This window comes from Nocardia sp. NPDC055321, from assembly GCF_053645575.1.
This window is the reverse complement of the sequence record NZ_JBSHMS010000033.1, coordinates 5,570-61,507: the sequence shown is the minus strand read 5'-3', so window position 1 is coordinate 61,507 and position 55,938 is coordinate 5,570. Positions and strand designations below refer to the sequence as shown.

The window sequence follows — 55,938 nt, the reverse complement described above, 5'->3', positions numbered from 1 at the left end:
GCGAAGCCGAATTATCCTGGGCACGGGATGTTCTGGAGCAGGCGCCCGAACATCGCGGTGTGTTCCGGTTCCGCGGCCGCATGGTCGATGGACCCGTGCTGCTGCAGGCCGAGCGGATCGTGAACAGGGCCGCCGCGAGCGCTTGACCGCTGACGCGAGTTCTGTGAGCCGAGGGCGGTGCGGCCGCGGCTGCACCCCCTCGGACGTCTCGCAGGCGACCGCCATGGTCAGCCCGCCCCGTCAGTATCTGGTCGAGCCCTGATCGACCGCCACGTGTGTGGCGGTGATGAGCCGGGAATCGTCACCGGCGAGCCAGGCGACGGTGGCGGCGATGTCCTCCGGCTCGGCGATCCACACCGGCAGGAACGGTGTATTCATGTTCGCCAGGGTGGGATTCGTTTCCAGGGCTCGCCCGATCGCGCCGACCATGTCGCCGGAACCCATCGGGGTGTTGACCGCGCCCGGGTGCACGCTGTTGACCCGAATCGAGTGCTTGCCGAGCTCCGCCGCCAGCGCGCGCGTCATACCGGTGACCGCGTGCTTGCTGGCGGTGTAGTGGACCATGAAGGGCTGCAGCTTGAGCCCGGCCGCCGAGCTGATCAGGATGATGGAGCCGCCGCGGCCACCGTCGATGATCTTCTGCGCGCCCGCCACGACAGTGTTCCAGACACCGATCACGTTGATGTCCAACACATCCCGGAACGATTCGCCGGTGATCTCGTTCCACACCTGCGGCGGGCTGATCCCCGCGTTCGCGACGATGATGTCGAGTCCGCCGCCCAGTTCGGCGATCCCGGTGTCCACGGCGGCCGCCAGCGCCTCCGCATCGCGCACGTCGGCCACCGACGCGACGATCCGCCGTCCCGTGGCCTCGACCAGCCGGACGGTCTCGTCGAGATCCTCCTTGGTGGCCGAGTCGTACGGGACCGACGCCGGCAGCGGTCCGCACAGATCGACCGCGATGATGTCGGCCCCGTCACGCGCCAGCCGGATGGCGTGCGCGCGCCCCTGCCCGCGCGCCGCACCGGTGATGAAGGCAGTCTTCCCTGCCAGTGGTCCGCTCATCTGTCCCCCTCCGGGGTCGTGTGGTTGGCGGGTCGGCGCGTCTCGGCCTCGACCCGATTGGCGGGCAGCTCGATCCCGACCGGGAAGCCTTCCCCGGTTCGGACGACGGTGCGGATCAGGTGCAGCGACGAGATCCGCCACTCACCACCGGTTTTGACGTAGGTTTCGTGGTACCTGCCCGCGCCGCGCAGCTCGTTGCCGTCGGGAAGGGCCAGCCAATCCGCCATCGCCCAGATGCCGGTCGCCGTCGTCGGCGAGGTGAGGGTGATCTCCGGCGTATGGCAGTGATGCACCGTGGCAACCTCGGCCAGGGTTTCCAGCACTCCCGCGACGAAGGCCTCCACACCGTCGAGGGTGAAACTCCGCGCGGGCTCGGCGGCGGTCCCCACCGTGAGGTCCGTGCGGACCGTGACGTCGCTGGTGAAGACCGTCCGCCACCCCGACTCGTCCTTGGTGTCGAGGAAACGGCAGTACCGGGCCTTCAACTCCTTGATGGCCTCTCGCTCGAGCAACTCGGTGAGCGCTGCCGCCGGCTCCGGATGCTGCGACATCTGCCCTGCTTTCCCGACACCCACGGCGAGGTGCGTTGTCGGCGTTGTAGGCGCCGGTGCGGGTGGCTCCGCACGACCCGATACTTGCTTGTCGTGCCAACAGTATCATCAACAGTTGCAGGTGAGGAGCAATCGTTTCCATGCCGAACGCGCGGGGCGCTCAGACGAAGTCGGAGCCGCCGTCCACGTTGACGTTGGCGCCGGTCATGTACGAGTTGCGGCGCGAGGCGAGGAAGGCCGCCACCGCGCCGACCTCCTCGGGCAATCCGGCGCGCGGCAGCTGCGCGGGATGGCCGAAGTGTTCATCGATCGCGTGCATCAACACGTAGGGGTCGGTGCTGTCGATGCCGACCGTCCGCGCCCAGGCCTCGAGGCCGGACGTGACCACGGTGCCGGGCGATACGACGTTGACCAGGATCTCGTCCTTCGCCAGCAGCAGCGACAGATTCTTGGAGATGCTGGCTACCATGGCTTTCGCGGCGGTATAGGCGGCCAGCGACACCGTCTGCCGCTGCGTCGACTGCGCCGAGAAGTTGACGATGCGACCCCAGTCCGCCCGGCGTAGCAGGGGCAGAGCGGCATTGACACTGTGCACGATCGACAGCACACCGTGATCCACCGCGGCATGCCACTGCTCGTCGGTCAACTCCTCGACGGTGCCCTGCACCGCGGGTCCGACGGTGTTGACGAGGGCGTTCAACCGGCCGTCCCACCGGTGGGCGAGATGGTCGAACGCGGCGGCGATCTCGGCGGGAAGGCAGGCATCGGCGACGAGGCCGACCGCATCGGGGCTGCCCGCCGCGGTCAGCACGGCCGCGGCGGCCTCGACGTCGGCCTTCGACCGCCCGATCACCGCCACCCGGGCGCCATCCTCGGCGAGACAACGCGCCGTGGCCAACCCCATCCCCCGGCTGCCGCCGACGACTACCGCTGTCGCACCGTCGAATCCGAGATCCATACCGCTACCGCCTCGAGTGTGATGTGATCCGCACTTTCCCATCGCCGTCTCGCGAAAGCGCGGGAGATTGCGAACTGTTCTTACTACTGTAACTACAACAATAGCCAACGGCGCAACCAACCCGACTTTGTCGGCAAAACGGATTCCTGGCGATGATCGCCCGGTCGTCGCCGCCCCGCATTCCACGGCCGGATCCAGCTCTCCGACTGCACGACAGCGGAATTCGGCGAGAGCGCTGCGGCGACACGGCTGACCACGGTATATACCGTTGCACCCACTGTAATAGAGTGACCGAACCGATTCCGCGCGAAGACCCACCGCACCGTTCGGCGGAATGCCCATCGGTAATAACTACTGTGGTAAGTATCAGGGCAGTTGCGAACAGGATCGAAAAACCTACCGTAGACCCCGAGAAGGTGGCCACAGATGACGAAGAAACCAGCCGCGGACAAGCGCCCCAGGCGTGAGCGGGGGTCTTTGAAGCCCGAGGACATCATCGATGGCGCCTTCGAACTCGCCGCCGACACATCTCTCGATGACCTGAGCATGCCGCAACTGGCCAAACACCTCGATGTCGGCGTCACCAGCATCTACTGGTACTTCCGCAAAAAGGACGAACTGCTCAACGCCATGACCGACCGAGGCTTTCTGGAGTACGAGAATGCCTCGCCGTTCGTCGAGACCGACGATTGGCAGGAAACCCTGCGCAATCACGCGAGCACGATGCGATCGATCTTTCTGAACAACCCGATCCTGATCGACCTGATCCTCATCCGCGCGGAATTGAGCCCGCGCGCAGCACAGGTCGGCGCCGCGCTGACCGAAAAGGTCGTCGCCAACCTCGTCGAAGCGGGGATGTCACTCGACGACGCCGTTGACATCTACTCGGCGATTCAGCTGCACACGCGCGGTTCCATTGTGCTGCAACGGCTCTACGATCGAAACAAAGCGGCCGGCGACGAACGCGGCGCCTATTACGAACAGCTGCAGGTCTTTCCGAAGTCGACTCCGTTGCTGAGCGAGGCGGCGTCGCGAGGCCATCACAGCGGCGCCCCGGACGACCACAACTTCGAGTACGGACTCGACGCGATCCTCGAACGCGCCGCCCGCCTGGTCGGCACGTCGGCCGACCGCGCTCCGTCGAAGAAGGCCGCGGCCCGCCCGGCCAAGAAGTCCACGCCCGCGAAGAAGACGACGACGGCCCGGAAGAGCGCCTCGCCCCGCCGCACCCGCTCGACGGCGTCCAGCGGCGAGTAGCCGATCGGGAGAACGAGCCCGCGATCGCCCGTGGGCTCGGCTCGAGCAGGCGCTATCGAGCGCGCAGCGACCGGTCGATCCCGGCGTCGGCTATGCCCAGGGCGGTTTCGACCAGGGGCCCGAACGAGTCCGGGTCGGCGTGGGGGTCGCGGCTCCAGTGGGTCATCGCCGCGAACACGGCCGCTGCCAGGATCGCGGCGATCGTCGCCGCCTGTAGCGCGGCGTCGGGGGCGGTAAAAGTGGTCGCCCGCAAGTGGTCTTCGATCTCGCGGGCGAACATTCCCTGTACGCGCTGTAGGTACACGGCGGCCTGCTCGTCGGTCAGTTCCGTCGAGCGCAGGCGGGCGAGTTCGCCGACCAGGCGGTGATCGTCGGGGGGAAAGGACTCCATCGCGTACCGGACCGACAGGCTCAAGGGTTCGCTGCGCGGGCGGACCGCCAGCGCGGTCCGGAACCAGCCGACGCGATCCTGGTAGTCGGCGAACAACACCTCTTCCTTGGTGGCGAAGTACCGGTAGAACGAACGTTTGGTGATGCCGACATCGGCCACGATCTCGTCGATGGTGGTGGCTGCGACGCCCTGGTCGGCGAACCGCTTCATCGCCGCCTGGACCACCGCGCGGCGGGTGCGTTCGCGCTTGGAGTCGATCACCGGTTGGCCACGCATGCTCGGATCGTACAAGACATCAAAATGTCACTATTGACTTTCTGGTTTCACGAGAGCCATAGTCGTGGGCATTCGATCTCAGCGGGACGCGGCAACGGCCCGCCGGTCCGACCGGCGGAATCGCCCCGGCCACGGGGCATCCCGGCGCCTTCGCGCCGCCGAGCACCGCTACCGGAAGGATGGACGTGGTGGGCGGTCATGCCGGGGAAACAGCCAGCGGCCCAAGCGAACTCGCACTGACGGAACAAAAGACCTTCTGCGCGATCTGCGAAGCGTCCTGCGGGCTGATCGCCACCGTGGACAACGGGCGGGTGCGGTCCATCCGCCCCGACCCCGAGCATCCGTCCTCGCGCGGGTTCGCATGCTCAAAAGGCGTTCAGTTCCACGAGATCGTGGCCGATCCCGATCGGGTGATCCATCCGATGCGACGCATGCCCGACGGCAATTTCGAGCGGGCGAGCTGGGACGAGGCGCTCGACGACATCGGCGAGCGGCTGCGCGCGATCCAGCGCCGGCACGGCAACGAGTCCATCGGGGTCGCCTTCGGCAATCCGGTCGCCTGGAACTTCGCGGCGGGCTTCGCCATCGCGGGACTCGCCGCCGCGCTGGGCACCAAACATCACTACGCGGCGTCCTCGGTCGATATCAACAACTACTACGCCGCGGACGACATGCTGTACGGCAGCACGATGGTCAGCCCGCTCCCCGACCTCGGTGATACGCACTTCGCGCTCCTGGTCGGCACGAACCCGGTCGTGTCCAAGGGCAGTCTCGTCACCGCGGGGCGCGTCCGCGACCTGCTCGTCGACATCCCGGCCCGCGGCGGCCGGGTCGTGGTGGTCGACCCGCGGCGCACCGAGACGGCCCGGATGTTCGAGCACGTCCCGATCCGGCCGAACGCCGATCCCTGGCTGCTCGGCGCGATGCTGCGAATCCTGTTCGACGACAACAGGATCGATCGGGACGCTATCGCCCGGCAGACCACCGGCATCGAACAACTGCGGGCGATGGCCGCGCGGTTCGACGTGGATCGCGCCGCCCGCGAGGCCGGGATCGAGGCCGGAACCATCCGGAGCCTGGCGCACGCCCTGGCCGACGCGCCGACCGCGTGCGTGCACGGGCGGTGCGGGGCCTCCCTCGGGCAATACTCGACCCTGACCAAGTTCCTGCTTGACGCTCTCGCGATCGTCACCGGCAACCTGGACCGGCGCGGCGGCCTGGTGTTCGGCGAGGCACTGGCCGATCTCAACGCGGTCGGCTCGCGGCAGGGAACTTTCGGGCGCAATCGGTGGAAGTCGCGGGTGCACGGTATCGGCGAACTCAACGACACGACACCGCTGGCCTGCCTCGCGGAGGAAATCACCACTCCGGGGAAAGGGCAGCTGCGCGCGTTGATCGCGATGTCCACGAACCTGGCCGCGACGGCGCCTGACAGCGCGAAAACCGCTGCGGCACTCGATGAACTCGAACTCATGGTCGCGCTCGACCCCTACCTCAGCGAAACCAGCCGCCGCGCGCATTGGATCCTGCCGCCTGCGCTGTGGCTCGAGCGCGAGCAGATGCCGATCTTCACCCAGGCGCAGTCGCTCGTTCCGCACGGGCAGTGGGTGGCGCCGGTGGTGCCGCCGCGCGGTGAAGCGCGCGAGGACGCCTGGATCATCGACCAGATCGCGCGTCGCATCGGTCTGGTGGCGTCGGCGGTTCCCGGAGCCAAGTTCCTTGCCGCACTGGGCATCCGGATTCCGCCGTACCTGATGGTGGATCTGGTGCTGCGCACCGGCAGGCACGGCGACCTGTTCGGATTGCGCAGGTCCGGGCTCAGTCGCAAGAAGCTGCTCGCCACGCAGGGCGCGGTCAAGCTCGCGGACGCGTGCCCGGTCGGCGTGCTGCCGCAGCGGGTGTTCACCACCGACAAGCGCGTTCATCTCGGGCACGACGAGCTCGTCGAAGAGGTCGACAGGCTGGTCGCGGCGGCGATCGACGATCCTCGATATCCACTGCGGCTGTTCAGTATTCGGCAGTTGCGCTCACACAACACCTGGATGCACAACCATGATCGGCTGATGACCGGGCAGCGACGCTGCCACGCCGTGCTCAGCCCCGCGGATGCCGCCGCCCACGGGGTGCACGATCGCGACACGATCACCATCACCTCACCCTGGGGCCGGGTCGCGGTACCGGTCAGGGTCAGCGACGAGGTCATCACCGGCTCGATCGGACTCACCCACGGGTTCGGCCACTCCGGCAGCTGGCGGCGGGCCGTGGCGGCCGGCGGCGCCAACTACAACCTGCTCACGCCCAGCGACATCGACTTCATCGATCAGCCGTCCGGCAACGCCTTCCTGAACGGCATCCCGGTCTCGATAGACGCAACGGACAATCCATGACCTATGTGATCACCCAGAATTGCTGCAACGACGCGACGTGCGCCCAGGTTTGCCCCGTCGGCTGCATCCACCCCACTCCCGGTGAGCCAGGCTACGCGCGCGCGGAGATGCTCTACATCGACCCGGATGCGTGCATCGACTGCGCCGCCTGCGTCGACGCCTGTCCGGTCGACGCGGTGTACGCGCGGGACGAATTGCCGTCGCACCTGGTCGATTTCGCCGATATCAATGCCGGGTACTTCCGTGCCAACCCCACCGCGCATACGCCGATCCCGATTCCGCTCACCCCGATTCGCAAGCCCGAATCCCACCCACTGCGGGTCGCGATCGTCGGCGCCGGACCCACCGGCTTCTACGCCGCGGAGCACCTGCTGCGCACGTCGCCGGTGCCGGTGCGGATCTCGCTGTTCGACCGCCTTCCAACGCCTTTCGGACTCGTGCGGGCCGGGGTGGCTCCCGATCACCCCCACACCAAGTCGGTCACCGACCTGTTCCGCTGGACAGCAGCCGACCAGGATCTCACCGCCTACTACAACGTGGAGATCGGCGAACACCTGAGCCATGCCGACCTGCTGGCCCACCACCACGCCGTCATCTACACGACCGGCGCCCCGCACTCGCGGCGACTCGGGATCCCGGGCGAGGACCTGCCCGGAAGCCATTCGGCCACCGAGTTCGTCGGGTGGTACAACGGCCATCCCGACTTCGCATACCTGCGCCCTGACCTGTCGGGCACGCGCGCGGTTGTGATAGGCAACGGCAATGTCGCCCTGGATGTGGCGCGAATCCTGCTGTGTCCCTTGCCAAGCCTGGCCCGAACCGATATCGCCGACCACGCGTTGACCGGTCTCGCGGGCAGCGAGATCGAGGAGGTCGTGCTGTGCGGGCGGCGGGGTCCGGACGACGCGGCGTTCACGACGCCGGAGATCATGGCGTTCGCACACCTCGAGGGCGTGGAGGTGGTCGTGGATCCCGCCGATCTGCGCGGCTCGAACGCCGAAGGTTTCGCCGCCGAGCTCAAGCGCCGGGCGCTGGCCGATCTGGCAGCCACGAGATCCTCCGGAAAGCGCCTTGTACTGCGGTTCTTCACCTCTCCGGCAGAGATCATCGGCGAGCGACTCGTCGAAGGTGTTCGCCTGGTCGACACTCGGGATCCCGAGGCAGGCTCGGCCACCGTCATGGACACGGGGTTGGTCATTCGCTCGATCGGCTATCGCGGAAAACCGCTGCCGGAATTGCCGTTCGACGAACACACCGGAACCCTGCCCAACGACCACGGAAGAGTCATCGACCCACAGACTCGCACCCCCGTCCCCGCCACTTACACGGCCGGCTGGATCAAACGCGGACCATCCGGAGTGATCGGCACCAACCGGGCGGACGCCGCGGAAACCGTGGCCGCCCTACTGGAGGACTTCGCCGCCCATCGCCTTCCCCCACCGCCGCAGACCGAAACCGACCTGTCGTCACTGCTCCGACAGCGCCAACCAGACCTCGTCGACCGGACGCGCTGGCAGCGCATCGACGAACACGAGATCAGGGGTGGCATCGAAAGTCGCAGGCCCCGAGTAAAACTCACGTCCAACGCGGCGATGCTGAGGGTCGCGGACAGCCGAGGCTGAGTTCCACGGTTCAGCTCTCCGGAGCCAATTGCTGTCGTACACGTTCCACACGGCGCTCGACACCGTCCAGGTGCTTCTGCGCGCGCTGCAGGGTCTCGCGGGCCGAACGCTCGGTGGCGGCGGTGAATCGGTGGCGCTGTTCGGCTTCGGTCAGGTCGGCGCGCAGGGTTTCGATGCGGTCGTCGAGGTCAGCTAGTTCGGCGGCCGCGGTGGCGTGGTCGGACCGGGCCGAAGTGACTGCGGCGTGGGCGGATTCGACTTCGGTGAGCAGCTTCTCGAGTTCGCGTCGCACCGCCGCCTGTGGATCTGGGGCCGGCTTGTCCGCAGGTGCGGAATCGGTGCGCCGACGGGTTCGTGCGCGCGATTCTTCGGTGGGAGACTCAGTGGAATCGGTTGCCGTCTCAGACTTTTCGGCATTCCGGGAGCTGTCTTCAGAGTCCTGCCCGCCGTCATCGGGAACAGATACCAGCGCGGCGGGGCCGAAGCCTTCGTATGTAGCTGCGGCAGTGAGTGTGCCGGCGCGGAGCTCGTCGGCGACCGACTGATCGGCCAGCGCGGCCTGCAGGGTCGCACCGATGTCGCGCAGCACGCTGTCGGTCAGGCGCTGCCCCCGATCCGCCGCCAGCCCGGCTGCCCTGCGGGTGACCGCGCTGACCACTTTCTGCCGCTGCGTCGTTAGCGCGCGCAGTTGCTCGGCGGAGAGGCGCCGCTGGGCATCCCGCAGGGCGTCCCCCACCTGCAGCAGTGCCTGGACGTCGTCGCTCGCCGCACGGGACAGCAGGTTCAACGCCCACGCCGCGACCGTGGGCCGCCGGAGCTTGCCGATGGCGGCGGCCAGGGCCTTGTCCCCGGCGTCGCGGGCCTGCCGCACCCGTTCGGTGCGAGCGGCCACGAACTCGGCTGGTGGGAGACCGTAAAGCTCGGTGACGATCCGGTCGAGCGTCATACCGCCCAAGCCTACGGGGCCACCTCCCATCTGCCCCGCAAGCGGCGGCGCTGCGGTCGGATGCGCCGAAATCCTTCGCGGCGAATCACGTCTGTAGGATCCGAGGAGGAGGAACGGCATGGGAATTACTGCGCAGCAAAGTCGTTCGACGGCATCCACAATCCGTGTTCGCGCTCGCGCGGCGACGATCATAGTTCTCACCTTCGCGGCGGTGGCCGTAGCGACGCTCTCGGCCCTGGCTTTCGCATTCGACAAGCTCACGGACATGGCGACGGATGGCCCCGGCTGGGTCCACGTGAGCTATTCCGAGAGCGATGCCAGGGGAGAGTTGGCGCGGTTGTTCGACATCCATATCCCGGACAACTGGCAGATGGAGGAGTTCAAATCCAGCTGCTACGTGGGGAGTGCGTTGAATACGTGCCGTTATCACGGTTCATTCGCCGGGCCGGCGGACGAATTCGGGATGTACCCTTCGATCTTTCAAGCCCGGCGGGTCGGCTCTTCAGATCCCCAGGGGGCGGAGCCGGTCACCTGTGATGGGCTCGCTGCGAAACATCTCCTTCCAACGCTGATGGCCGGTCTCGACTGCTCCACGCAACAGAGGCTTGTCCTGAGCCAACTCACGTCGGCGGGGGATCTACGGGGTACTGGTTACGTGTTGATCGCCAGCTCTTCCACGACGACTACGGTGCGGCTGAGTATCGGGCTGTGAGCGCTTTCGGCGAATATTCACGCCCCACCGCCGAGCCCGCCGGCCGGTGACTGCCGATCGCGAGCCGGCGGGAGGATGGGCTCCGGGCGACTTCCGAACAGATAGTCCCGGAATGCCACCCGGTATTCGTCCAGTGCCCGTTGGTCGAGAAACCGAGCCTGCGTCGGATCGAACCATTCGTCCGGCGTCGGGCGCCGCGCGATCATGTAGTCGCGGGCTTCGCGCACCCTCCGGCCGTGGGCCGAATCCGTGGCGACGCGTTCTCGTTCCCTCGGGGCCAGCTGCTGCCACTCGCCGGATGGCAGTGTCGCCTCCCAGTTCGATGCGCGCTACCGCTGCACTTGCGTAGGGTGCTGAGAGGTTCCGGCATCACCCAGACACAGGTTCCCGATGTCGGTCTGGTGATGAGGAGGGGCACTATGACGCAGCCGAGTACCGCCGGACGTACCTACGTGGTCACCGGAGCCGCATCCGGAATCGGCGCTGCGACTGTCGCATTGCTGCGTGAGCGCGGGGCCAGGGTGATCGGGTGCGACCTCGACAACGCCGAGGTCCGCGCCGATATCTCGACACCGAGCGGGCGGCATTCACTGGTGGATCAGGTCGGTGCGCTCGGACCGATCGACGCGGTGCTGGCGGTCGCGGGCGGCGGCAGGACCGGCATGCTTGAGACCAACTACTTCGGGACCATAGCGACTTTGGCGGGCCTGCGGCCGCTGCTGGCACAGAGTGACGCACCACGAGCGGTGGCTGTGTCGTCGACTTCCTCGCTCGAACCCGCGGACGAGCGGCTCATGCAGGCATGTCTCGACGGCGACGAGGCCGGTGCGGTCGCTTATCTGGCGAACAATCCGGCTGCCGGTGGCGCGACCGCCGGCTACGGGACCGCCAAGCGGGCCCTGAACCGCTGGGTGCGCAACGTTGCTTCGACAGAGCTGTGGGCGGGAGCGGGCATAGCGCTCAATGCCGTCGCCTCCGGAGTTGTCGATACTCCCGCGGCAGCTTGGATCTTCGCGGACGATACCGTGCGTGAGGCCGTCGAAACCGCTGCGCCGCAACCGTTCGGAGGGTTTCCGGGCCGTCCGGAGTGGGTTGCCGAACTGATCTGCTGGCTCGCCGGTGAGGAGAATCGTTTCGTCACGGGCCAGGTCGTATTCGCCGACGGCGGTTCGGAAGCCGCGTTGCTCGGCGACCATCATTGGCGGTAGTCCGAGGTTCCGATTCTGTCCATGAGGAGATGGCTGGACAGAAGCCAAACAGCGAGGGCGTTTCGGGGCATCAAGTCGTTTCGGCCCCGGCGACGTCGGGATGCGCTCGCGCCTACCGCTCGGCGTCGTGCGCATCACCCCGGCTGCCGACAGCACTGAGCTGTGCGCCCGACGGCTGCAACACGTTGACGCACATGCGAGCGCAGTCGGCGGCGAGGTCCGCGGCCGTCGCGGTGATGGTCCCGGCCAGCCATCCCTCGATGACCTGATTGACGCCACCCGCTACGAAAACGCTTGCGCGCCGCAGCTGTTCGGGATCCGGGAGGGGTTCGAGGGCGGTGGGCGCGTAGTTGACGACCAACTCGGCGACGGTGTCGATCGCGTCGTGGCGGCGTTGCGCGAGTTCACTCACCGCGTGCGGATCGCTCGCGATGATGCGGTGCAGCCGCGGGTTGTCGGCGATGGTCTCCAGGAACGCCTGGAGTGCGGCGCCGAGCCGCGCCTCCGCCGACCCGACGCTGGCGAGTCCGGCCTGAACCATCGCGGCCAGGAGTTGGTCGCGGACCTCGTCCGCTATCGCGACGAGGATTTCGTCGCTGTTGGCGAAGTGTTCGTAGAAGTACCGCGTCGTGAGTCCAGCGGCCTTGCACACTCCCCGCACGGTGACCGCGGCGATGCCCGAGTCTCCCCAGAGCTCGGTCCCGGCTGCGAGCAGGCGGACTCGGCGGCTCGCGCTGCGTTCGGCGGCGCTGATGCCGCCGTAGGTGCGGGGCTCTTCGGTCATTGACAGCAGTGTAACCGGCTCTTATCTTCTGATGACGACCGTAATCAGATTACGGCCGTTGTCAGATGATTCAAGGGAGAATCACGATGCCCACGACACAGTCCGGCCGGGCCCCGAGCCCGTATCAGCAGGTCACCGCTCCCCTGCTCGAGGAGCACGACTACCGGGTCACGCAGATCGACGGCGTGCTGCCGCGCGATTTGACCGGAACGCTGTACCGCATCGGACCCGGGAAGCACCAGGTCGGCCGCACGCTGCTGCACAACATCTTCGACGGCGACGGCATGATCTCCCAGTTCATCCTCGACGGCAGCTCGGTGCGGTTCCGCAACCGATACGTGCGCACGCGGCACTTCCGGCACGGCCAGCGGTCCGACACGATCCGGTTCCGCGGGGTCGGCGGTCAGATACCGGGCGGCTTCTTCGCGAATGTCGGCCGACTGCCGGAGAACGTGGCGAACACGAACATCGTCAACTTCGGCAACGAGCTGCTCGCGCTGTGGGAGATCGGCAACCCGTACCGGATCGATCCCGAATCCCTGGACACGCTCGGCAGCACCGACTTCGGCGGCCGGCTCGGATATCTCGGCGCGTTCTCCGCGCACCCGAAGTGGGATCCGGTCACCGGCGATATGTACAACTTCGGCCTCGAACTGCTGCCGACACCGCGCATACGCACCTACCGGATCGATCGCGCCGGACGGTTGCGTGCCCTCGCGACCGTGCCGATGCTCGATCTGCCGTGGAACCACGATTTCGCGCTGACCCAGAAGTACATGGTGTTCGTGCTGGATCCGATCATGCCCAATATCGGCAAGATCGCGCTGTCCATGACCTCGTTCGTCGATTCGCTGGAGTTCAAGCGCGGCAAGGGAACCCGCTTCGTCCTGGTGCCCAAGAACGGTGGTCCCGTGCGGATCGTGGAGCACGAGGCGCTGCTGCACGTCCACTTCACGAACGCCTACGACGACGGTGACGACGTCGTGGTCGAGTTGCCGCGGCTCGAAACCGACTGGGACAAACTGCGGAACATGACCGGCACGGTCAATCGGACCGATCGGGGTAACCCGGAGTACCCGGATTCCACGCTGGTGCAGTACCGAATCACCAAGGCGGGCCGCATCATCGAGAACCAGATCTCGGATCGCTCGGGCGAGTTCCCGCAGTTCGACTGGCGGCGCGGGACCCGCAAGCACCGATACACCTACTTCGCCGGAAAGGGCGGGCCCGCACGGCTTTTCAACTCCGTGGTCAAGGTCGACACCGAGACCGGCAGGACGACCGGCTGCGATCTCGGGCCCAGTTCGGTCGGCGAACCGTTGTTCGTTCCACGTAGCCGCGACGCCGCCGAAGACGACGGGTGGCTGTTGGCTCTCAATCACCAGCTGGACGAGGATCGATCCCAGCTGGCGGTCCTCGACGCACAGGATCTCGAACGGGGGCCGCTGGCCACCGCCTGGCTCGAACACCATGTGCCCTGGGGGTTCCACGGCACGTTCAACCGCCGGATCGCCGCGCCGGAGGAGCCGGTCCCGGAACAGGTGCCCGTGAGCGAATAAGCGACGTGAACCCGGGCTCTGCAAGTCCGGGTCACCGACGGCTTCCCGGGCATCCCTCGCCTGCGCGACTCAGCATGCCGCCGACCACCGCGACGGTGCGTGGGGCTCGCCTTCACCCGCCAGATGCCGGACCCGGTCGCGTCGCACCGAGTGAACGCCTTTGTCAGCGTATGACTTCGACAAGTGCGATCCACGAGATGGCGAGAGCCGAGATCACGGTGACGATGGTGCCGACCGCGGTCAGCGCCAGGCCGGCCGAATGCTCGGCCATCAATGCCACACCCGCACCGGCGTAGAAGACGATCGGGACGAATCCGAGCCCGCTCTTGGCGAACCGGGCCCGGTTTTCGGGGGCGCGATCGCGCAGGATCGCCGCGGTCGAATGAACCTGAAACCAGGTGGTCAGCACCGTGATTCCCACAATCACGAGGCCGTACCACCGCGGCTCCACCGTCGGGATCAGCCCGACGCAGGAGACGACGAGCGCGAGGACGAGCGACGCCATCGCCGCCCCGACCCGGGCGACGAGCGTGCTGGACTTGATGATCTCGCGGATGTTCACGCTCGCGGCGACGATCACCAGCCCCGCGAGCGCGGCGGTCGCCCCGACCATCGCGGAGTTGAACGCCGACCATGCTTCCACCTGGTCCATGCACGGATGCTATCGACTGATCGGGCGGGCGCCCGGCGCGATCGACGGTGTGTCCGATGCGACCGGCAATGGGACTGCGACGAATGCCGTGCGCGCGACCGCCGACCGATATACGCAATCTCCCGTGCTCAGCGCCCCCAGCCCCTATCCTTCCAATTCAGAGACTATCCAGTCTCACAATTGCCGGGTGGGGAGCGCTCCGGCTGAGGGAAGGCACGGCCCATGGGATCTCGCGTTCGGGGAATCGCCGAGCCCGGGTCCGGTGCGTGCGTCACGACGTGCGGACGCGACCGCGCGCCGATTCGATAGGAAACAGCGAAGAACGATGATGTTCAACGAATTACAACGCGCGGCTCTCTCGACCATGACCGCCGCGATCCTGCTAGGCGCTACCGCGACGGTGGCGACCGCGGAACCCGCGGGGCCGACGGCGGACACGGCCCAGCAGGTCTGCGCCGAGCCCGCACCGGACCGCATCACCGAAAGAGGTGATCCCGCGGCCGCGGGGTTCGATCCGGCGGCGCTGGAGGCGGCGATGAACTTCGGCGCCGCCAAAGGCGCGGTGGCACTGCAGGTTTACCGCCACGGGTGCCTGATCAGCGATCGGACCGGCATGTGGAATCTGCCGATGCCGCTGGCCAGCGGCAGCAAGGGCGTCCTGTCGACCGCGGTGGGAAGGGCCATCACGCTCGGGCTGTTCGGCCTGGACGATCCGATCGGAACGTTCTTTCCCCGGGCAGATCCCGCGCACGCGCACATCACCGTGCGCCAGATCCTCACGCAGACATCCGGCCTGCATTTCAGCTGGGCCAACGACATCGCCGGCTACTACAACGATCCCGTGCGGCAGAGCCTTGATCTGCCGGTCGACTACGCCGCCGGCACGAAATTCCAGTACGCGCAAGGCATTCTGACCGTGCTGGCCGAGATCGTCGAGATCACCAGTGGCACTGACTTTCAGGACTTCGTGCAGCGCGAACTGATGGACCCCCTCGGCATCAAACGCCAGAACTGGGTCTGGCTGCGGGACCGCTCGGGGAACACGCTCGTCTCCGGCGGTCTGGCCATGCGCCCGGACGACTTCGCGCGCTACGGCCGGCTGATGCTGCAGAACGGCCGGTGGCAGGGCCGCACTCTCCTCGATGCCGATTACGTGCGCCAGGCCGCGGAGCCCACCGCGGCCAACGGCGGATACGGGTTCCTGCTGTGGACCAATGCCGGTGACAGCCACTGGGGTTCGTTCGCCGGTCCACGCTCCACCGTGCACGAACGCCCCATCCTGCCCGGGTCGCCGCGCGACAGCTATGCGTTCTCGGGCGCTCTCGGTCAGGTGGCGGTCGTGGTACCGAGTCTGGACATGGTCATCGTGCGGCACGGGGTACCCGTCCGGATCGATCCGAACGACCTGGGCGCCAACCTCACCGGCACCGGCAACCCCGACAATCAGGAACTCATCCGTCGCATCACGGCGGCGGTGACCGACGGTCCGGTCGTCGAGGCCGACGACCCCTACCGGTACAACGACAGCACCGGTCCCCTCGTGACCAGCGTCGAAGATCTCGCGTACTGGGCGGATCCGCAGAACGTGATCGGGACCGTCCTCGGTGCGGGTGCGTACGCGGGCGACTGCAACATTCTGTGGTGCAACGGCACGGTGGTGCCGGTGGATGTCTTCCGCTGGCTGCTCGACGCGATCGGTCAGCTCGGCGCGGCGGCGGTGGGGCTGGGTATCGGCCCGCGCTGATACCGAGGTTTCCGGTTTCCCCGATAGGCTTGCGACGAATCGGGCCGGGGGCTCGGAACTGAATCGCGTTAGGTCGGGCATGGTGACAGAAAACGCTGCTGGAGAACCGGTTTCGCTCACTGATGCCAGTAGGGAGCCTTCGGCGCGGACACTCCGCAAGCAGCGAATCGTCTGGATACTCGCCGTGCTGATACTGCTCGGAGCGGGATGCGCCGCGGTCGCGGTGGACACATCGCGCTTCTATCGACTCGCAGCCGTTCTTCCATGGGTATGGCTGACCTCGTGGACGGCCGCGTTCGCTCTCCTCGGAGTCTTCGCATCCCGGCTGGCTCGCAAGCGCGCGAGGTTGTTGAAGACCGTCTCCCTCTGCTTTTGCCTTCTGACATTTCCGGTGTGGTGGCTCGGGCTGACCTCATCGGATTCGAGCAAGGCCACCGACCCTCGCGTCGCGGCCGTCCAGCCCAGTCCCGACGGTCGCCTGCACGCAATCAGCGAAACCTACTACAACATCATCGACCACTCCTGCCGAGTCTGGCTTCGCGAGGCCGACGGCTATTTCGCCCGCCGAATCCTGATCTGGCAGATGACCGAATCCGGCTGCCCCCGTGTCTGGTTCCCCAGTGACACCACCATCAGCGTCGACCCCCGCAACGGTGAGCCGATTCAAACCTCCACGTTCGACCGGGACCGCATGCGGGTGACGGAAACGACCCTGACGCCCCGCTGAGGGTCCGAGCAACGATCGTGCACAACCACGAACCCGCTGGCTACGACTGCCCTTTCTGCTTTCTCCTCGCCGGCGGGGAGACCCCGCTCAACAGCCCCCGCGACATCGTGTTGCGCAGCGACCACGCGACCGCGTTCACGACCGCCCGGTGGTGGCCGAACAACCGTGGTCATGTGCTGGTCATTCCGAACGCTCATCACGAGAACCTCTACGACCTGCCGCCGCAGTACGGCCATGCCGTTCACGACGTGGTGCGCGAGGTCGCCATCGCGATGCGGGCGACCTACGACTGCGGCGGGGTGTCCACGCGCCAGCACAACGAACCGGCCGGCAACCAGGATGTCTGGCACTACCACGTCCATGTCTTCCCGCGGTACGACGGCGACGACCTGTACGGGTCTCGCCCGTTGCCGGGTTACGTGGCGGGTGAGGAGCGTTGGGTCTACAGCGACAGGCTGCGAGGCTATTTCGCTCGGGCAGCGCGTGATCGGCGATCTACCGTGCCACCGGCCGCCGCAGATGCCGACTGACGTCACCTACAAGATCGAAGGTGAAGCGCCGCTCGGTGAACCGCCACTGCGAATCCCGGCGTTCGAACCTGTCTTCATACCGTCCGGCGACGATGGGCTGTAGCGAAACCTCCTCCGCCGCTTGCAATACCGTCACATACGACTGCGAGGACGCGGTCCCCGCTTCCTCATCCACTTCGAGGATCACATTGGTCGTGAGGTGTTTGGTCTTCGGTGTGCCGTCGTCGTAGACGATCACCGAAGCCCGGAACATGTCCTCGATCGCCTTGCGGCCCTTGAGCTCTCCGCCGCCTCCGAAGAAGGAGGCGTCGGCGAGCAACTCCCCCAACCCCGTGAAGTCGCCGCGATCCACGAGGTCGGCGTAGCGATAAATCAGGTTCTCCAACGTGCGATAGCTCGACATGGAAGCACGCTACCGCCGGGCGTCACTGCGTAATGCGGCAGTTCTCGAACTCGCTGCCGTCACGAATTCCCGCTTGGCAAAGGCGCAATCAGCGGTTGTCCCTGAACCGAACATGCGCGGCGAACGCCCGCGAAGCCGCTTCGGCAATACATCGGTCAGCGCTCGGCCTGGGATTTGATGTTCTCCAGGGTCTGGCGCATTCCCGCCCGCATGCTCGCGGTGAATGCCTCTGTCCCGCCGGGGTAGTTCTCGGTGAACTGCTTGGACAGGGGCGAAACGCCTTCCGGGGTATCGCGTCGCTGGGTGAGGCGGGTGGCATTGGCCCCTGCCCGCTCGAGCGCGTACGACCAGATGACCCAGTTCTCTTCGATTCGGAAGGCGAGTTCCTGCTGATCCGCGTAGCGGACGACTTCACCGTGGGTCACCCAGTCGAAGCCGCCTTCGGTATTGAGGCTGGTGAACTGCGCACCGAGTTCCACCTGATCGAAGCCCTTGCGCAGCCGCGTCGAACTCACCTGGGGACTCCAGTCCGCCATCCGGCGTACGTCTTTGACCAGTTCCCAGACCTGCTCGAGCGGGGCGCCGATCTCGATGTCGTCCTCCAGCAGCGGCGCGGCGTACGACTCCGGGGCGGCGGACGGCGACTGATCTGACATGTCGGACTCCTGAACTATGCGATCGAACGGTCGTAAACGTCTCGTCTCGAACGTAGCGGAGGTCGAGTATTTACGTCCAGTCGGTCGTATAAAATCGCCCGATGGTCTCTTCCGTTGACGGTCGGCGCGCCCGCGGCGACGCGACGCGCCGCACCGCCGCGCGCAAGGCCGCCGAGATCGCCACCACGCACGGCCTCGACGCGATCACCGTGGGCGCGCTCGCCACCGCGACGGGACTGAGCAAGAGCGGCATCATGACCGTGTTCGCCACCCGCGAGGCGATCCAGGTCGCGGCCGTCGCCGAGGCGCGCCGCATCTACCAGGAAACCGTCATCGCCCCGGTCTGGGGCGAGGAGCCGGGCGAACGCCGGCTTCGCGCCCTGGTCGACTCCTGGGTCGCGTACCTGCTCGACGGCGTGTTCCCCGGCGGCTGTTTCGTAGCCGCGACCTCGGTCGAGTACGGCCACCGCCGGGGGCCGGTCGCGGACGCGGTGCGCCGGCTCAAACGGGAATGGCTCGAACTGCTCGAATCCGAGTTCGCCGCGGCGGGTTCGGCGAATCCGTCCGCGGACGCCTTCAAGTTCGACGCACTGCTCACCGCGGGCAATGTCCGCCGCGAGTTGTTCGGCGATGATCGAGAACTCGACACCGCGCGCGCACTCGCCCTGGAGATTCTCGAGTAGGGGCGATCACCACCCAAGGCCGGCACCCCTAGCTGTTCGGCCGAAGATGTTCCAGGACAAGGCCGCGCACAGGTTCCACGTCGGCCAGCAGACCGTGCCCGGCACAGGGGAGGACTACCGTTTGGGCCCCGGCACGCCGCGCGGCTTCCTCGGCCACCACCGAATCGTGCACTTGGCTCGCCCCGGCCAGTGCGACCAAGGTCGGGACCGGCAGCTGGATCTGCCCCTCCGGCGGATCCGGATAGACGATCGGCGAGGCCGGGAAGTGCGCGGCTCCGTGTGCAAGCAGATCGAAATAGGCCTCCACATGCGCCGGTCCACTGCCGGGCCCGTCCGGTGCCAGCACCGCGCGGGCGGCCTCGAATGTGGGGTGCGGGTTGCGGTTTCGGCCCAGTTCCTCGAATTCGGCGCTGAGCCCGGCGAAGACCATCGGCGGATCGAGCAGGACCAGCCGCCGGACCCGTTCGGGATGCGCGAGCGTGAAACGGAACGCGAGGTGTCCGCCCAGGGACTGGCCACACAGGTCGGCCGCGGTCAGCCCGAGAAGATCGAACGTCTCGGCCAGCCAGTCCACGAGATCGTCCATGCTCGTCAAGGCCGCGCCGGTATGCCGACTGCGGCCCGGCTCGCCGATGATGTCCACGGCCCGCACGCGATGTTCCTCGGCCAGCGCGCCGACGACCGGGTACCACATCGCGGACGTGCCGCCGTATCCGTGCAGCACGACCAGCGACCGCGCCTCGGCCGGACCGGCGGAGGTGACCCGCGTCGTTCCATATCGGCCCGGAAGATCTACGGTCTCGACCGGTACCGGCCACTGGGCCAGCACCGCGTCATAGGCCTCGAAATACGTTGCTTCCAGCTCGGGCGTGGCGAATGTGCGCATCGCGCCTCCTTTGCAAGTCAGATGTATTATGTCAAACGTATGGAAACGTAGGAAGGGTTCGAGTGCCGAAACAGGTCGACCATCGCGAACGGCGCGAAACCATCGCGCGCGCACTGTGGCGAGTAGTCGAACAACAGGGTTGGGCCCGCGCGACGATGCGTGAGGTCGCCCATGAGGCCGATGCCTCCCTGGGACAGGTCCAGCACTATTTCCGTTCTCGGACAGCGATGCTCGTATTCGCGATGCAATTCGCTGCCGAGCAGACCGCACAGCGAGTTGTCCGGGGCCTCGACCGACTCGACACGCCTCCGCACCCGCGAGACGTACTGCGCGTGACGCTCACGGAGATGCTCCCCCTGCACCCTGACGCCCGCGCCACCAGCCGAATGAGCGCTGCCTACACGCTCGAGGCGCTGCACGACCCGGAGCTGCACGAGCAGGCGCGCCTCGGTCTCCATGACGGCAGAGCACTCACCGAACGCCTCATCAGGCAGGCGATCGCGGACGGCCACCTTCCCCCGGATCGTGACCCGGCGATCGAGACGAACCTCCTGCTCGCACTGACCGGCTTCACCCCGCTGCTCGAGTTCGACGTCATCGATCCCCCAGCCGCACTGGCGGCCATCGACTACTACCTAGACCGACTCTTCGATCACACCTGAGCCTCGCAAAGTCACCATGCCCGAGCAGGGTCTAGCGTGGAGCCGTGGCCATGGCACGGGTCAGCGGTCTGGAGATCGCCTACGACCGGGTTGGCGAGGGGCCGCCCGTGGTGCTCCTGCACAGCGCCGGGGACGACGCCCGCATCTGGTTGCCGCAAATCGACGGGCTGTCAACCGAGTTCACCGTGGTTACCTGGGACGAGCCCGGGGCGGGGCGTTCATCCGATGTCCCCGAGCCGTTCGGCCTCGAGGATTACGCGTGTTGCCTCGCCGGGGTCCTGGACTCGCTGCAGCTGGGCCCGGCGCACATCGCCGGAATCTCCTGGGGCGGCACCGTCGCCTTGGAGTTCTACGGTCACCGTCCCGACCTGGTGCGGACGTTGGTCCTCGTCGACACCTACGCGGGCTGGAAGGGCTCCTTGCCCGCTGAGGAGGTACGAGCGCGCGTCGAAGCTACGCGTCAGCTGCTGGCCGCGCCGCGCGGTGAGCTCGATCCGACCCTGTCCGGACTGTTCGCCGGCGAGCCGCCCGCCGCGTACCGACCTCTGCTGCGCGCGATGGCAGCCGAACTACGCCCGGAGACCATGCGCAAGCAGCTGGCTCTGATGGCCGAGACCGACCAGCGAAGTCTGCTGCCCACCGTGTCGGTGCCCACCCTGTTGCTGTGGGGCGAAAAGGATGTGCGCTCACCACTGGCGGTCGCACGGCAGTTCCAGGACGGGATCCCGCATGCCGAGTTGGTTGTGATTCCCGGCGCGGGACACCTCAGCAACCTGGAACGGCCCGAAGAGTTCAACCGCGCCTTGTGCGTTTTCTGTCACGCCCACTCCTGATCCGCAGTTCGTAGAAAACGCGCTCGTCGTTGTGCGCGGGACTCGGCACATATGGATCGTTTGAGGCAGTCGGTATCCCCGCTCCCGATCCCGTCCTTCGCTTGAACCTATTGCGCCCGGCGGACTTACATCCAACGCCTCGGCCGCATAGAGCGGCACACGACCAATCGCTGCCGCAAGCGACAGACATGATGATTCAATCGCTCGATGCGTGGTGACGAGATCGTCGGTCAGTGGAGTGTGGACGCCGGGTATCACAGCTCGACCGAGGACGAGCAGTTCGTCTTCTGGGACGATGGCGTGGGATTGGTTGAGTACTCGCGGCCGGGGGCGAGCGACTGTGTGCTTTTCCGGTGGGCGCGGGTGGCTATTCGGACCGTGCGGCTCGAGCCGTATCGACGGGTGCAGCGGGATAGCGATGGGGTCGTGGATGACGTTGTGCCCGAGGCGGTCGAGATCGGCTATCGGATCGCGCGGGAGAAGCGGCCGCTGATCGGTGAGGTGCTGCCGGTGCTGTACCTGCCGGCTCCGTTCGCGGTGACTCCGGACGGTGGATACGGGTTGATCACCCGGGAGCCGGCGGTGCATTTCACGAAAATGCGGCGGGCGAGTTCGTAATTCGAGGTGCGAGTGTGATGACAAGCGTGAACGTTTTGTGAGCTAACTAATCCGCTACCATCGGGCTCCGTGGCTGACATTGGGGTGCGGGCGGAGCGACGGTCCATCGACGAGTCCGAGCGCGACCCCGAACAGCCAGGCAGACAACGAGACTGGGCCCGTCTCGTCGCCATGGTCGCCGGTCTGTTTGCGGTGTTGCTGGCGATCGTCGTGCCTTTTCTTCCGGTTCGCATGGATGCCGCATCCATCTCATGGCCACAGGACGGCGTGCTGAACAGTGTTGCGGCGCCGCTGGTTTCCTACGCGCCCACCTCGATGTCCGCGCAGATTCCTTGCGCGGCATTGACGACACTCGCCGCTGACGGCGGTGTGGCCGTGTCTACTATTCCGCGACAGTCAGCGGATATGGAGAGATACGGATTCGTCGTCAAAGTCGTGCCCGACGCCGCCGATCGGGGCGGCAGAGTCGACGTTGTCTCCCGCGGCACACTGCTCTGGTCGGGAGGCTTGGAATCAGTTCGCGACCGCGACTGCGAACTGGCGGTGGAGCTTTCGACTACCCGAGCCGCGGTGTCGGTAGCCGGCATCGACGGTCCGGGTGCGGACGTCGGCTCCGACATACGGCCGCAGGTCGTCGGTGTGTTCACCGATCTGACCGGTGCGGTGCCCGGCGGAATGCTCGTGAACGTCGATGTCGACGCCCGCTATTCCACCTCGCCGACGCCGCTGAAGTTGACGGTGATCGTCCTGTGCGTGCTCGCGACAGTGACCTCGCTGGTGGCGCTGCATCGTCTGGATCGCCGCGACGGCCGATCCGCGCGGCGTTTCCTGCCCACACGGTGGTGGCGGCTTCGACTTACCGATTGGGTCGTGTTCGCAGTCCTGTTGGTGTGGCACTTCATCGGCGCGAACACCTCCGATGACGGGTACATCCTCGGGATGGCCCGGGACTCACAGAGCTCGGGCTACATGTCGAACTACTACCGGTGGTTCGGGGTGGACGAGGGCCCGTTCTACACCCCGTACACCGACGTGATCGCGTGGATGTCCGATATCTCGGCGGTGAGTCCCTGGGTGCGGCTGCCCACCCTGGCCGCCGCGGTGATCACCTGGTGGGTCATCAGCCGCGAAGTCCTTCCCCGCCTGGGCGTCGCCGTCCGCAGCGGCAGGATCGTCGGTTGGACGAGTGCGTTGGTGTTCCTGGCCTTCTGGCTGCCCTACAACAACGGTTTGCGCGCAGAACCTTTCGTCGCGCTGGGCGTCATGCTCACCTGGGTATCGGTCGAACGAGCCATCGCCACCCGGCGGTTGCTCCCGGCGGCGACGGCCATCATCATCGCAGCGCTGACGCTGACCGCCGCTCCATCCGGGTTGATATGCCTCGGAGCGCTGGTCGCGGGGGCGCGGACCGTCACGGCGCTGATCACACGGCGTGCGAAGATCGTCGGCTATCTGTCGCAGCTGCTACCGCTACTGGCCTCGGGGCTGGTTGTGCTGACCGTGATCTTCGCTGATCGAACCCTGGCCGGCGTCCTCGAAATGTCCCGCGTGCACGGGCAGATCAAGCCCGGCGAGTCATGGTTCTTCGAGTTCCTGCGATACCAATATCTGTTGCAGCTCAACGCCGATGGGTGGCTGACCAGGCGCTTCGGCATGTTCATGATGCTCCTGAGTCTGGTCGTGTGCGTGGTGACCATGCTGCGCCGTGGTGGTCACATCCCCGGGACAGCGGTAGGCCCCTCGCGGCGGATCATCGGAATCACCTTCGCCGCCATGGCGCTGATGATGTTCTCCCCCACCAAATGGACACACCAGTTCGGCGTGTTCGCGGGTCTGGCCACCTGTGTGGCCGCGCTCACCGCCGTCGCCGTCAGCTCCCGCGTCATGCGGCCGCTGCGTAATCGCGCACTGTTCGCGGCCGCCCTGTTCTTCGCACTGGCGCTGACTTTCGTTGGCATCAACGGCTATTGGTATGTCTCGGCGTGGGGAATTCCGTGGTGGGACAAGCCGCCGACGATCGCCGGAACCGGATTGTCGACCGGCGCGGCGGGTTTGGCGGTGCTGGCGCTGATCGCTGCCGCCTGGTTCCACATCCAGCCGCAGTCCCGGCTCGCGCCCGACTCGATTCTGGACCGGCTGGCCCGGATCCCGGTGCTCGCGGTCGCCGCCGCGGCAATGGTGATCTTCCTGGTCGGGTCGTTCGTCAAAGCGGCGGTGGCACAGTACCCCTCGTACTCCGTGGCGAGTTCGAACCTGTCCGCGGCGTTCTCCCGGGGCTGCGGAATGGCCGACGACGTGCTGGTGGAGACCGATCCCAACGCCGCGATGCTGCGCCCGATCTCCGGTGACGTGAGCGCGGGGCTCGCCGGTGTCGGATCGTCGGGCTTCAGCCCGAACGGGGTGGCCCCCGTGCTGACCTCCGACGAAGTCGAATCCACTACCGGCCAAGCGAACTCGGTCTCCGACGACCAGGACAAACTGCGCGATGCGGCGAAATCCGCGGGCTCGGGTTCGGACACGTCACGGGGCAGCGGGGTCAACGGAAGCAGCGTTCCGCTGCCGTTCGGACTGGATCCGGCAACCACGCCCGTGCTCGGTAGCTACCGGGACAGCGAGCAAGCTCCTGCCACGCTGACGACGGACTGGTACAGCCTGCCCGCCGCGATCAACGGAAGTCGTGGCCAGATCATCGCGATCGCCGTCGCCGGCCGCATCCGTTCCGTCGACGCCGACGGTATCGAGCATCCCGGTCAGAACCTCCACCTCGAATACGGCAGCACCGGGCTCGACGGCGCCGTCACGTCCGTGGGACAGGTCCTGCCGATCGATATCGGTCCGTCACCGCTGTGGCGGAACCTGCGGGTGCCGCTCGACCAGCTGCCTTCCGAGGCCGACGTGGTCCGGATCATCGCCGACGACAAGGATCTCGGCAAGGACCAATGGCTCGCCATCACACCGCCCCGGGTTCCGCAGACAACCACGCTGAACAACCTCGTCGGCCCGGACGCTCCCGTGCTGCTGGACTGGGCGGTCGGGCTCCACTTCCCCTGCCAGAACCTGGTTCCCACACGTGCGGGCGTCGCCGGTCTCCCCGAGTACCGAATACTGCCCGACCGCAACGGCGCGACCATCACCAACCTCTGGCAGGGCCACGACGGCGGCGGACCGCTCGGCTGGACCCAACTGCTGTTCACCTCCCGCGCGCTGCCGTCGTATCTGAACAACGACTGGGATAGAGACTGGGGCTCGATCGAGCGGTACCTCCCCCTCGACCCCAACGCCCGGCCCGCACAGGTCTCGGTCGAAGGTGTTCAGCGCTCGGGCATGTGGACACCCGGCCACATCATCACCTCGTATTGACGGCTTCGTGCCGTCAATAGGCCTGCACGGCAGGAGGGCTGTGCGGCAGTCGGCGTCGGCCGATTCGCCGCGTGGTCGCTCCGCCTATCGGGATAGCGTGATTCATGATTGCGGTCAGCCCGGACTTGATTCGGTCACAGCCGATAGGCTGGCCGCGAGCGGGCCGGGGAGGGCCTGCCGCACAGGGAGGGTTCGATGTCGAAAGAGGCTGCTGGAGAAAAGTCTTGGCCTACCAAGCCGGTTTCCGAGCCTGCGGCTTGGCCACTTGGCCGACGGCGCGTCATCTGGGTTCTCGCCATGCTCGTGTTACTCGGGGCGGGAATCGGTGCCGCTCCGTTCACGGGTTCGGATCGGTACTACCGGCTCGAGCTCCTGCACCCATGGTTCTCGCTGGTGTGCTGGACGGCCGCGTGGGCTGTTCTCGTGGGTTACGCACCCCGGCTGGCCTTCAATCGCAAGCTGCTGTGGAAGACCCTCGCCACGATCCTCGGCCTTTTCATGTTGGCCGCGTGGCTTCTGGTGCTGTTCCTCTTCGCGGTGTTCGGCGGTGACAGCCGAGTCGCGACCGTCTACCCCGGCCCCGACCGCCGTGTGCACGCTGTCACCGAGACCTTCACCAACATGATCGACCCGTCCTGCCGGGTCTGGCTTCGCGAGCCCGGCATCCTGTTCGGCCGCCAGGTCCTGATCTGGGAGAAGGTCGAGTCCGTCTGTCCGCGTGTGTCGTTCCCCGACAGCACTACCATCAGCCTCTCGTTCGGCGATGACACGCCGCCGCTGACCACCACGTTCGACCCGGATCGTATGCGGGTGACCGGTGTTTCTCTGCTCCGCTGAAGGTACCGCGGAGCACACAGGATCTCCACCAATCGACCGACCGATCCGCACATCTGGTTCCTAGGCTCGAAGATCGATCCTGATCGTGGGTCCGAATGGGAGGAACGTCATGGGGAGCCTGCGCGATTTCACTTCTTGGGCGGCGGAATTCGAAGCCAATCGAGTGGCTCGTTCCGCGGGCGATGATCCGAGGTGGGACAGGGGTGCTCGACTCGACCCGGTCGTGGCACGCAGTGTGCAGCGGTTTCAGGTCGGTGAGAGCGGTGACGGCGCAAACCTCATTCGCAAAGCCGACGCAGCCGGTGATCCGGCGTATGCGACGGCTGTTCGATTGTTCGTCGCCGAGGAAATCAACCACGCACGGCTGCTGGGAAATCTACTGAATTCCGCTGGCTACCAAACGGTCTCGTCTCATTGGACCGACGCGATCTTCGTATGGTTGCGCCGGGCCTTGGGACTGCGGCTGGAACTGATGGTGCTATCTGTAGCCGAGGTCGTCGCGCTGCGCTACTACCGCGCGTTGCGGGACGGCACGACGGATCCTGTCACCACCGATGTGGCCGGGCGGATTCTCGACGACGAAAGCCGGCACGTCCCCTTTCACTGTCAGCGCTTGCAGGTCGCATTCGCTCCGACGCGGCAACCTGTTCGGGTCGTACTGCTGCTCGCCTGGTGGCTCGTCTTGCTCGGCGCGACCTTGGTGGTCGCTGTCGATCATGGCCACGCGTTGCGCCAATTGGGTGTCACGCGAACCGCTTTCGTCCGCGATGTCATCGCCTTGTTCCGCGGCGTGACGGACGCGGCGCTCCGCGCACCGGCGGACAGCGGTTCGGAAGACATCCTGCTCGAAAAGTGACTCCACGCTCGAACGGTCCTGCTGTCGAGGTCGGTGTCGGAGTCGGATGATTTCATGTGTCCTGCAGCGTGAACTGCGGCTGCGGGGACAGGATGGGATTCGATGGCGCAGCACAGCGATGTGGGAAACGGCTCGGTCTTGGAGGATGATCCCTTGCGGGACACCACATTCGGGGCGATCCTGCCGATGATGCGGAAGAGATTCTATTTCCGGTGGACGTGGGACGAAGACGAGATTCAAGGGCTCGTCGCCGAGGGGTGGGACCGGATCGGCGAGGGCGATCTCCGCTTCACGTTCAATACCGGCCGGGGCCATGAGCACGACGTGAACGTGTTCGCGGCGGCGTACGAACAGTTCCGGGACGCGTTCGAGTCGCCGCTGCTGTCGGTGCCGGGGCGGCGGCCGTCCGCGACCTGGATACGGAGCCATCGGCTGGTGGTGTTGACGCCGTACCAGGTCAGGATCATCAACCCGGAGACCGAGGGTCATGCCGCGGAGATCGACGAAGCCACGAGCGACAACGACGCTCCCGCACAGGTCTGCGGGTGTCACTGCCATTGTGCGGTCAAGGGTCTCGACTACTGCCATGACGACGACTGTGGCGCGTATGACGAACACGACGACGATGATTACGACGAAGACGACGATGCCGAAGAAGACGATTGCGACGACGAGCAGAAGCGGTGCGGCGAGTGCCACTGCTGCACCTGCTGGAAAAACTGTGGCTGCGACTTCTACAGCAGCGAAGTATGCGGCTGCGGCTGCCATGTGTGCGTCTGTGACTGCTTCAACGCACTCCTCGAGGTGGACAATCGACCCGGCGACGACGAACCCGTAGAGGTGCCGAATGAGTGGCCGGCCTTCGTCGCCGGCTTGGCTCGGGCACTGACCCGGCTCGGGAAGGGCGACGGACTCGACCTGAAGGCCCACCGACGCCGATTCGCGAGATTCCAGGTTCGGGATCATGACCTCGAGTGCACGATCACCGGAAAACGCGGCGTGCCACAGCAATTCCACCTGACGACCGAGCAACGCGGGTGGTTGGTGGAACGCGGCTGGGAGAACTATCGCGACTTCGGTCAGACCTACACCCTCCCGTTCGCCTCCGGTTACGACGAGTACGTCGTCGCTGCCGAAGCCGTCGCCACTGTCCTGCGCGACTTCCTCGGTATCGCCCGGCCCGCCGAGCTCGGCATCGAGGCGACGGCCGCCGACGGCGCACCGAGCACGCAGCCGCCGATCCCCCTGGTAGTCACGGCGTGAAGTAAGAACACTCGAGCGCCAACCGTTCCCGGCCGGTGCGGGACGCCGCGCGCGGGGTGAGCTACGGGGCTATCCGGACAGGCACTGGAAGTTCGTGTAGGACTCCCAGGTCGCTGTGCCGGTCTTGCCGGTCGCGAAGCCGCGGCTGTTCACATTCCCCACGTAGTAGCCGGTGGGGCCGTTGCGCCAGGCGATCGTGAAGCGGACCTGGGACTCGTAGTTCGAATGCCAGGTGACGGTGCCGGTCATCCTGGAGTTGCCGGCCGTCGCTACGGCGTCGCCCCAGGGATTCAGGCCGGTGCCGCGGAAGCCTACGGTCCAGCCGTTGCTCTGGGTCAGGCCTACGTCGCCGAAGCGGGGGAAGCCCCACAACAGGCAGTTGGATTGGGCGGCGGCGGGGCCGGTGCCGGCCATCAGGGCTGCGCCGACCAGGGTCGGCGCGGCCAGTAGTGCGGCGATGCGTGTCCAGATCCGGTGACGGGTGGTGCGGGGGTGGGTCTTGTTCATGTCGACTCCCGGATGCAGTGGGTCATAGATGAATCGACCGCACCGGGAAGAACGTGAACGCTTGGGGCCAAGATCTTTTCGGCGATCGAGAGCCGTCGAAGGGTCGTGGTTCGAGTCAGCTCGCCGCCGCGAGCACCCGCCACACCTTTCTGGTCCGTGGGCGAGGGCGAGCCACGGGGGCCGCCATCGCGATGCGGCGCTGCGCCTCCTGGGCGCTGATCCGCAGCAGGTCGATCAGGAGATCCACGGTGTCCCGGTAGCCGGTGCCCGCGGCCAGGCCGCGGCGCTCGGCCTCGGAGACCGCCGCGCGCATGGCGGCGTCCAGGTGCCGGCGGCGGCGTTCGGTTTCGACGAGGGTGCGCAGGAGGTCGACGTCGGTCAGATCCGGCCAGCCCGGTGCGGTGGTCGCCGGGGCCAATGCGGTCGAAGATTTCGTCACGCGGCACAGCATAGCGCGAAATAGAACATATGTTCGATCAGTCGCGGGAATCGGCGCGGGCGGCCCGGGGGCGGTGATCCGCCACCCCGGCGAGCGGCTATCCGGTCACGAGCGCACCCGCGCAGCGGAACCGTGCGTCTCGGGTGTGGCGACCACGGCCTCGACTTCCGGGCGCGGCTGCCAGCCGGGCGGGGCGAAGATGTAGCCGAGCTTGGCGCGCAGGCCGGGGGCGCCGCGCACGTCCCGCACGATTCCCGCGTACTCGCCGTATTGCAGGCGCAGCAGGTTGTAGGTGCCGACGGGCGTGGTCAGACCGTAGGTGGGGCGATGCAGCTCGGGCTGGAAGGTGCCGAACATCCGATCCCAGATGATGAGGATGCCGCCGTAGTTCTTGTCCAGGTACTCCGGATCGCTGCCGTGGTGCACCCGATGATGGGACGGGGTGTTGAGCACGTATTCGATGGGGCGGGGCAGCTTTCCGATCGTTTCGGTGTGCGTGAAGAACTGGTAGATCAGGTTGAAGGCGAAGGCGACGTAGATCGTCCACGGCGCGAAGCCCAACAGCGGCAGCGGCACCCAGAAGGTCGCCTCGGACCACGGATTCCACTTCTGGCGCAGCGCGGTACCGAGGTTGAAGTACTCGCTCGAATGATGGGCCTGATGCCCCGCCCAGGCCAGTCGCACCCGATGCGAGAAGCGATGGTTGCAGTACCAGGCGAGGTCGATGACCAGCATCAGCAGCAGCCAGCTCCACCAGGTGTCGGTGGGAATGTGCCAGGGCGCCACGTACTCCCAGAGAAAGACGTACACCACCAGGGTGGTGAGTTTGAAGATCAGCTGGAAGACCAGCGCGATCGACCCCATGCTCAGGCTGGTGCGCGTATCGCGGGCCAGATAGCCGGTCGCCTGCTCGTGATGGTCGTGCCTGCGCAGGGCAGCGGCCTCGATGAGCATCGACACGAGAAATACCGGCAATGCGTAGAGGATCGGCGAATTGATCTGATGCCACACGGTTGAGAGCATCGGGGTCTCCTTGTTCGACTGTCTTGCAAATGACCGATCGGTCAATTCAAAGGGCACGGGTGTGCACTCCGATTCACCGCCGGTGACGCGGCGGACCGGAGCGTACGAATCAACCGAATCGGGTGAACGGTCAGCGCGAGGGCGCTGCCCCAGGAATCTCGCTCAGCCCGTATTCCGTTGGGCGGGTATATGTTTCAATCAACGGTCACCTATGAATTCGACATAGCCGGTGCCGGTGATCGGCGCGCCCCGAAAGCTACCGATATACCGGTAGCTGCCCGCATAGCCGCCCGCCATTCCATACACGAAGTCGTCGTTGACGGTCGCGCTGATATCGATCAGCGGGTTGCCGTGTTCGTCGTCCACGCTCCACTCGAACTCCGACGCCAGATGCATCGATATGCCGTTGGGGGTCCGGCGCGGCTCCGGTTCGCGGGCGAGGACGTCGAATCGGAAGTTCTTCTCGTACGTGCCACCGTGGTCGGTCAGCGAACGCAGGTACACCGCGCGCTGAACGGGCAGCCCCAGCGGGCCGAGCACCTCGACCATGAGCACCTGTGTGGTGTCGTCGACATTGATGATCTGGTAGGTGAAGAACGCGAACGGCAGCGCAAGATCTACCGCCCGTGCGTATTCCAGGGTGCACAGTCCGGCGAGGTCATGGGTCTCCCCGCGCGTGGTTACGGCGCCCTCGTACCGGCACAGCAGTGACCAGTGGTCGTAGAGACCACCGCGCAGGCGCGCGAAATGCGAGATCTTGTCGGTGGCGCACACCTCGAGGGTGAGCGCGAAATCGGGGTTGTCGTAGCGCAGCGAATAGGCGGGGTGCGAGCCCTCGAGCTGGAAGTCGTCACCGAACCGGATCAGATCCGAGTCCGGTGTCACGATTACCGCCGGATCGACCCGGTAGCCGCGGAACTGGCCGGGAAACGGTGTGCCCGAACCGATCAGCAGATTCGCGGTGTCGGCTGCGGTGGTTTCGATGAGGTGCTCGTTGCGGAACAGCTTCAGCTTCGGCTGACCGATCACGGCGATGACATCGATGAAGTTCAGCGGTTCCGGCAGCCCCGGCAGCATCAGCCCGTAGTGCACGGTCGTGTGGCGCCCGCGCGGCGGGTGGAACGGCGTGGCCGGGTCGAACGGCGTGCCGCGCAACGCGTATGAACCCGACGCGCCGCGCTGAGCCGTACGCAGCAGAGCATCGGCGAACTTGTTCATGCGAATCCCTTCGTTAATTGACCGAGTGGTAACTTACCCATGGGTCAATTAACCGTCAACGCCCGCTCGACCAAGGCCCGCGATCCACGCGTCGGCGCGAACCGGTACGAGGTCTAGGTCGTTTTCTTCATGGCGCCGATGTTCAGAGCTCCCGCGTGGCCGCGCCGCACGGGCTCCCCGGAGTCGGCGTCGACGTCGTTCTCGACCCTCCGCACGTACTCGGCGGGATCGCGATCGACGGGCTCGACCCCGGACAGGTGCCGGGCCTCGAAGGCCGCGAAGTCGACGGCCAACCGGTGTCGGCGCGACAGGGCCGCCAACCGCCGGAAATCGGTGAGGCCCTCGCGTTCCTCCTCGGCCATGTGGTCACTGTTGGCGAGGTTCGCGGCGGCCCCCGCCGCGAACCAGTCCGGGCTGCCGACCCGGTGCCGCGCCACCGCCGCGACCGCGTCCCGGATCTCGTTGTGGTCGCCGATGGCATCGAGGGTCTCGTCCTCCACGCCCGACGTGCGGTGGGCCGCGATACCCACCTGCAGCAGGGCGGGATAGAAGATCTCCTCCTCGGCGAGCGCATGCAACTCCAGGAAGTTCGCGAGTCTGCCCCAGATCGCCGCGAGCGCCCGCGTATCGGATCGATCGATCTGTTCCAGCATCGAGAACAGCCGCCGTTGCTCGTGATGATCGTCGAGAATCAGGTCGGTGATATCCACGGTTTCTCCCCGCTAGGCATCCGGACGAGATCGTTCGCAGCCGCGCACCGCCGCCGTTCCGACGACGGCGGTGATCGCGCGAGCACCTAGGTTGTAGCGCCGTTCGGTGCGAACAGCGCCGTGCCGCGCGGGTGTCGGCCGATATCGAGCGCATACCCGTGATCGACCCGCCGAATCGATGCCGGGTGCACCGCGGTCGCTCAGTCGCCGGCGGCGACGGCCTGGAAGATGCGGCGGCCGCGCACGGACATGTCGGCGGCGGACTCACCGGGGTTCGCGAGCCACCAATTCACCATGGCGGTGACCACGCCGGCCCAGATGTCGGCGACCACGGCGGCGTCGCCGGCGTCCAGGTGGGTGTCGTCGATGAAGATGGCCACCCCGCGGGCGCCCTGGGCGGCGATGAGCCGGCGGTAGTGCTTGGCCGCGGCGTGCGCCGCGCTGCCGCTCGGGGTCGTGCGATCGTTGAGCACGTTCCAGTCGTGGGGGCGGGGCTCGAGCGCGGCGAAGATGGCGGTGATGGTGTCGGTGGCGACGGCGAGCGTCGGCTTCGTCCCGGTCAGCACGGCCTCGATAGCGGCGACGAGGTTCCGGCCGGCCCGCTCGACACACGCGATGTAGAGCTGTTCCTTGGATCCGAAGTAGTTGATCACCAGGGGTTTCGACACGCCCGCGCCGGCGGCGATGGTGGCCAGGCTGGCCCCGGCGTAGCCGAGCGCCCCGAACTCGGCGACGGCCGCATCGAGGATGAGTCGTTCACGTTCGCCGCGCGGGACGCCCTTGGTACCGGCCTTGCGATCGCGCGCGAGCGCCTCCTCCGATGTGCTGGTCACCCCAGCATTATCCAGTGCCCGCGCGGGATGACCGACCGAGCGGCAGAACACGCACGAGTAGAGCGGCAGAACACGCACGCTGGTTGCGGCAAAACACGCACGTAAGTTACGGCTGATCACGTATACGAGTTACGGCAGAACACGCACAATGATGGCACAATGGTCGCTATGACATCGGCATTCTCTTCGTCTCCGATCGGCAGAATCCTCCCTCGACATGCGCATTCCGCCGTGCACGAGGCGCTGATGGATACCCGGGTCGTGCTGGTCAACGGCGCACGGCAGTGCGGCAAGAGCACGCTCATCGCCCGGATCGGGCGGGAGATCGACGCGACCTGGCGCAGCCTGGACCGGCCCGAGACCCGGCAGGCGGCGATCTACGACCCGAGCGAGTTCGTGATCAGCCCGGGGCCGCTGGTGATCGACGAGGTGCAGCGGGTGCCGGAGTTGCTGCTGGCGATCAAGGAGACCGTCGACGCGGACTCGCGGCCGGGGCGGTTCCTGCTGACCGGGTCCGCGCACGTGATGGCGCTGCGCACCGTCCCGGACGCGCTACCGGGCCGCATCGAGACCATCGAGCTGTGGCCGCTGTCGCAGGGCGAGATCGACGGGGCCCCGGACGGATTCGTCGACGCGGCGTTCGCGCACGGTCCCGAGCTGCGGTACAGCGGCAGCGAGAACCGTGACGGGTACCTCGAGCGGATCGTGCGCGGTGGTTTCCCCGAAGCCGTTGCGCGCGTGGGCAAACGACGGTCGCGGTTCTTCTCCTCATATGTCTCGGATCTGATCAATCGCGATGTGATGGAGCTGTCGGAGATCGAGCGCACGACCGAGATGTTCGCGCTCACCAATCTGGTCGCCGCCCGCTCGGGGCAGCTGCTGGTTCCCGGGACCCTCGGCAACGAGCTGGGCCTGCCGCGCGACACCGTGGCCAGGTACCTGCGCCTGCTCGAGGAGGTGTTCCTGATCAAGCGGATTCCCGCGTGGTCCCGCAATCTGACCACCCGCGCGGTCGGCACCCCGAAGGTGATCATGGTCGACTCCGGCATCGCGACGCATCTGTGCGGCGCGGACGCGCGAGCCCTGCGCGCACCCAACGGGCCGCTGGGGCCGCTGCTGGAAAGCTTCGTCACCGCCGAGGTCGCCCGCCAGCTCACCTGGGCCGAGCAGGAGATCCGCATGTACCACTACCGCACCCGGGACAACGTCGAGGTCGACATCATCCTCGAGAACAACCGGCACCAGGTGATCGCCATCGAGGTCAAGGCCGCGACCACGGTCAAGGGCGAGGATTTCCGCGGCCTGCGGCACCTGTCGGACCGGCTCGGTGACGACCTGCTGGCCGGGTACGTGCTGTACACCGGTACCGAGATCCTGCCCTTCGGGCCGAAGTTCCGCGCGGTGCCGATCGACGCGCTGTGGAACCTGCGGCCCTGAACTCAGGCGCTGCCGTTCTCGCGCAGGATCTCCAGGGCGATGTCGATGAGCTGGTCCTCCTGTCCCCCGATGAGTTTGCGCGCGCCCGCCCGGTGCAGCAGCTGGTGCGCGGGCACCCCGTAGCGATCGGCTTGGCGGACAGCGTGTTTGAGAAAGCTGGAGTACACACCGGAGTACCCCATGATCAGGGCGTTACGGTCCAGGAGGCATTCGGCGGGCATGGCCGGGCGCACGACGTCCTCGGCGGCGTCGGTGATGGCGAAGAAGTCGATGCCGGTCTTGACGCCGATCTTGTCGAAGACCCCGATCAGGGCCTCGACCGGAGCGTTGCCCGCACCCGCGCCGAATCTCCTTGTGCTGCCGTCGATCTGCTTCGCCCCCGCCCGAACTGCGGCGATCGAGTTGGCGACGCCGAGGCCGAGGTTCTCGTGCCCGTGGAAGCCGACCTGGGCGTCGTCGCCGAGTTCGGCGACCAGGGCCGCGACGCGGTCACCGACGCCCTCCATCACCAGGGCGCCCGCCGAGTCGACGACGTACACGCACTGGCAGCCCGCGTCGGCCATGATCCGCCCCTGCGCGGCCAGGCGCTCGGGGGTGACGGTGTGCGCCATCATCAGGAATCCGACCGTCTCCAAACCCGATTCGCGAGCGAACCCGAAATGCTGGACCGCGACGTCGGCCTCGGTGCAGTGGGTGGCGATGCGGCAGATGGCCCCGCCGTTGTCGCGCGCGCGGGCGATGTCGTCCTTGGTGCCCACACCGGGCAGCATGAGGAACGCGACGCGCGCGGTGGTGACGGTCTCGGCCGCGATCCGGATCAGTTCCTGCTCCGGGGTTTTGGAGAAGCCGTAGTTGAACGAGGAACCGCCGAGGCCGTCGCCGTGGGTGACCTCGATGACCGGGACGCCGGCCGCGTCCAGCGCGGCGACGATCGGCCGGACCTCGTCGCCGGTGAATTGGTGGCGTTTGTGGTGCGAGCCGTCGCGCAGGGAGGTGTCGGTGACGCGGATGTCCCAGTGATCGCTCATCGCTGCGGGTCCTTCCCGGGGAGGGCGGCGGCGATCTCCTCGCCGACCTTGGTGGCGGCAGCGGTCATGATGTCGAGATTGCCCGCGTACGGGGGCAGGAAGTCGCCCGCGCCTTCGACTTCCACGAACGTGGTGACCAGGGCCCGGCCGCCGGAGTTCACCGAGGGCGCGTCGAACTGGGGCTCGTTGAGGAGCCGGTACCCGGGTACGTAGGTCTGCACCTCGGCGACCATGCGATGGATCGACTCGGTGATGGCGGCGTGGTCCGCGTTCTCGGGGATCGCGCAGAAGATGGTGTCGCGCATGATCATCGGCGGCTCGGCGGGGTTCAGGATGATGATCGCCTTGCCGCGCGCGGCCCCGCCGATGTCCTGGACGCCGCGGGCGGTCACGGTGGTGAATTCGTCGATGTTGGCGCGGGTTCCGGGGCCGGCCGACACCGAGGACACCGATGCCACGATCTCGGCGATCGGCACCTCGCACACCCGCGCGACCGCGTGCACGATCGGAATCGTGGCCTGTCCGCCGCAGGTGATCATGTTGACGTTGGGCGCGCCCAGGTGCGCGCGCAGATTGGCCGGTGGGATCACCGCGGGCCCGACGGCGGCCGGGGTCAGGTCCACCACCCGGATCCCGGCGGCGGCGTACCGGGGCGCGGCGGCGCGGTGCACGCCCGCCGAGGTGGCCTCGAAGACCAGGTCGGGCAGCTCGGCCCGATCCAGCAGCCAGTCCACGCCCTTGTCGGTGGTTTCCAGTCCGAGGCGAGCCGCGCGCCGCAATCCCTCACTGGCGGAGTCGATCCCGACCATCCAGCGCGGTTCGAGCCGGGGCGAGCGCAGCAGTTTGTAGAGCAGGTCGGTGCCGATATTGCCGGACCCGACGATGGCGACCGACGCCTTGGCGGGCGCGGCGGGGTTGTTCTGGGACATGACACTCCCTCGTGCGGAGACGGACTATTCGAAGCGCAGGGCGACCGAGCCCAGACCCGGGAAATCGGCGGTGAATTCGGTGCCTGGCAGCGCGTCGATCGCGCGCGTGCAGGAGCCGGGCAGCACCACGTCCCCCGCGCGCAGGCGGACCCCGTACCGGTCCACCGTGCGCGCGAGCCACGCGACCGCGGTCGCCGGATTGCCCAGCACCGCGTCGCTGCGCCCGCGCGCGACCTCGACGCCGTCGCGGGCGAGTACGGCGTCGATGGCGGTGATGTCGATGTCGCCGGGCGCCACCCGCTCGCGACCCAGGACGTAGCCGGCGGAGGAGGCGTTGTCGGCGATGGTGTCGCACAACCGGATCGACCAGTTCTCGATGCGGGAGTCGATGAGTTCGAGGGCGGGCGCGAACGCCGCGGTCCCGGCGAGCACGTCGGCTTCGGTGCAGCCCGCGCCGGGCAGATCCGCGCCCAGCACGAACGCCACCTCGACCTCCACCCGCGGGCACAGGTAGGCGGCGGTGCGCACCGGCCGCTCCTGCGAGAGCTCCATGTCGTCGAGCAGATGCCCGTAGTCGGGTTCGTCCACGCCCATCATGGCCTGCATCGCGTGCGAGGACAGGCCGACCTTGTGCCCGGCCACGCGCGCGCCCAGCCGCACGCGCCGCCGGATGTTGATCAGCTGGATCTCGTACGCGTCCACCACGTCGAGTTCGGGGTGCTCGGTGGTGAGCGGGCCGATCGGGACACCCGAGCGTTCGGCGGCGGCCAAGCGGGCGGCCAGCGCGTCGCGCAGCCCGGCACTCACCAGGTGACCGGCAGTTCGTAGACCCCGTACGCCAGCCGGTCGTCCTTGAAGGTGACCTCCTCGAACGGAATCGCCAAGCGCAGGTTCGGGATTCGCCGCACCAGGGTGCGGAACACGATCTGCAGTTCCGCGCGGGCGAGCTGCTGGCCGACGCACTGGTGCGGGCCGAACCCGAAGCCGACGTGCTGTGCGGCCGGACGGGTCAGATCGAGGCGTTCGGGCTGCTCCCACGCCCGCTCGTCCCAGTTGGCCGGGGCCAGATCGAAGATCAGCCCGTCGCCGGCGCGCACAGTTTGCCCGCCGATCTCGATGTCCTCCAGCGCGATTCGGCGCTGACCGTTCTGGATGATGCCCAGGTACCGCATGAGCTCTTCGACGGCGCTCGCTACGAGTTTGGGATCGTCGGAGTCGCGCAGCAGCGCGAACTGGTCCGGGTTCTGCAGCAGCGCCAGGACGCCGAGGGAGATCATGTTGGCGCTGGTCTCGTGCCCGGCGATGAGCAGTCCGGTACCGAGCTGGGCGGCCTCGCTGATGTCGATCTCGCCCGAGCGCAGGCGTTCGGCGATGTCGGAGACCACGTCCTCGGCGGGCGTCTCGAGCTTGGTCTTGATGAGATCGACCAGGTAGCGCGAGAGCCCGGCCCGGCTCTCGGCGGCGCGTTCGGCGGTGGCGTAGCGGTCCACGCTCGCCACGGCCTGCTCCTGGAAGTACTCGTGGTCCCCGTAGGGCACGCCGAGCATTTCGCTGATCATCACCGTCGGCACCGGCAGCGCGAGCGCGGCGACCAGGTCGACGGGCTTGGGTCCGGCGAGCATCCGGTCGATGTGCTCGTCGGTGACGCGCTGGATGACCTCGCGCAGGAGGTTCACGCGTTTGACCGTGAAAGGTTTGGTGAGCATGCGCCGATAGCGGCTGTGCTGTTCACCGTCGGTGGTGAAGACCGAGTTCGGGCGGCTGGCCGCGATGGCGGCCATGCCCTCGTTCCAGTGCGGGAACCCGGGCCGGTGATGGTCGACGCTCACGCGCGGATCCGACATCAGGGTCTTGTATTCCTGATACCCGGTGACCAGCCACGGGGTGCTGCCGTCCCAGATCCGCACCTTGTTCAGCGGCGCGATCCGGTTGAGCCGCAACGCTTCCGCGGGCGGGGCGAAGGGACACCCCGCGGAACGGTGCATCGGGTACTCGGCGATCTCGGCCGTGGTCGCGTCGGTGACGGTGTCGGACACGGTTCCTCCTGGGTACGGCCGGGGACCGGGCATCGGCCCCCGGCGATGGGTTCAGTCCTCGACGTGGATGGCGGTGGCCGGGCACACCGCGGCCGCCTGCCGCACGTCGTCGGCGAGTTCGGCGGGTGGGTCGGCGTCGAGCAGCACCACGATGCCGTCCTCGTCGCGCTGGTCGAAGACCTGTTCGGCGTGCATGACGCAGTGCCCGGCCGCGACGCATTTGACCTGATCGACTGTGACTTTCATGGGTTTTCGCTTTCTAGGGCGCCGGCACGGGGGCCGGGGAGTAGACCTCGACGAGCGCACGCCGGTACGCGGCGACCTGTTTGGGCATGTTCCAGCCCAGGACCGCGGCGGGTACGCCCGCGCGATCGAAGGCGAGCACGAATCGGCCGTCGGCCGGATCCCCCTCCACGACTTGGGCGTTCGTGTCGGCGGTGATGAGGCCGTGCACCTGGATCTTGGCGTCGAACTGATCGGTCCAGAAGTACGGGATCGGCTGGTGTGCCCGGGTCGAGCCGGTGATGGTCGCCGCGACGACCCCGGCCTGCAGGGTGGCGCTGGTGCGGTTCTCGAGGCGGATCGCGGTGCCCAGAGCGGGGTGGTGCCAGCGGGCGACGTCGCCGGCGGCGTACACGCCGGGGGCGGTGCGGCCCTGGGCGTCGCAGACGATGCCGTTGTCCAGGGTCAGTCCGCTGCCGGTGAGCCAGTCGGTCATCGGTATCGCTCCGATGGCGACCACGACCAGGTCGGCGGGCAACTCGTGCGAATCCTCCAGTACGACACCGGTTACCGCGCCGTCGTGGGTGGTGCAGCCGCGCACTCCCACGCCCAGGCGCAACCGCACGCCTTCACCGGTGTGCAGGGCGGCCAGGCGCTCGGCGGCCAGGGGGCCGAGCTGGGCTGCCATGGGTGCGCTCTGGGGTCCGGTGAGGGTGACGTCCAGACCGGATCGGCTTGCGGTGGCGGCGATTTCGGCGCCGAGCACCCCTTCGCCGACCACGACGACCCGGCGGGCGGTGCGCAGGGCGTCGCGCAGGGCCAGGGCGTCGTCCAGGGTGCGCAGCAGGTGCACGCCGGTGATGCCCTCGGTGCCGGGGAACAGCCGGGGTGTGGCTCCGGTGGCCAGGACGACATGGTCGGCGGTGAAGTCTCCGGTCGCGGTGCTGACCGTGCGGCTCGCGAGATCCAGTGCGAGCGCGGGCTTTCCGAGGACGAAGTCGCAGTCGTAGCCGGTGAGCTGGCGGGGTGGGCGCAGCAGGGTCTGTTCGGGTCGCCACGTGCCCGAGAGCACCTGTTTGGACAGCGGCGGGCGGTCGTAGGGCAGGTGGTATTCGCTGCCCACCAGGGTGATCGGGTCGGTGTATCCCTCGCGGCGCAGGGCTTCCACGGTGGCGAGGCCGGCGGCCGAGGCGCCGACCACCAGGACGCCGGTGCGGCGCGGGCCGCGTGCGGGGCTCATGACCGCTCCGCGGCCGGTCGGGGCGTCGAGCCGTTGCCGGCAGCAGCCGGTGTCTTCAACGAGCGCAACGGTTTTCCGGCGACCGTACCGCCGTCGATCGGCACCACCGTCCCGGTGACATACCGGGATACGTCACCGGCGAAATACAGCGCCAGCTCGGCCACGTCCTCGGGCGTACCTTCGCGTTGCAGGGGCCGGTCCGCGCGCATGGCGGCGCGGGCGGCGGCGGTGAACTTCTCGCTCACCTCCGAACGCATCGCGGTGGCCGAGGCGGCCAGCAGCCCGGTGGGGATGTTGCCGGGCGCGAGGCAGTTGACGCGAATGTCGTACTGCGCCAGCTCGATCGCCGCGGACTTGGTGAAGTGGATGACCGCGGCCTTGGAGGCGCGATAGGTCTGCACTCCGCCACCGGCCATCACCCCGCCGACCGAGGACAGGTTGATGATCGAGCCGCCGCCGTGCGCGGCCATGTGCTCGCCCGCGTACCGGGTGCCCGCCATGACCCCGAGCAGGTTGACCCCGAGCACTTTCGTGAAGTCCGCGAGGTCGTCGTGCAGGAAGGTCTTGTGCATGGTCCCGGAGATGCCGGCGTTGTTGCACATCACGTGCAGGCCGCCGAACGTGGTCACCGCGTGGGCGACCAGCGCCCGAACCTGTTCGGGGTCCGCCACATCCGCGGTCACGAAGACCGCGTTGTCGCCGTGCGCGGCGATCGATCGGGCGCCGGCCTCGGCGTCGAGATCCGCGACCACCACGCGGGCGCCCGCGGCGACGAAGCGGGCGACCGTGGCCCGTCCGATGCCGCTCGCGCCGCCGGTGACGACGGCGACCTTGCCCGCCAGTTCGTCGGTCATGGCAGCTTCTCCTTTCCGGTCTGCGCGCCGAGGAACTCCAGCAGCAACGCGTTGACGAGCTCGGGCCGCTCCAGTTGCGGGCAGTGCCCGGCCTCGGGCACGACCGCCGCGCGGCCCTTGGGGATTCGGTCCGCCAGGTCCGCCGCCCAGCCGGCGGGCAGCAGTTTGTCGCGCTCGCCTTCGATGAGCAGTGCGGGGACGGTGATGCGGTCGTAGGCGCGCTCGCTCGACGGCGGTGGCGGCGCGTCCAGGCCGGGTCGCCGGAAACGGGCCGCCGCCAGCGCTTCCCACGCACCGGGGGCAACGCTGGACTCGTACCGCCGGGCCACGAGGGTCTCGTCCGCGGGGAAGGAGCCGGCGTGGAACAGCGCGGTGACGATGGCGCGCATCCCCGGCACGGTGGCGTCGTAGTCCTGTAGGGCTCGCATGTGCTCGTTCTGCTGGATCTCCCCGCCGCCGCAGATGGCGACGAGACTGCGCATCGCGAGCCGGGGCGCGCCGGAGGTGGCGTCGACGAGCAGGTTGATCGCGCCCATCGAATTGCCCACGAAGTGCGCCGAGTCGATCCCGAGCAGGCCCAGCCAGCGCGCGATGTGCCGGATGCGCAGGCCCCGCCCGTCGGTGAAGTCTACGAGCTTGGCCGAGTGCCCGTACCCGAGCATGTCGGGGGCCAGCACCCGGTGGTGCGCGGCGAGCGCGCCGATGGTGTGCTCCCAGGCGATCTCGGCGCACCCGCCGAACTCCCCGCCGTGCAGCAGCACGACGGGTTCCCCGGTTCCGGCCTCGAGATAGCTGGTGACCGCACCGTCCACGACGAGCGTGCGGCGCACGGCGCTCACGCGGACCTCACCGAGTCGACCGCCTCGTCCGCTGTCACGAGGACGCCCGTCCCGCCGCGGCGAAGGTCAGGATCTGGGTCGCGAGCATGTCGAGCTGGCCGCTGACCGTTTCGTCGATCAGCTCGCCCTCGGCGTTCCAGATCGGGTCCGCGGAGTTGATGGCCACCCCGAGCGGGGTGGGCCAGGCGCGCAGGGCGTGGCCGATCACCCGCAGCTGGCCCAGGGTCGCCACCGCCGCCTGCCAGCCGTAGGCGCAGGTGATCACGCCCCACGGCTTGTTGTCCAGGTAGACCGTGGCGTCGCCGCGCAGGTCCTCGATGTAGTCCAGGGCATTCTTCACCAGCCCCGACACCCCGCCGTGGTAGCCGGGCGAGCCGATGACGACGGCGTCCGCCGCGCGCAGCGCCGCCACCATCGCCGCGGCCGCGGGGGTGCGGTCGAGATCGTGCGGGTTGTACATGGGCAGGTTGATGTCCTCGCCGCTGAACAGCGCGGTGCGCCCGCCCTGGCGTTCGACCGCCGACAGGCACTGTCGCAGTGCTCGTTCGGTCGAGGATCCCGCGCGCAGGGTGCCGCCGATGCCCACGACGAACGGACGCGGGTCCCCGTCGGTGCCGGTGGCGGTGTCCGCCGATGCAGTGCTCACGCTCATGCCCAAACCTCGTGTTTCCCGTAGTGCGGCGTCGCTATTTGATGGCGATGGGATTGATGGGTGAGCCGACCGCGCCCACGACCCGCAAAGGTGGTGCGATCAGCTGGAATTCGTAGACGCCGTCGGCGGCGCAGTCCGCGGCCAGGGCGGTCAGGTCCCAGTACTCGCCGAGCATCAGCCCCATGTCGCGCAGGCACAGCATGTGCATCGGCAGGAAGGTGCCCTCGACCCCGGACACGGTGTCCTCGACCATGAGGTTGTCCGCGGCCACGGCGGCGATGTCGCGTTCGTGCAGCCATTGCGCGCACCGCCAGTCCAGGCCCGAGTAGGCTTCGGCGCCGTCGCCGGTCTCCTGGAAGCGGGCCATCCAGCCGGTGTGGATGAGCAGGATGTCCCCGGATCCGATCGTGACACCTTGGGCGGCAACGACTTCGTCGAGTTCTTCGGGGGTGATGGGCTGCCCGGCGGCCAGGTAGGTGTCGGCCTTGCGATGGCGCACCAGATCCAGCAGGACACCGCGGGTGGTGATGCCCTTGCCGTCGACCTTGTCGATGCCGCAGTGCACCGCGCCGAGGCTGGTGACCGAGCTCGCGGGGAAGCCGTTGTAGAGCTGTTCGTCGTAGTAGACGTGCGAGAGCGCGTCCCACTGGGTCGCGGCCTGCAGCGGCATGATGATCAGGTCGTCGTTGAACCGGAACGGATTGTCGGCGAAGAACGCGCTCAGTTCCTGGGCGACACTGTTGCGCAACCACTTCGGGCCGTATTCGGCCAGGGTGCGGGCGTCGCCGCCGTCGACGGTCATCACGTGCACGGGGTTGCTGCGGAATTGGAAGGCACCCTGCGGTCCGGCCGAGCCGAAGTCGATGCCGAGGGAGAACACGCGGCCGTGGCGGACGAGTCCGGCGGCGGCGGCGACCTTGTCGGGGGTGATGAAGTTCAGGGTGCCGAGTTCGTCGGCGGCGCCCCAGCGGCCCCAGTTGCGCACCTGTTCGGCGACGCGGTGGAATTCGGTCAGGTTGGCCACTATGGCTCTCTTTCAACGCTGGTCGCCGCCGCGGCGGCCGGGACGGCGGGTTCGCCCGCCAGGCGGGCGGCGAGGTTGCCGCCGTCCACCCACAGCACCTGGCCGGTGATGTAGCCGGCGGCCGCGCTGTTGAGGAACACCAGGGCCGCGGCCTGCTCGTCGGGGGTGGAGACCCGGCCCAGCGGTTTGTCGATGCCGTCGAGGAACCCGGACCCGTACGCGGTGCGCAGCTGGTCGAGGATCGGGGTGTCGGTGACTCCCGGTGCGGTGCAGTTGATTCGGATGCCGCGCGCGCCCAGGGGCACGGTGCGGCGCAGGGTGTAGTGGATGAGCGCTTCCTTGGCCAGCCGGTAGCCGCCGTCGGCCAGGGCCTCGGGATGCGCTCGGCACCAATCGATTCCGGTGGCCATGTCGGCGGTGTCCAGGAGTGCGTGCGATTGCTCGCGATGCTCGAGGTAGGCGGCCGCGGCGAGGGAGGACACGCTGACCACGCTCGCGCCCGCGCGCATGTGCGCGGTCACCGCTTCGGTGAAGCGACGGGTGCCGAGCAGGTTGATGGTCACCACGCGCAGCGGGTCGCCGATGCCCGAGGACACGCCCGCGATGTTGAACAGGGCGTCCGCCCGGTCGCCGACCGCCGCTGCGGCGCGGTCGATCGAGTCCGGGTCGGCCAGGTCCAGGCGATGGAATTCGTCGACGCCGGTGGCGTTCTCGGTCACGTCCAGGCCGATGACGGTGCCGCCGAGCGCGCGGACCTGGCGGGCCACGGCCGCGCCGATGCCCGACGCGCAGCCGGTCACCACGGTCCGGCGCCCGTCGTAGCGCCAGCTCTGTTCGATCGATTCCATCGCCGTCACCGCCTAGTTCTGCGGCTGCTCGTCGAGCCGCTGGGCGGCTTCCTCACGGCCCTGGTCCATTTCGGCCATGGCCTCGGGCACCTCGTTGGCGATGTAGTCGCCGCCGCGGCCGGTGGGCAGTCCGCCGAAGGCGTAGTTCTCGTCGAACGCGGGCGAGGCCAGCGGCCGGCGGCGCTTCTCGACCTTCTCGATGATCGGTTCCAGGCGTTTGGCCTTGGCCGCCACGGCCTTCTCGTCACGTTCGATGAACTCGGGCAGCACCTGCTTGCCCATCAGCTCGATCGACTCCATGGTGGCTTCGTGGCTGCGCGGGTTGAGCAGCAGGATGATCTCGTCGACGCCGGATTCCTCGTAGCCGCGCAGGAATTCGCGCACGGTCTCCGGGGAGCCGATGGCGCCGCGGCCGGGTCCGTAGGCGAGGGTCTCATCGCCCTTGACCGCGTCGAGGTACTTCTCCCACACCCCGGTGCGGCCGGGGGTGTGCTGGCCGGTCATGTAGTAGTGCATGATGCCGAAGGAGAAGAATCCGCCGCCGACCCCGAGGCGGTCGATGGCCTGTTTGTCGGTGGGGGCCACCATCATCGACAGGTCACCGCCGATGGCCAGGATGTTGGGGTTGAGCACGGGAATGGTCGGGGCCGCGTTCTCCTCGAACTCCTTGTAGTAGCCGCGCACGCGGGTACCGAGCGCTTCGGGTCCGGTGTAGGCGAAGCTCAGCGCGCCGATGCCCTTCTGGGCGGCCATCTGCACCGAGGAGGGGCGGGTGCAGGCGACCCACACCGGCGGGTGCGGGCGCTGGTACGGCTTGGGAATGACGTTGCGGGCGGGCATTTCGACGTGTTCGCCCTTGAACCCGGTGAAGGGCTCCTCGATCATGCAGCGGATCGCTACGTCGAGGGACTCTTCCCACTGACCGCGCTTGTCGGCGGGGTCGATCATGAAGCCGCCGAGTTCGCCGACCGAGGAGGATTCGCCGGTGCCGAATTCCACGCGTCCGCCCGAGATCAGGTCCAGGGTGGCGACGCGTTCGGCCACGCGCGCGGGGTGGTTGATGGCCGGGGGCATGTGCATGATGCCGAAGCCGAGCCGAATGTCCTTGGTGCGCTGGCTCGCCGCGGCCAGGAAGATCTCGGGCGCGGTGGAGTGACAGTACTCCTCGAGGAAGTGGTGTTCGGTGAGCCAGACGGTGGAGAAGCCGGCCTTGTCGGCGGCCTCGACCTCGTCCAGGCCCTCCTGGAACAGCAGTCGTTCGTCCTCGGGCACCCACGGCTTGGGCAGTGCGAATTCGTAGAACAGGGATATCTTCATTGGTTTCCTCCGTGGGTTGCCGAAATGTGCTGGGCCGCTATGTATCCGAAAGTCATGGCCGGGCCGATGGTGGCGCCCGCGCCGGCGTAGCTGCGGCCCATGACCGCGGCGGTGGTGTTGCCGGTGGCGTAGAGGCGATCGATCACGGTGCCGTCCGCGCGCAGGACGCGGGCGTGTTCGTCGGTGCGCAGCCCGCCGGAGGTGCCCAGGTCCCCGAGCACCATGCGGAAGGCGTAGTACGGCGGTTCGCCCAGCGGCGCCAGGTTGGGGTTGGGCAGGGTGTGGTCGCCGTAGTAGTTGTCGTAGACGCTGTCCCCGCGCCGGAAGTCGTCGTCGTGCCCGGAGCGGGCGAGGGTGTCGAAGCGTTCGGCGGTGGCGCGCAGGCGATCCGGGGGCACGCCGATCTGTTCGGCGAGCTGTTCCCAGGAGTCGGCCGTTTTGACCACGCCCGAGTCCAGCCATGCCGGGGGGATCTTCGACCCGGTGGGGACGGGCGCGAACGGGATCTTGGGCAGGGGTAGGTGCCCGGCGATCACGTAGCGCCGCCACGAGCGCGCGTCGGTGATGAGCCAGCTGGGCAGGTGGGTCACCCCGGCGCGTTCGCCCGCGAGCATGGCGTGCCCGAAGTCCATGTAGGGCGCGGCCTCGTTGATGTACCGCTCCCCCGCGCCGTTCACGATGAACTGCGCGGGCATCATGCGCTCGTTGAGCATGAATTGCATACGCCCGTCCGGCCATTGGATGGCCGGGAACCACCAGGATTCGTCCATCAGGTCGGTGTCCGCGCCGATCGCCGTACCCGCGCGGATGCCGTCGCCGGTGGCGGCGGGATTGCCGAAACTCCAGTTCTGGTCGATGACCGGCTCGTGCTCCTTGCGCCAGGCCATGTCCTGTTCGAAGCCGCCGGTGGCCAGCACCACCCCGGCGGTGGCGCGCACGCGCACCGGCCGCCCGTCGCGTTCGAGGATCGCGCCCAGGACCGTTCCGCCGGGGCCGGTGATCAACTCGGTCATCGGGGCGCCGAGCCACAGCGGGATGTCGTTCTCCCGCAGGGCCAGTCGCAGCCGGGCGACCAGGGATTGGCCGATGGCGGCGATCCGGTCGCCGAACACCCGGGCGCGGAACATGCGCCAGATGAGTTTGAGCAGTACCGCTTTGCCGCGCCAGGATTGGCGGACCCGGTAGAACTGGAGCAGGTCCTTGGGGCCGAGCCAGATGCCCTTGGGGGCGAGTGCCAGTGGGGCCAGCAGCGTCGCCTCGTCATCGCCGAGCACGCGCAGATCCAGCGGCGGCACATTGATGGTGCTGCCCTGTACGGATCCGCCCGGGCGCTCGGGGTAGTAGTCGGCGTAGCCGGGCTTCCACACGAATTCGAGCCAGCGGCTGTGCTTTTCGAGGAACTCCATCATCTCCGGCGCCTTGGCGACGTAGGCGCGCAGGCGTTCGGGGGCGACCAGGCCCTCGGTGATCGAGGCCAGGTATTCCACGACCTGTTCGGGGTCGATGTCGTAGCCGTCGCGGCGCTGGGCGGGCGCGCCGGGAACCCAGATGCCGCCCCCGGACAGCGCGGTCGAACCGCCGTAGTGCGCGGATTTCTCGACCACCAGCGTGCTCAGTCCCGCCGCTTCGGCCGCGAGCGCGGCGGTGAGCCCGCCGCCGCCCGAGCCGACGACCAGCACATCGACCGTGTGATCGAATTCGGCGTCCGAGCGCGTCGCGCGATCGTCCTCCGCTGTGGGCGTGGCTATTGCGCCGCCGGCCGGATCCGGCCCGTGCACCGGAGACTGTTCGGATGTCATGCTCGGCTCCCCTCGGCCGGTCGCGTGCCGGTGACGCTGTGCGGCAACGCTGTTCGCAGCGCGTATCCGGCGATCAGCTCGGGGGCGGGCCGGTAGTAGCGGGTGTGAGTGGTGTAGGCGCCCTGGGTCGCCAGCGCCGCGAAAGCCGCTATCCAGGTGCGGATCTCGTGGGCGGAGTTACCGGCCTCGCCGGTGATCCACGGGTTGGTCCAGGTGTCGATCTCCGGCAGGCGGTTCTCGTCGAGCAGGGCCAGGAACCGGTGATCCCAGTCGGGGTTGAGCGGGCGCAGCGCGCTGTCGCCGGTGGCGAATTCGTGTGCGGCGGCGATGACCTGGCGTTCGCGTTCGGCGCGGCGTTCGGGCGGCATCGGCCCGCCCGCGACCAGGCGCTCGCGCACCGGACCGGTCGCCGTGGCCAGGGTCGGCACGGGCGGATCGTGCGACAGCCCGCCCGAGCCGATCAGCAGGACGCGTTTGCCCAGACCGGACAGGTAGTTCCCGACCGCGGCGCCCAGTGCTCGCGCGCGGTGCACCGGGGCCAGGGGCGCGGCGACCGAGTTCAGGAAGACCGGGACGATCGGCACCGACGCGACGTCGGGGAACAGCTGCTGCAGGGGTTGCACGGTGCCGTGGTCGACGTCCATGGCCACCGACACCGCGACGTCCACGCCGGCGGCGAGGACCGCTTCGGCCATGTCCAGGGCGATGTCCCCGGCCACGGCGAGGGGGCCGCCGTAGGTGCCGTAGTCCCCGACCGCGTTGGCGGCGCTGCCGATACAGAACTGCGGCATGGTGCGGTAGAAGAAGCCGTTGTAGTGATCGGGTGCGAAGGTCACCACGAGTTCGGGGTCGAACGCGCGCACGAAGTCCGCGGCCTCGGCCACGACCGTGCCGATCTCGTCCAGCAGTTCGCGGTCGGGACCGGGGAGTTCAAGCAGTGGGCTGTGCGAGACGCAGCACAGGGCCAGCGACATCGTGTCCTCCTGGGGTCAGGGCGAGGGCGCGCAGCAGATCCGCGCTCAACTCCGGTGCCAGTTGCGCGATCGTGGCCCCGGCGACGCACCGGTCCGGGCGCAGGAACAGCACCGAGTCGCGGTGGCCGTCGAACCAGCGCTTGAGGGCCCCGGTGCGGTCGCCGACGACCGTGACGTCGGGGTCGTCGTGGTCGGCCCAGTGCAGCTGGGTGCGCGGGCGCGCGGCGACGAACCGCGCGCCGAGGGCTTTCCACTGCTCGAACGCGTGCTCGCCCAGGACTTCTCGCGGGCGGTTGTTCCAGCACAGGATCGTGAACCAGGTACCGAGCACGTCGTCGAGCAGGACGTCGGTGTGCTCGCGGGTGTCCACGCGTGGCTGGATGAACAGGGTGCCGACCGCTGATCGCGGTGAGCGCGAATGGGTGTGCGCCACCGCGCCGCGGTCGTAGCGGGGCATCGGTTTGAACCGCATGCCCAGCACGTAGCTCTTGACCGGCGGTATCGCGGCCGCGGCCCGCACCAGGGCGTCGCGCACCGCCGCCACCCGGCGATCGGTGGGCGAGATGACCCGGCCGACCAGGGTGGACAGGTCGATCATGGCGCGCGCGTGCTTGCGGCGTTCGAGATCGTAACTGTCGAGCAGGCTGTCGCGTGCGCGGCCGGTGACGACCGCGGCGAGCTTCCAGCCCAGGTTCGCCGCGTCCCGGATTCCGCTGTTGTAGCCCTGGCCCTGCCACACCGGCATCAGGTGCGCGGCGTCCCCGGCCAGGAGCATGCGCCCGCGCCGGAACTCCCCCGCGATGCGCGAGTGATGGGTGTACAGGCGCCGGCGGATGATGTCCAGGCGTTCGGGGTAGGGCACGAAGTCGGCGAGCAGTTCGGCCACGAACGCGGGATCCTCCGCGCGGGCGTCACTTTCGTGATCGTGGATCATGAATTCGAAGCGCCGGATGCCGTGCGCGATGGACACCGACACGTTCGGGCGCGCGGGATCGGCGGCGACCTCGATGTTGGGGTGCCCGAGCGGATCGGTGGCGATGTCGACCACGAGCCAGCGGGTCGGGGAGGTGGTGCCCTCGAAGGACACGCCCATCTGTTTGCGGGTGGCGCTGCGCCCGCCGTCGCAGCCCACCACGTAGGCGGCGCTGATCAGGCGCGGCCCGGCGGGGGTGTCGAGTTCGACGGTGACGCGCGAGCCGGTGTCCACGCAGGTGGCCATCGCCGCGGACCAGGCCACCTCGACGACCGGGTAGCGCTCGAGGCCCGCCAGCAGTTCGGCGTCGACCAGCGGCTGGACGAACCCGTTGCGCTTGGGCCAGCCGAAAGAGGTGTCCGCGGGCGCGATTTCGGCCAGCAGGCGACGTTCGTGGTCGACGAATCGCATGATCTGGTCGGGGGTGGTGTGCGGGAGCACCCGGTCGATGAGACCGATCGACTGGAAGGTGCGCAGGGATTCGTCGTCCAGGCCGACCCCGCGCGGGTAGTCGATCAGGGTCTCGCGTTCCTCGGCGACGAGGGTGCGCACGCCGTAGCCGCCGAGGGCGTTGGCCAGGGTCAGGCCCACCGGTCCGGCGCCGACGATGAGTACGTCGACTTCGGTGACAAGGGGATTCGCCGATCCGGTCATCTCACTCCGCCAGCAGGAAGCCCACGTGCAGGGCGTCGAAGGTTTTGGCGTCCTCGTACTGGGGCCAGTGCCCGCAGCCGGGCATCAGCTCGAAGCGCGCGCCGGGGATCATCGAGGCGATCCGGCGGCCCTCGGCGACGTCCGCGGTGGGGTCGTCGCTGGTCCACACCACCAGCGTGGGGGCGGTGATGCGGCCGTAGTCGCCGGGGCCCAACAGGTTCCGGGCTCGGATGACGGGGTCCTGCAGGGCCATGATGTCGCTCATGGCGGCCACGAAACCGGGTTGCCGGTAGATGCGCTGGCGGCTGGCGACGACGTCGTCGTAGCCCTTGGACTTGTCGGCCATCAGCCACTTGATGCGGGCCTGCACGGTGTCCCAGTCCGGGTCCGAGACCGCCGCCATCGACAGACTCACGATGCGGGCCATGACCTGCGGGTCGGCTTGGGAGCCACCGGCGGTGTTGAGCACCAGTCGCCGGACGCGGCCGGGATGGTCGATCGCCAGGCGCGCGGCGACCCAGCCGCCGAGCGATTCGCCGCTGATATGGGCGCGGTCGACCCCGATCTCGTCCAGGAAGCGCACCAGATGCTCGACGTAGTGCGCGATTTCGAGCGGGTGCCCGGGCTTGTCGGTGTATCCGTGCCCGAGCATGTCGATCGACCAGGTCGAGAAGTGCTCGGCGTGCGCGGCCAGGTTGCGGACGTAGGCTTCGGCGTGCCCGCCCGAACCGTGCAACAGCACGAGTGTGGGTTTGTCGCGGTCACCGGCGTGCAGGTAGCGGGTGCGTACCCCGCCCACGTCGAGATAGCCCTGGGTGAACGCGACCCCTTGCAGGTCGCTCCAGATGCTTTCGTACTCGGCCACTGTCGTCTCTCCGTCCACCGTGTTCACAGCTCCGCCGATTTGCCGGTCGCGGCGGCGTGCCCGGCGCGGAAACCGAAAACCATGCCGGGGCCCAGGGTTCCGCCCGCCCCGCCGTAGGCGCGGCCGGTGACCCCGGCCATCGCGTTGCCCGCGGCGAACAGCCCGGGGATGACCGAGCCGTTCACGTGCAGCACCCGGCCGTCGCGGTCGGTGCGCGGGCCGCCCTTGGTGCCCATCGCGCCGACGGTGACCGGGACCGCGTAGTAGGGAGCGGTGTCCAGGGGGCCGAGGGTCCGCCCGGCCGCGGTCGCGGCGTGTTCGTCGCCCCAGTAGCCGTCGTAGGCGCTCGCCCCACGCCCGAAGTCGGGGTCGTGGTCGTGGGCCACCGCGTGATTCCAGGCGGTGACGGTCGCGCTCAGTCCGGCCGGGTCGATGCCGGTCTTGCCCGCGAGCTCGGCGAGATCGGCCGACTCGCAGAACCATTCGGGCACCGGGTCGCCGGGGGCGACGCCCAGGAAGCCGTAGCGGCGCAGGTGTTCGGCGTCGAAGACGATCCAGCCGGGGTCGTTGACGTAGCCGCCGCGCGGGTCGAGGTAGTGGAAGGCGCCGGACATGGCGTTGTACTCACCGGCCTCGTTGACGAAGCGCCGCCCGGCCCGGTTGACCATGATGCTGCGCGGGCGGGTGCGCTCCAATCGCACACTGCGACTGCGTGGCCGGCCCTCGATGGTGTCGCCGGGGATCCGCACGATCGGCACCCACCAGGCTTCGCTCATGGTGCCCAGTTCCGCGCCGTGCGCCATGGCCATGCGCAGTCCGTCGCCGGTGTTGTTGGGCGGGGACACCGGACCGTGCATCGGGCCGCGCAGGTACGCGCGCACCAGGCGCTCGTCCCATTCGAAGCCGCCGGTGGCCAGCACGACGCCGCCGCGGGCGCGCACGCGGATCGGCCCGTCGGCGGTGTCCAGGCGAACGCCGGTGATGACGCCCGCCGCGTCGGCGAGGAGCTCGACCGCGCGCGATCCGGTGCGGATCTCGACCCCGGCCGCCAGGACCCCGGCCAGCAGGCTCGCCACCAGCGCGGTGCCCGCCACGCACAGGTCCGCGTCGGCGGCGGCCGAAGCATGCAGTCGCGCACGGGTTTCGGCGTCGAAGCCGACGTTGCTCCAGTCGGCGGGAAAGGCCGTCAGGCGGTCCCGCCAGGGGCCGAGGCTGGCGAGGTCGAAGGCGGCCGCGCTCAGGGACCGGCCGCCGCCGGGCCGTCCGCCGGGCAGTTCGGGTTTGTAGTCGGGGAAGGCGCCAGCGACCTCGAAACGCAGCGGGCTGTGCGCCTCGACGAACTCGATCATGCGCGCGCCGGTGCGGACGAAGACCTCCACCAGGTCGTCGTCCATCGAATCCAGGGCCTGGGCGTGCAGATAGCTCAGCGCGTCGGCGACGGTCAGCGGGCCGTCGGCGGCGCGATCGTGGGCCGGGATCCAGGCGATGCCGCCCGAAACCGCGCTGGTGCCGCCGACGGTGGCGGCCTTCTCGCACACCAGGGTCGAGGCGCCGGCGGTGGCGGCGGTCAGCGCGGCGGTCAATCCCGCGGCGCCACTGCCCAATACGACGACGTCGACCTCGGTGTCCCAGGCAAGGGTGAGCGAATCCTGTTGCGAAGACACAGCTCTAGACCTCGATTCTCGAATAGCCAGAATCGTATTCTCACAGTCTCGATATCGCAATCTCTTCCTGACCGCTCGCGGCCACCAGCGAGACGACGGCGGCAGCCTCGGCGCCTCCGCACACCGCACCGGACCTGCGCGAATACGCCAGTCTTGCCGAGCGAAAACCGCGAGAGTACTGTTCTCACAAGACGAGAATGACGTTTCGATCAGACGAGAGGCGCGCGATGAGACTGCTGCCGGACGGCACCCGCACCCCGGTGATCGACGCCAGCGTGCATATCTTCTTCGCCTCCAACGCCGACATGCGCGCGCACCTGCGCGAACCCTTCACCAGTCGCGGCATCCCCGACGCCGAAATGGACTGGTACGGCGCACCCGGCGGCGAATACGCGCCCGGCACCCGCGGCCCGGACAAGCGCTACCCGGGCTCGGACCCGGAGCTGGTAGCCGAGCACCTGTTCGCCGACCGCGGCGTGGATGTCGCGGTGCTGCACCCGATGACCCGCGGCATCCTGCCCGACCGGCACCTGACCACGGCCGTGCTGTCCGCGCACAACGACATGATGGTCACCCGCTGGCTCGAGCACGAGGTCCACGGGCCGCGCTTTCGCGGCACCCTGCGCGTGAACCCCGAGGACATCACCGGCGCGCTGCGCGACATCGCCCGCTGGGGTGAACACCCGCGCGTCGTGCAGATCGGCATCCCGCTGCAATCGCGCGAACTGTACGGCAAACCGCAGTTCTGGCCGCTGTGGGAAGCCGCCGCTGCCGCCGGTCTGCCGGTGGCGATGCACATCGAGACCGGGGAGTCGATCGGCCTGCCGCCCACGCCGTCCGGGCACACCCGCACCTACGAGCAGTACCTGGGCTTCATGGCGCTCAACTACGTCTACCACCTGATGAACATGATCGCCGAGGGCGTCTTCGAGCGGTTTCCCGGACTGCGGGTGGTCTTCGCCGACGGCGCGGGCGACATGCTCACCCCGTTCAGCTGGCGCATGGACACTTTCGGCCGCCCGCACCTGGAACAGACCCCGTGGGCGCCGCGCATGCCGAGCGACTACCTGCCCGGGCACGTGCATTTCGTACACGGCGCGCTCGACGGGCCCGGGGATACCGACTTCGCCGCCGATTGGCTCGACTTCACCGGCAAGGCCGACATGGTCATGTTCGGGTCCAGCTATCCGCACTGGCACGGCACCGACCTCGACGCGCTGCCCGCGACCCTGCGCCCGGACCAACGCGACAAGCTTTACTGGCGCAACGCATCCCGGCTGTACGGCATCGACATCCCCGCCCCGGCCGCGGCCCGCTGAGCGCCGCAGACAGGACGATCATGACCTTGGCACACGAACGCGTTCCCGAGACCACCCCGGACATGGTTCCGCTGCGCGTGGTCGATTCCGATGTGCACCCGGTCCCCCGGCGCGGCGAACTGGTGCAGTACATCCCCGAACCGCTGCGCAGCTCCTACTTCCTGAGCCACCGCGTCGGGGACACCATCCTCTACGACGCCCCCGACTACGCGCACTCGCTCGCCATGCGTGTGGACACCTTCCCCGCCGACGGCGAATTCCCCGGCAGCGACCCCGAACTGGCCTTCCGGCAACTGATCCTGGACGCCGGCTCCGACATCGCCATCCTCGAACCCACCGTCAAGGCCGCGCGCATCCCCGAGGCCACCTCCGCGCTGGCCACCGGCATCAACCACTGGCTGGCCAACCACTGGCTGGACCCCCGCAACAACTGGCATCGACGCTGGCGCGGTTCGATCTGCGTGGCCATCGACGACCCGGTGGCCGCGCTGCGGGAGATCGAGTTCTGGGCCGGGCACGAGTACATGGCGCAGATCCTGATCAAGGCCGAGCCCCGGCCCTCGTGGGGCGACCCGAAATACGATCCGATCTGGGCCGCGGCCACCAAACACGACCTGGTCGTCAGCTGCCATCTCAGCCGCGGCGCGTTCGAGACCATGCCCATGCCGCCGGTCGGATTCCCCAGCTACAACCACGATTTCATGGTCACCTACTCGCTGCTGGCGGCCAACCAGATCATGAGCCTGATCTTCGACGGCGTCTTCGACCGGCACCCGGCGCTGCGGATCGTGTTCGTCGAACACGCCTTCACCTGGATCCTGCCGCTCATGTGGCGCATGGACGCGATCTACGCCCGGCGCGGATCCTTCACCGGGATCAAACGCAAACCCAGCGAGTACGTCAAAGAGCACATCAGATTCACCACCCAGCCGCTGGACTACCCCGAGGACAAGACCGAACTCACCCGGGCCTTCGAATGGATGGAAGCGGACAAGATCCTGCTCTACTCCTCGGACTACCCGCACTGGACCTTCGACGATCCACGCTGGCTGGTCAAACACCTGCCCCCGGCCGCGCGCGAGAAAGTCATGTGCCGCAACGGCATCGAGACCTACCACCTACCCGAAACCGTGCCCGCGCTGACGGGTCAGCGGCGCGTGGTGTTCTGAGATGAGCACCGAACCCACACCGCCCCGGCTGGCCCAGGGGCGCGAGCACGTGGTGGCCACCGTCGCCGAAATCCCGCCCGGCACCTCGAAAGTCGTGCCCATCGGGCGGCACGGGGTCGGGGTGTACAACGTCGGCGGCGTCTTCTACGCCATCGCCAACTACTGCCCGCACGAAGGCGGTCCGCTGTGCGCGGGCCGCACCCGCGGGCACACGGTCGCGGACGACTCGGTGCCGGGCGACGCGGTGATGGTGCGCGACGGCGAGTTCATCTATTGCCCTTGGCACCAGTGGGGATTCGAACTCGCCACCGGGACCACGGCGGTCAAACCCGAATGGAGCATCCGCACCTACCCGGTGCGGGTGTCCGGTGATGACGTCATCGTCTCCGCGTGAGCCGGGCGCCGGCCCGCACCGATCCCGCGGCCCGGCCCACCGGTCACGACGACACCGCCCCGGCTCGAACAGGACGCCATGCTGAATTCCTTCCGGACCTCCGGAATCACCGTCGCCACGGCGCCCGGCTGCCCGCCCCGCCTGCTGCGAACCACCTGGGAGACCGAGGATCTCGGCGCCTACCTGGCCGAAGGCGGCTACGGGCCGATCTCCTCGGCCGCGGCGGTGCTCGAGCAGGTGCGCGCCGCCGGCCTGCGCGGACGCGGGGGCGCGGCTTTCCCGCTGGCGACCAAACTCGCCACTGTCCGCAAGGCATGCGTGGCTGGGCAGCGGACCGTCGTGGTGGCCAACGGTGAAGAAGGCGAGCCGGTTTCGGTCAAGGACAAGTGGCTGCTGCGTACGCGCCCGCACCTGGTGCTGGACGGGGTGCGCATCGCGGCCGCCGTGGTCGGCGCCGACCACGCCCGGCGGGCAATCACCGCGGGCCGCGCCGCCCCCGGCGGGGGAGCCGCGCGCACCGACCGCGGCCCCGCCCCCCCCCCCTA

General features: G+C 68.0%; 56 protein-coding genes and 1 pseudogene (1 of these 57 running past the window's edge). 23 read left to right on the top strand and 34 right to left on the bottom strand.

The features are described 5' to 3' along the window. Positions 1-146, top strand: the 3' portion of a protein-coding gene (locus ACWIGI_RS36050) for an HpcH/HpaI aldolase/citrate lyase family protein (RefSeq protein WP_454208035.1). It extends 670 nt beyond the left edge of the window; 146 of the gene's 816 nt are visible here — the last part of the coding sequence; its start codon lies beyond the left edge, outside the window; its stop codon occupies positions 144-146. A gap of 94 nt (positions 147-240) precedes the next feature. On the opposite strand, the gene ACWIGI_RS36045 is transcribed toward ACWIGI_RS36050, so the two are convergent. The 3 genes from ACWIGI_RS36045 to ACWIGI_RS36035 form a co-directional block, all read right to left on the bottom strand. Next, the gene (locus ACWIGI_RS36045) at positions 241-1,065 is read right to left on the bottom strand and encodes a mycofactocin-coupled SDR family oxidoreductase (RefSeq protein WP_454208034.1); all 825 of its coding nucleotides are present in this window, start codon (positions 1,063-1,065) and stop codon (positions 241-243) included. Then, a complete protein-coding gene (locus ACWIGI_RS36040) occupies positions 1,062-1,616 on the bottom strand; it encodes a nuclear transport factor 2 family protein (RefSeq protein WP_454208033.1) in 555 nt (184 codons plus the stop codon). The genes ACWIGI_RS36045 and ACWIGI_RS36040 overlap by 4 nt, the downstream gene beginning before the upstream one ends. Positions 1,617-1,776: 160 nt before the next feature. After that, positions 1,777-2,574 (bottom strand): SDR family NAD(P)-dependent oxidoreductase, encoded by a 798-nt coding sequence (locus ACWIGI_RS36035; protein ID WP_454208032.1) that lies wholly within the window; start codon positions 2,572-2,574, stop codon positions 1,777-1,779. 426 nt (positions 2,575-3,000) lie between these two features. Here ACWIGI_RS36035 and ACWIGI_RS36030 point away from each other — a divergent pair, with 426 nt between their 5' ends. Beyond that, positions 3,001-3,831 (top strand): TetR/AcrR family transcriptional regulator, encoded by an 831-nt coding sequence (locus ACWIGI_RS36030; protein ID WP_454208031.1) that lies wholly within the window; start codon positions 3,001-3,003, stop codon positions 3,829-3,831. Positions 3,832-3,883: 52 nt separating this feature from the next. Here the strand turns inward: ACWIGI_RS36030 and ACWIGI_RS36025 are convergent, their stop codons facing one another. After that, entirely contained in the window at positions 3,884-4,498 is a 615-nt protein-coding gene (locus ACWIGI_RS36025; RefSeq protein WP_454208030.1) for a TetR/AcrR family transcriptional regulator, read from the bottom strand. A gap of 188 nt (positions 4,499-4,686) precedes the next feature. Here ACWIGI_RS36025 and ACWIGI_RS36020 point away from each other — a divergent pair, with 188 nt between their 5' ends. Next, complete coding sequence (locus ACWIGI_RS36020) at positions 4,687-6,885, top strand: molybdopterin-dependent oxidoreductase (RefSeq protein ID WP_454208029.1); 2,199 nt, start codon at positions 4,687-4,689, stop codon at positions 6,883-6,885. Further along, positions 6,882-8,507 carry an FAD-dependent oxidoreductase gene (locus ACWIGI_RS36015; RefSeq protein ID WP_454208028.1) on the top strand — a complete coding sequence of 542 codons (1,626 nt, stop codon included), beginning with the start codon at positions 6,882-6,884 and terminating at the stop codon, positions 8,505-8,507. Before ACWIGI_RS36020 ends, ACWIGI_RS36015 begins: the two co-directional genes overlap by 4 nt. 10 nt (positions 8,508-8,517) lie before the next feature. On the opposite strand, the gene ACWIGI_RS36010 is transcribed toward ACWIGI_RS36015, so the two are convergent. Further along, a complete protein-coding gene (locus ACWIGI_RS36010) occupies positions 8,518-9,453 on the bottom strand; it encodes a hypothetical protein (protein ID WP_454208027.1) in 936 nt (311 codons plus the stop codon). 118 nt (positions 9,454-9,571) lie between these two features. On the opposite strand from ACWIGI_RS36010, the gene ACWIGI_RS36005 reads away from it, so the two are divergent. Further along, complete coding sequence (locus ACWIGI_RS36005; protein ID WP_454208026.1) at positions 9,572-10,165, top strand: hypothetical protein; 594 nt, start codon at positions 9,572-9,574, stop codon at positions 10,163-10,165. A 17-nt stretch (positions 10,166-10,182) separates the two neighbouring features. Here the strand turns inward: ACWIGI_RS36005 and ACWIGI_RS36000 are convergent, their stop codons facing one another. Further along, complete coding sequence (locus ACWIGI_RS36000; protein ID WP_454208025.1) at positions 10,183-10,392, bottom strand: hypothetical protein; 210 nt, start codon at positions 10,390-10,392, stop codon at positions 10,183-10,185. A 192-nt stretch (positions 10,393-10,584) separates the two neighbouring features. Here ACWIGI_RS36000 and ACWIGI_RS35995 point away from each other — a divergent pair, with 192 nt between their 5' ends. Continuing rightward, positions 10,585-11,373 carry an SDR family oxidoreductase gene (locus ACWIGI_RS35995; RefSeq protein ID WP_454208024.1) on the top strand — a complete coding sequence of 263 codons (789 nt, stop codon included), beginning with the start codon at positions 10,585-10,587 and terminating at the stop codon, positions 11,371-11,373. A 112-nt stretch (positions 11,374-11,485) separates the two neighbouring features. Here the strand turns inward: ACWIGI_RS35995 and ACWIGI_RS35990 are convergent, their stop codons facing one another. Beyond that, entirely contained in the window at positions 11,486-12,157 is a 672-nt protein-coding gene (locus tag ACWIGI_RS35990; RefSeq protein ID WP_454208023.1) for a TetR/AcrR family transcriptional regulator, read from the bottom strand. 86 nt (positions 12,158-12,243) lie between these two features. On the opposite strand from ACWIGI_RS35990, the gene ACWIGI_RS35985 reads away from it, so the two are divergent. After that, a complete protein-coding gene (locus ACWIGI_RS35985; RefSeq protein ID WP_454208022.1) occupies positions 12,244-13,716 on the top strand; it encodes a carotenoid oxygenase family protein in 1,473 nt (490 codons plus the stop codon). Between the two features lie 163 nt (positions 13,717-13,879). Here ACWIGI_RS35985 and ACWIGI_RS35980 read toward each other — a convergent pair whose 3' ends face one another. After that, positions 13,880-14,368, bottom strand: a complete 489-nt coding sequence (locus ACWIGI_RS35980; RefSeq protein WP_454208021.1) for a hypothetical protein — start codon at positions 14,366-14,368, stop codon at positions 13,880-13,882. A gap of 328 nt (positions 14,369-14,696) precedes the next feature. Here ACWIGI_RS35980 and ACWIGI_RS35975 point away from each other — a divergent pair, with 328 nt between their 5' ends. From ACWIGI_RS35975 to ACWIGI_RS35965, 3 genes are all read left to right on the top strand, one after another. Next, positions 14,697-16,112, top strand: a complete 1,416-nt coding sequence (locus tag ACWIGI_RS35975; protein WP_454208020.1) for a serine hydrolase domain-containing protein — start codon at positions 14,697-14,699, stop codon at positions 16,110-16,112. A 184-nt stretch (positions 16,113-16,296) separates the two neighbouring features. Then, positions 16,297-16,839 carry a hypothetical protein gene (locus ACWIGI_RS35970; RefSeq protein WP_454208019.1) on the top strand — a complete coding sequence of 181 codons (543 nt, stop codon included), beginning with the start codon at positions 16,297-16,299 and terminating at the stop codon, positions 16,837-16,839. Positions 16,840-16,856: 17 nt separating this feature from the next. After that, positions 16,857-17,369, top strand: a complete 513-nt coding sequence (locus tag ACWIGI_RS35965) for an HIT family protein (protein ID WP_454208018.1) — start codon at positions 16,857-16,859, stop codon at positions 17,367-17,369. Here the strand turns inward: ACWIGI_RS35965 and ACWIGI_RS35960 are convergent. Both ACWIGI_RS35960 and ACWIGI_RS35955 read right to left on the bottom strand, forming a co-directional pair. Continuing rightward, positions 17,335-17,772: a nuclear transport factor 2 family protein gene (locus ACWIGI_RS35960; protein ID WP_454208017.1), complete on the bottom strand. Its 438-nt coding sequence runs from the start codon at positions 17,770-17,772 to the stop codon at positions 17,335-17,337. The two genes, ACWIGI_RS35965 and ACWIGI_RS35960, sit on opposite strands and share 35 nt — an antisense overlap. A gap of 155 nt (positions 17,773-17,927) precedes the next feature. Further along, the gene (locus ACWIGI_RS35955) at positions 17,928-18,428 is read right to left on the bottom strand and encodes an SRPBCC family protein (RefSeq protein ID WP_454208016.1); all 501 of its coding nucleotides are present in this window, start codon (positions 18,426-18,428) and stop codon (positions 17,928-17,930) included. A gap of 101 nt (positions 18,429-18,529) precedes the next feature. Here ACWIGI_RS35955 and ACWIGI_RS35950 point away from each other — a divergent pair, with 101 nt between their 5' ends. Further along, a complete protein-coding gene (locus tag ACWIGI_RS35950) occupies positions 18,530-19,111 on the top strand; it encodes a TetR/AcrR family transcriptional regulator (RefSeq protein WP_454208015.1) in 582 nt (193 codons plus the stop codon). A 28-nt stretch (positions 19,112-19,139) separates the two neighbouring features. Here ACWIGI_RS35950 and ACWIGI_RS35945 read toward each other — a convergent pair whose 3' ends face one another. Next, a complete protein-coding gene (locus ACWIGI_RS35945) occupies positions 19,140-19,997 on the bottom strand; it encodes an alpha/beta fold hydrolase (RefSeq protein WP_454208014.1) in 858 nt (285 codons plus the stop codon). Between the two features lie 62 nt (positions 19,998-20,059). Here ACWIGI_RS35945 and ACWIGI_RS35940 point away from each other — a divergent pair, with 62 nt between their 5' ends. The 7 genes from ACWIGI_RS35940 to ACWIGI_RS35910 all read left to right on the top strand — a co-directional run bounded on the left by ACWIGI_RS35940 (position 20,060) and on the right by ACWIGI_RS35910 (position 28,426). Continuing rightward, entirely contained in the window at positions 20,060-20,659 is a 600-nt protein-coding gene (locus ACWIGI_RS35940; protein ID WP_454208013.1) for a TetR/AcrR family transcriptional regulator, read from the top strand. A gap of 50 nt (positions 20,660-20,709) precedes the next feature. Next, positions 20,710-21,492, top strand: a complete 783-nt coding sequence (locus ACWIGI_RS35935) for an alpha/beta fold hydrolase (RefSeq protein WP_454208061.1) — start codon at positions 20,710-20,712, stop codon at positions 21,490-21,492. Between the two features lie 207 nt (positions 21,493-21,699). Next, the gene (locus tag ACWIGI_RS35930) at positions 21,700-22,110 is read left to right on the top strand and encodes a hypothetical protein (RefSeq protein ID WP_454208012.1); all 411 of its coding nucleotides are present in this window, start codon (positions 21,700-21,702) and stop codon (positions 22,108-22,110) included. Positions 22,111-22,281: 171 nt separating this feature from the next. Then, complete coding sequence (locus ACWIGI_RS35925; RefSeq protein WP_454208060.1) at positions 22,282-25,470, top strand: arabinosyltransferase domain-containing protein; 3,189 nt, start codon at positions 22,282-22,284, stop codon at positions 25,468-25,470. 195 nt (positions 25,471-25,665) lie between these two features. Beyond that, positions 25,666-26,307: a hypothetical protein gene (locus ACWIGI_RS35920; protein ID WP_454208011.1), complete on the top strand. Its 642-nt coding sequence runs from the start codon at positions 25,666-25,668 to the stop codon at positions 26,305-26,307. A 109-nt stretch (positions 26,308-26,416) separates the two neighbouring features. Beyond that, complete coding sequence (locus tag ACWIGI_RS35915) at positions 26,417-27,163, top strand: ferritin-like domain-containing protein (RefSeq protein ID WP_454208010.1); 747 nt, start codon at positions 26,417-26,419, stop codon at positions 27,161-27,163. Positions 27,164-27,265: 102 nt separating this feature from the next. Then, on the top strand, positions 27,266-28,426 hold the full coding sequence (locus ACWIGI_RS35910; protein WP_454208009.1) for a TY-Chap domain-containing protein: 1,161 nt from the start codon (positions 27,266-27,268) through the stop codon (positions 28,424-28,426). 69 nt (positions 28,427-28,495) lie between these two features. Here the strand turns inward: ACWIGI_RS35910 and ACWIGI_RS35905 are convergent, their stop codons facing one another. The 6 genes from ACWIGI_RS35905 to ACWIGI_RS35880 form a co-directional block, all read right to left on the bottom strand. Continuing rightward, positions 28,496-28,933, bottom strand: coding sequence for a hypothetical protein (locus tag ACWIGI_RS35905; RefSeq protein ID WP_454208008.1), 438 nt, complete (start codon positions 28,931-28,933; stop codon positions 28,496-28,498). Between the two features lie 115 nt (positions 28,934-29,048). Further along, positions 29,049-29,372 (bottom strand): DUF222 domain-containing protein, encoded by a 324-nt coding sequence (locus ACWIGI_RS35900; protein ID WP_454208007.1) that lies wholly within the window; start codon positions 29,370-29,372, stop codon positions 29,049-29,051. A 105-nt stretch (positions 29,373-29,477) separates the two neighbouring features. Further along, complete coding sequence (locus tag ACWIGI_RS35895) at positions 29,478-30,395, bottom strand: sterol desaturase family protein (protein ID WP_454208006.1); 918 nt, start codon at positions 30,393-30,395, stop codon at positions 29,478-29,480. 198 nt (positions 30,396-30,593) lie between these two features. Next, the gene (locus tag ACWIGI_RS35890; protein WP_454208005.1) at positions 30,594-31,613 is read right to left on the bottom strand and encodes a DUF6670 family protein; all 1,020 of its coding nucleotides are present in this window, start codon (positions 31,611-31,613) and stop codon (positions 30,594-30,596) included. Between the two features lie 113 nt (positions 31,614-31,726). Beyond that, positions 31,727-32,323, bottom strand: coding sequence for a hemerythrin domain-containing protein (locus ACWIGI_RS35885; protein WP_454208004.1), 597 nt, complete (start codon positions 32,321-32,323; stop codon positions 31,727-31,729). A 200-nt stretch (positions 32,324-32,523) separates the two neighbouring features. After that, on the bottom strand, positions 32,524-33,156 hold the full coding sequence (locus ACWIGI_RS35880; RefSeq protein ID WP_454208003.1) for a TetR/AcrR family transcriptional regulator: 633 nt from the start codon (positions 33,154-33,156) through the stop codon (positions 32,524-32,526). Positions 33,157-33,402: 246 nt separating this feature from the next. Here ACWIGI_RS35880 and ACWIGI_RS35875 point away from each other — a divergent pair, with 246 nt between their 5' ends. Continuing rightward, positions 33,403-34,593, top strand: coding sequence for an ATP-binding protein (locus ACWIGI_RS35875; RefSeq protein ID WP_454208002.1), 1,191 nt, complete (start codon positions 33,403-33,405; stop codon positions 34,591-34,593). A gap of 2 nt (positions 34,594-34,595) precedes the next feature. On the opposite strand, the gene dmpG is transcribed toward ACWIGI_RS35875, so the two are convergent. Genes dmpG through ACWIGI_RS35790 form a run of 17 tightly spaced genes read right to left on the bottom strand, consistent with a single transcriptional unit; the run spans position 34,596 to position 52,511 of the window. After that, on the bottom strand, positions 34,596-35,621 hold the full coding sequence (gene dmpG / locus ACWIGI_RS35870) for a 4-hydroxy-2-oxovalerate aldolase (RefSeq protein ID WP_454208001.1): 1,026 nt from the start codon (positions 35,619-35,621) through the stop codon (positions 34,596-34,598). Next, positions 35,618-36,550 (bottom strand): acetaldehyde dehydrogenase (acetylating), encoded by a 933-nt coding sequence (locus ACWIGI_RS35865; RefSeq protein WP_454208000.1) that lies wholly within the window; start codon positions 36,548-36,550, stop codon positions 35,618-35,620. The genes dmpG and ACWIGI_RS35865 overlap by 4 nt, the downstream gene beginning before the upstream one ends. 24 nt (positions 36,551-36,574) lie before the next feature. After that, positions 36,575-37,360 (bottom strand): 2-keto-4-pentenoate hydratase, encoded by a 786-nt coding sequence (locus tag ACWIGI_RS35860; protein WP_454208059.1) that lies wholly within the window; start codon positions 37,358-37,360, stop codon positions 36,575-36,577. Continuing rightward, positions 37,354-38,586, bottom strand: coding sequence for a cytochrome P450 (locus ACWIGI_RS35855; RefSeq protein WP_454207999.1), 1,233 nt, complete (start codon positions 38,584-38,586; stop codon positions 37,354-37,356). Before ACWIGI_RS35855 ends, ACWIGI_RS35860 begins: the two co-directional genes overlap by 7 nt. A 51-nt stretch (positions 38,587-38,637) precedes the next feature. Then, positions 38,638-38,832, bottom strand: a complete 195-nt coding sequence (locus ACWIGI_RS35850) for a ferredoxin (protein WP_454207998.1) — start codon at positions 38,830-38,832, stop codon at positions 38,638-38,640. Positions 38,833-38,845: 13 nt separating this feature from the next. Then, entirely contained in the window at positions 38,846-40,048 is a 1,203-nt protein-coding gene (locus ACWIGI_RS35845) for an NAD(P)/FAD-dependent oxidoreductase (protein WP_454207997.1), read from the bottom strand. Then, positions 40,045-40,902 (bottom strand): SDR family NAD(P)-dependent oxidoreductase, encoded by an 858-nt coding sequence (locus ACWIGI_RS35840; RefSeq protein WP_454207996.1) that lies wholly within the window; start codon positions 40,900-40,902, stop codon positions 40,045-40,047. Before ACWIGI_RS35840 ends, ACWIGI_RS35845 begins: the two co-directional genes overlap by 4 nt. Next, positions 40,899-41,741, bottom strand: coding sequence for an alpha/beta fold hydrolase (locus ACWIGI_RS35835; RefSeq protein WP_454207995.1), 843 nt, complete (start codon positions 41,739-41,741; stop codon positions 40,899-40,901). The genes ACWIGI_RS35840 and ACWIGI_RS35835 overlap by 4 nt, the downstream gene beginning before the upstream one ends. Before the next feature lie 34 nt (positions 41,742-41,775). Beyond that, positions 41,776-42,393 carry an NADPH-dependent FMN reductase gene (locus ACWIGI_RS35830; protein WP_454207994.1) on the bottom strand — a complete coding sequence of 206 codons (618 nt, stop codon included), beginning with the start codon at positions 42,391-42,393 and terminating at the stop codon, positions 41,776-41,778. A 34-nt stretch (positions 42,394-42,427) separates the two neighbouring features. Then, positions 42,428-43,417 carry a cyclase family protein gene (locus ACWIGI_RS35825; protein ID WP_454207993.1) on the bottom strand — a complete coding sequence of 330 codons (990 nt, stop codon included), beginning with the start codon at positions 43,415-43,417 and terminating at the stop codon, positions 42,428-42,430. Then, a complete protein-coding gene (locus ACWIGI_RS35820) occupies positions 43,417-44,265 on the bottom strand; it encodes a coniferyl-alcohol dehydrogenase (RefSeq protein ID WP_454207992.1) in 849 nt (282 codons plus the stop codon). Before ACWIGI_RS35820 ends, ACWIGI_RS35825 begins: the two co-directional genes overlap by 1 nt. Positions 44,266-44,277: 12 nt before the next feature. Next, complete coding sequence (locus ACWIGI_RS35815) at positions 44,278-45,582, bottom strand: LLM class flavin-dependent oxidoreductase (protein ID WP_454207991.1); 1,305 nt, start codon at positions 45,580-45,582, stop codon at positions 44,278-44,280. Continuing rightward, positions 45,579-47,381, bottom strand: a complete 1,803-nt coding sequence (locus tag ACWIGI_RS35810) for an FAD-binding protein (protein ID WP_454207990.1) — start codon at positions 47,379-47,381, stop codon at positions 45,579-45,581. Before ACWIGI_RS35810 ends, ACWIGI_RS35815 begins: the two co-directional genes overlap by 4 nt. After that, positions 47,378-48,355: a 3-carboxyethylcatechol 2,3-dioxygenase gene (locus tag ACWIGI_RS35805; protein WP_454207989.1), complete on the bottom strand. Its 978-nt coding sequence runs from the start codon at positions 48,353-48,355 to the stop codon at positions 47,378-47,380. The genes ACWIGI_RS35810 and ACWIGI_RS35805 overlap by 4 nt, the downstream gene beginning before the upstream one ends. Further along, positions 48,312-49,982 carry a bifunctional 3-(3-hydroxy-phenyl)propionate/3-hydroxycinnamic acid hydroxylase gene (locus ACWIGI_RS35800; RefSeq protein ID WP_454207988.1) on the bottom strand — a complete coding sequence of 557 codons (1,671 nt, stop codon included), beginning with the start codon at positions 49,980-49,982 and terminating at the stop codon, positions 48,312-48,314. Before ACWIGI_RS35800 ends, ACWIGI_RS35805 begins: the two co-directional genes overlap by 44 nt. A 1-nt stretch (position 49,983) precedes the next feature. Further along, positions 49,984-50,847, bottom strand: coding sequence for an alpha/beta fold hydrolase (locus ACWIGI_RS35795; RefSeq protein WP_454207987.1), 864 nt, complete (start codon positions 50,845-50,847; stop codon positions 49,984-49,986). A gap of 23 nt (positions 50,848-50,870) precedes the next feature. Beyond that, entirely contained in the window at positions 50,871-52,511 is a 1,641-nt protein-coding gene (locus tag ACWIGI_RS35790) for an FAD-dependent oxidoreductase (protein WP_454207986.1), read from the bottom strand. A gap of 227 nt (positions 52,512-52,738) precedes the next feature. On the opposite strand from ACWIGI_RS35790, the gene ACWIGI_RS35785 reads away from it, so the two are divergent. The 4 genes and pseudogenes from ACWIGI_RS35785 to ACWIGI_RS35770 all read left to right on the top strand — a co-directional run. Continuing rightward, entirely contained in the window at positions 52,739-53,830 is a 1,092-nt protein-coding gene (locus ACWIGI_RS35785; RefSeq protein ID WP_454207985.1) for an amidohydrolase family protein, read from the top strand. Between the two features lie 20 nt (positions 53,831-53,850). Next, on the top strand, positions 53,851-54,999 hold the full coding sequence (locus tag ACWIGI_RS35780; protein WP_454207984.1) for an amidohydrolase family protein: 1,149 nt from the start codon (positions 53,851-53,853) through the stop codon (positions 54,997-54,999). A 1-nt stretch (position 55,000) separates the two neighbouring features. Continuing rightward, entirely contained in the window at positions 55,001-55,393 is a 393-nt protein-coding gene (locus ACWIGI_RS35775) for a Rieske (2Fe-2S) protein (RefSeq protein ID WP_454207983.1), read from the top strand. Between the two features lie 81 nt (positions 55,394-55,474). Next, positions 55,475-55,938 (top strand): annotated as a pseudogene (locus tag ACWIGI_RS35770) (NADH-ubiquinone oxidoreductase-F iron-sulfur binding region domain-containing protein); the annotation flags it as partial.

What these genes read in the sequence shown, in the direction of transcription:
- ACWIGI_RS35935 (WP_454208061.1), top strand. Translation starts at nt 20,710, where the DNA reads ATGGCACGGGTCAGCGGTCTGGAGATCGCCTACGACCGGGTTGGCGAG.
- ACWIGI_RS36040 (WP_454208033.1), bottom strand. Translation starts at nt 1,616, where the DNA reads ATGTCGCAGCATCCGGAGCCGGCGGCAGCGCTCACCGAGTTGCTCGAG.
- ACWIGI_RS35850 (WP_454207998.1), bottom strand. Translation starts at nt 38,832, where the DNA reads ATGAAAGTCACAGTCGATCAGGTCAAATGCGTCGCGGCCGGGCACTGC.
- ACWIGI_RS35905 (WP_454208008.1), bottom strand. Translation starts at nt 28,933, where the DNA reads ATGAACAAGACCCACCCCCGCACCACCCGTCACCGGATCTGGACACGC.
- ACWIGI_RS35800 (WP_454207988.1), bottom strand. Translation starts at nt 49,982, where the DNA reads ATGACCGGATCGGCGAATCCCCTTGTCACCGAAGTCGACGTACTCATC.
- ACWIGI_RS35865 (WP_454208000.1), bottom strand. Translation starts at nt 36,550, where the DNA reads ATGTCCCAGAACAACCCCGCCGCGCCCGCCAAGGCGTCGGTCGCCATC.
- ACWIGI_RS35960 (WP_454208017.1), bottom strand. Translation starts at nt 17,772, where the DNA reads ATGTCGAGCTATCGCACGTTGGAGAACCTGATTTATCGCTACGCCGAC.
- ACWIGI_RS36005 (WP_454208026.1), top strand. Translation starts at nt 9,572, where the DNA reads ATGGGAATTACTGCGCAGCAAAGTCGTTCGACGGCATCCACAATCCGT.
- ACWIGI_RS35995 (WP_454208024.1), top strand. Translation starts at nt 10,585, where the DNA reads ATGACGCAGCCGAGTACCGCCGGACGTACCTACGTGGTCACCGGAGCC.
- ACWIGI_RS35845 (WP_454207997.1), bottom strand. Translation starts at nt 40,048, where the DNA reads ATGAGCCCCGCACGCGGCCCGCGCCGCACCGGCGTCCTGGTGGTCGGC.
- ACWIGI_RS35815 (WP_454207991.1), bottom strand. Translation starts at nt 45,582, where the DNA reads ATGAAGATATCCCTGTTCTACGAATTCGCACTGCCCAAGCCGTGGGTG.
- ACWIGI_RS35985 (WP_454208022.1), top strand. Translation starts at nt 12,244, where the DNA reads ATGCCCACGACACAGTCCGGCCGGGCCCCGAGCCCGTATCAGCAGGTC.
- ACWIGI_RS35920 (WP_454208011.1), top strand. Translation starts at nt 25,666, where the DNA reads ATGTCGAAAGAGGCTGCTGGAGAAAAGTCTTGGCCTACCAAGCCGGTT.
- ACWIGI_RS35785 (WP_454207985.1), top strand. Translation starts at nt 52,739, where the DNA reads ATGAGACTGCTGCCGGACGGCACCCGCACCCCGGTGATCGACGCCAGC.
- ACWIGI_RS36015 (WP_454208028.1), top strand. Translation starts at nt 6,882, where the DNA reads ATGACCTATGTGATCACCCAGAATTGCTGCAACGACGCGACGTGCGCC.
- ACWIGI_RS35895 (WP_454208006.1), bottom strand. Translation starts at nt 30,395, where the DNA reads ATGCTCTCAACCGTGTGGCATCAGATCAATTCGCCGATCCTCTACGCA.
- ACWIGI_RS35820 (WP_454207992.1), bottom strand. Translation starts at nt 44,265, where the DNA reads ATGGAATCGATCGAACAGAGCTGGCGCTACGACGGGCGCCGGACCGTG.
- ACWIGI_RS36045 (WP_454208034.1), bottom strand. Translation starts at nt 1,065, where the DNA reads ATGAGCGGACCACTGGCAGGGAAGACTGCCTTCATCACCGGTGCGGCG.
- ACWIGI_RS36030 (WP_454208031.1), top strand. Translation starts at nt 3,001, where the DNA reads ATGACGAAGAAACCAGCCGCGGACAAGCGCCCCAGGCGTGAGCGGGGG.
- ACWIGI_RS35915 (WP_454208010.1), top strand. Translation starts at nt 26,417, where the DNA reads ATGGGGAGCCTGCGCGATTTCACTTCTTGGGCGGCGGAATTCGAAGCC.
- ACWIGI_RS35775 (WP_454207983.1), top strand. Translation starts at nt 55,001, where the DNA reads ATGAGCACCGAACCCACACCGCCCCGGCTGGCCCAGGGGCGCGAGCAC.
- dmpG (WP_454208001.1), bottom strand. Translation starts at nt 35,621, where the DNA reads ATGAGCGATCACTGGGACATCCGCGTCACCGACACCTCCCTGCGCGAC.
- ACWIGI_RS36035 (WP_454208032.1), bottom strand. Translation starts at nt 2,574, where the DNA reads ATGGATCTCGGATTCGACGGTGCGACAGCGGTAGTCGTCGGCGGCAGC.
- ACWIGI_RS35950 (WP_454208015.1), top strand. Translation starts at nt 18,530, where the DNA reads ATGGTCTCTTCCGTTGACGGTCGGCGCGCCCGCGGCGACGCGACGCGC.
- ACWIGI_RS35990 (WP_454208023.1), bottom strand. Translation starts at nt 12,157, where the DNA reads ATGACCGAAGAGCCCCGCACCTACGGCGGCATCAGCGCCGCCGAACGC.
- ACWIGI_RS35840 (WP_454207996.1), bottom strand. Translation starts at nt 40,902, where the DNA reads ATGACCGACGAACTGGCGGGCAAGGTCGCCGTCGTCACCGGCGGCGCG.
- ACWIGI_RS35780 (WP_454207984.1), top strand. Translation starts at nt 53,851, where the DNA reads ATGACCTTGGCACACGAACGCGTTCCCGAGACCACCCCGGACATGGTT.
- ACWIGI_RS35910 (WP_454208009.1), top strand. Translation starts at nt 27,266, where the DNA reads ATGGCGCAGCACAGCGATGTGGGAAACGGCTCGGTCTTGGAGGATGAT.
- ACWIGI_RS35980 (WP_454208021.1), bottom strand. Translation starts at nt 14,368, where the DNA reads ATGGACCAGGTGGAAGCATGGTCGGCGTTCAACTCCGCGATGGTCGGG.
- ACWIGI_RS35975 (WP_454208020.1), top strand. Translation starts at nt 14,697, where the DNA reads ATGTTCAACGAATTACAACGCGCGGCTCTCTCGACCATGACCGCCGCG.
- ACWIGI_RS36010 (WP_454208027.1), bottom strand. Translation starts at nt 9,453, where the DNA reads ATGACGCTCGACCGGATCGTCACCGAGCTTTACGGTCTCCCACCAGCC.
- ACWIGI_RS35805 (WP_454207989.1), bottom strand. Translation starts at nt 48,355, where the DNA reads ATGTCGCTGGCCCTGTGCTGCGTCTCGCACAGCCCACTGCTTGAACTC.
- ACWIGI_RS35925 (WP_454208060.1), top strand. Translation starts at nt 22,282, where the DNA reads ATGGTCGCCGGTCTGTTTGCGGTGTTGCTGGCGATCGTCGTGCCTTTT.
- ACWIGI_RS35810 (WP_454207990.1), bottom strand. Translation starts at nt 47,381, where the DNA reads ATGACATCCGAACAGTCTCCGGTGCACGGGCCGGATCCGGCCGGCGGC.
- ACWIGI_RS35830 (WP_454207994.1), bottom strand. Translation starts at nt 42,393, where the DNA reads ATGAGCGTGAGCACTGCATCGGCGGACACCGCCACCGGCACCGACGGG.
- ACWIGI_RS35955 (WP_454208016.1), bottom strand. Translation starts at nt 18,428, where the DNA reads ATGTCAGATCAGTCGCCGTCCGCCGCCCCGGAGTCGTACGCCGCGCCG.
- ACWIGI_RS35875 (WP_454208002.1), top strand. Translation starts at nt 33,403, where the DNA reads ATGGATACCCGGGTCGTGCTGGTCAACGGCGCACGGCAGTGCGGCAAG.
- ACWIGI_RS35890 (WP_454208005.1), bottom strand. Translation starts at nt 31,613, where the DNA reads ATGAACAAGTTCGCCGATGCTCTGCTGCGTACGGCTCAGCGCGGCGCG.
- ACWIGI_RS35930 (WP_454208012.1), top strand. Translation starts at nt 21,700, where the DNA reads ATGCGTGGTGACGAGATCGTCGGTCAGTGGAGTGTGGACGCCGGGTAT.
- ACWIGI_RS35945 (WP_454208014.1), bottom strand. Translation starts at nt 19,997, where the DNA reads ATGCGCACATTCGCCACGCCCGAGCTGGAAGCAACGTATTTCGAGGCC.
- ACWIGI_RS36025 (WP_454208030.1), bottom strand. Translation starts at nt 4,498, where the DNA reads ATGCGTGGCCAACCGGTGATCGACTCCAAGCGCGAACGCACCCGCCGC.